This is a genomic window from Wolbachia endosymbiont (group A) of Pherbina coryleti (genome assembly GCF_964026875.1).
Taxonomy (GTDB): domain Bacteria; phylum Pseudomonadota; class Alphaproteobacteria; order Rickettsiales; family Anaplasmataceae; genus Wolbachia; species Wolbachia pipientis.
In genome coordinates this window covers 1,038,086-1,091,861 of sequence record NZ_OZ034706.1, presented here as the reverse complement: position 1 = coordinate 1,091,861, position 53,776 = coordinate 1,038,086, and the positions used below count along the sequence as shown (strand labels likewise).

The window sequence follows — 53,776 nt, the reverse complement described above, 5'->3', positions numbered from 1 at the left end:
GTTATAGTTTTAACTGGTAAAGATAAGGGAAAAATTGGTAAGGTAATCAAAGTTATAGCACGTGATGCTAAAAAGAAAGTAATTGTTTCTGGAGTGAATGTGCATAAGAGACATACTAAACCAAAAGCTGGTAGTAGTGGTGGTATATTAAATAAAGAGTTAGCTATTGATATATCCAACGTTGCAACATTGGACCCTAAATATAAAACTCCAACTAGAGTGGGGTTTAAGGTTATAGACGGTAGAAAAGTGCGTTTTGCAAAAGTTTCTGGAGAAGTGATAGATTAGGTTGATATGTTTAAAGAATTGTATAAAGATAGCATAGTAAAGTCCTTGAAGGATAAGTTTAATTACGGCAATATAATGCAAGTGCCTAAACTTGTCAAGGTGTGTATCAATATGGGCGTTGGAGATGCTGCTACAGATAGTAAAGCAATAAATGAACCACTTGATAGCCTATATTTGATTGCTGGGCAGAAGCCTTTATCAACTTTTGCAAAAAAATCTATTTCTGGCTTCAAGATCAGAAAAGGTGCTACAGTAGGTTGCAAAGTAACTTTGCGTAGAGATAAAATGTATGAGTTTTTAGAAAGATTGATATATATTGCTTTGCCAAGGGAAAAAGATTTTAGAGGATTTAGTGTGAAGCAATTTGACGGTAATGGTAATTTTTCCTTTGGTATAAAGGAACATATCTCGTTTTTAGAAATAGACTATGATAAAATAAGTAAAATTAGAGGTATGGATATTAATATTATAACAAGTGCAGTTAGTGATAAGGAAGCAAAGGAATTATTACTGGCTCTTAAATTTCCTTTTTTTGATTAATTGAGAGGAGAAATATATGGCAAAAAAATCTATGATAGAAAGAAATCTTCGCAGAATAAAGTTGTGCGATCAATATAAAGAAAAAAGAGAAAAATTGAAATCTATAATAAATAATAAGAATTTGTCTATTGTAGAAAGGTTTACAGCTCAAAATAAATTAATTAAAAAATTGCCTAGAAATTCTTCTAAAACCAAAATTAGAAATAGGTGTGCTTTAACTGGGAGACCAAGAGGAGTATATAGAAAATTTGGTTTATGTAGAATTGTTTTGCGTGATTTATGTTCTTTTGGGCAAGTTCCAGGAGTTACAAAGTCTAGTTGGTAAATATAATATAAGGAGTATATTGTGGCGTTATCTGATAGTATTGGTGATTTTTTAACAAGGATACGTAATGCTCAATTGGCAATGCATAGAGCAACAAGGGTACTATTTTCTAAGATGAATTCTTCTATATTGGAGATTTTAAAAGAGGAAGGGTATATCCTTGATTATGAAAAGCAAGTTGTAGGTAATTTACCTTCTTTCATTGTAAAATTGAAGTATTATGAGAAGTTACCTGTAATTAGTGACATAGTTAGGGTGTCAAAGCCTGGTTGTCGTCGTTATTCTAAGTATAAGGACATTTCTAAAGCATATAATGGTCTTGGTATTTTTATTATATCGACACCCAAAGGAGTGATGACTGATTATAATGCACATAAGTTAAAGGTTGGTGGAGAAGTTTTGTGTCGTGTGTTTTAAATAATAGGAGAAATTCATGTCTCGTATAGGTGCTGCTCCTATCAATATTCCTGCTGGTGTTTCAGTTGAATATAATAATGGTAGTATGTTAATAAAGAGTGCTAAGGCTGAAAAGGAAGTTAGCTTGATCAGGGATGTTGTGTGTCAGATTATTGATAATCAGCTATTGCTTTCTGTTGATCAAGATAAAGATAATTATGATAAAATAAAGCCTATGTGGGGCACTTATAGGAGTAATATTAATAATATCATTAACGGCATGGTTGATGGTTTTTCTGTTAATCTTGAGATTAACGGTGTGGGATATAAGGCAGAGTGTGATGGTAAGTATTTGACTTTATATCTTGGTTATAGCCATAATGTTAAATATAAAGTGCCTAAAGATATTGAGATTAAGTGCATAAAGCCAACTCACTTAGTAGTTAGTGGTATGGATAAGCAGAAGGTCTATATGGTGGCGTCTGATATATGCAAAATTAGAAAATATGATCCTTATAAAGGTAAGGGTGTTGTAATAAAAGGCAAATTTATGCTGCGTAAGGTTGTAAGTAAAAAGAAGTAATAAAAATGAAAAGATCGTATAATTTTTTAAGTAATTCTGAAAAAAGGAAGTTACGTAATAGAGCGAAGCTTGACAAGAGCGCTGAACGTTTACGTATATCCATATTTAAATCTAATAGGCATTTTTATGTCCAGTTAATTAATGATGTAAAAGGAATAACTCTCACTTCAGCTTCTACTTTGGATGCTAAAATTAAGGATGTATGTAAAGGGAAAGTCAACGCTGAAACTATAAAACAGGTTTCTTCTTTAATGGTTGAGCGTCTGTCTGGCATGAAATTAGAGCAGCAGCTTACGTTTGATCGTGGAGCGTATAAATACACAGGATTAGTTTCTCAATTTGCTGAGGCTTTAAGAAGTTCTGGATTTGAATTTTAGAAGGTTTTGAATATGGCTATAAAGAATTTACAAAATAATAATGATTTATCAGAGCTTTTAGTTTCGGTACGAAGAGTGACAACGGTTACCAAAGGTGGTAGAAGATTTTCATTTTCAATTTTGGTTGTTGTTGGCGATGAGAAGGGTAGGGTAGGGTGTGGAATAGGTAAGCACGCAGAAGTTGCTGAAGCAAGAGTCAAAGCTGTAAATGCTGCAAAGAAATCAATGATTAGAGTGTACTTGCGTGAAGGTAGAACTTTGCATCATGATATTAAAGCTAAATTTTGTTCTGGTGAGATAGTTTTAAGAACCGCAAGAGCCGGAACAGGTATTATTGCTGGTGGAGCGATTAGATCAGTTTTTGAGGTGTTAGGTATAAAGGATGTGGTAGCTAAATCCACTAGATCAAATAATCCTCATAACGTTATATGTGCGGTGTTTAAGGCTTTTGATAGTATGTTATCTCCTCGTCAGGTAGCAAGCAAAAGAGGCAAAAAGATTAGCGAGATAGTTGGAAACAGGTAAAGTATGAATAATGCTGTAAAATTAAACTCTATATTTACTAAATTATCTAAGAAAAAGAAGCCTAAGTTGCTGGGTAGAGGTATCGGTTGTGGTAAAGGTAAAACATCCGGTAGAGGGCATAAAGGGCAGAAGGCTAGAAGTGGAGTTTCTATAAATGGTTTTGAGGGTGGACAACAGTCTATATATACTCGTTTGCCTAAAAGAGGTTTTAAGCCTATACGTAGGAGCATATACTCTATAATTAATGTTGGCGATATACAGCGCTTAATGGAAGCTAAAAAAATAGTGAAAGACTCTGTTATAGATAAGGAGAGGCTGTATAAATTAGGTTTTATAAAGTCTATTAAGGATAAAATTAAACTTCTTAATAAAGGTAAGTTGAGCGAAAAATTTGTGTTTCATGTTGATTTTGCGTCAGAAGCTGCAAAAAAATCTGTAGCTTCAGTTGGTGGTAGTGTGGAAATACTATCGTAAGTCATGGGCAATAAATCAGCATTTAATAGCTTGGATCCTACGTTGTTATATAAAGGCGATTTATTAAAGCGTATATTTTTTACGCTAATAGCTTTAATTTGCTATCGCTTGGGTACTTATGTGCCTATTCCTGGAATTAATCTTGATGTAATTAATGATATATTTCCCAAAGATGGCTCAGGCGTTTTTGGAGTATTTAATTTATTTTCTGGTGGTGCATTGGCTAGAATGACAATTCTAGCATTGAACGTTATGCCATATATAATGGCTTCTATCATTATTCAGTTACTTTCTTCTGCGATTAAAGGAATGAAGGAAGTTAAGAATGATGGAGAGTCAGGCCGTAGAAAGATGAATTCTTATATACGCTATCTGACCATAGTAATTTGTGTATTTCAATCAATTCCAATTTTGGTTGGATTGGAAGGGATGAATAGGGAAGGGGTATTGGTTGTAATCGAACCTGGTGTTATGTTTCGTACAATAGGTGTTTTCAGCCTTTTAGGTGGAACTATGCTTTTAATATGGCTTGGTGAACGAATCAGCGCTAGCGGTATAGGCAATGGTATCTCATTAATCATTTTCACGGGTATAATATCAGAGTTACACAGCGCTTTGTCATCTTTGTTAACGTTAAATAAAAACGGTAGCGTATCGTTATTTATTATCCTTTTTGTTTTGGTATTGTTTTTTTTGCTGCTACTCTTAGTCATTTTTGTAGAGTCTTCTTATAGAAAGGTTATTGTTCAACATCCTAAAAAGCAATTTAAAAGATTACATAATGACGATTTTACTTATATTCCATTGAAGATTAATTTATCTGGTGTAGTACCAACCATTTTTGCTAATGCAATTTTATTGACACCTATTTCAATTGCAAATTTCTATAAGGGGCACGCTTTTTCTGATTTTATTTTGAATTACTTTATGGCAAATAAAGTAGTATATATTGTAGCCTATTTGGTGCTGATAGTATTTTTTAATTTTTTCTATACCAATTTTATATTTAATCCAGAGGAAAACGCAGATTTTCTTAAAAAAAATGGTGGTTTTATACCTGGTAGAAGGCCTGGGAAACATACTTCTGATTACCTTCAAGATATAGTTTTTAAGTTGACATTCATTGGCTCTGCGTATTTGGTAGTCATATGTACTGTACCTGAAGTTATGAGATATTATTATGATATACCATTTATTTTTGGTGGGACGAGCTTACTGATTATAGTGAACGTTATTACTGATACTATTATGCAAATACAATCTTATATTTTTTCAAATAGGTACGACAACTGGATAAAGAAATATGAGTCTAAAACGAGGAAAGTAAGATGATCATTACGATTTTTGGTCCTCCAGGTTCTGGTAAAGGTACTCAGTCAAGCTTGTTAATAGCAAAATATAATTTAAAATTAATTTCAGTAGGGGATTTATTAAGGAATATTATATCTAGCAGTAGTGAGTTAGGTAAAAAAATAAAGGGTACCGTGGAATCTGGTAATTTAATTCAAGATGAAATTATATGTGGATTATTACGTGACCAGCTTGCATTAGTGGATGATAATTGCTTATTAGATGGTTTTCCGAGAAATTTAAACCAGGCTCATTTTTTGACTCAAGTTTTGCAAGAAAAATATAATAGGGATGTTGACATTGTAGTTGAGCTGCAGCTTGACGATAATATTGCAATCGATAGGTTAAAAAATCGTCTCGCGTGTTTGGACTGTAAAAGCATATATAGTGTATCTTCTTTTAAGAGTACTACTTGTGCTAAATGTAAAAGTACGAGGTTAGAGAAAAGAATTGATGATGCTGATATGTCTGCAATTAATAAGAGAATAAGTGAATATCACCTTCAAATGAAAGGTTTACGCGAGTATTATAAAGGCAAATTATTAACAATTGACGCTAATTTGAGTGTTGATGAGGTAACGCAAGAGATTGAAAGTAAAATTTCTTGTAATTTGGTTTGACTCTGAGTTGTTTTATGGTATAAATTAAGAGTTGTTATTAATAAAGTATCGAGGTACCAGTGGCACGTATTGCAGGCATAAATATTCCAGTGAGGAAATGTGTTCCTTTTGCATTAACTTATATATATGGTATAGGTATTGCTACTGCGAATGTAATTTGTCACGCTTGCGAAGTTGATAAGCGCAAACGTGTTTCAGAATTACGAGATGAAGATATAGAAAAGATCAGCAGTTTCATTAGACAAAATTATGTTATAGAAGGTGAGCTCAGAAAAGAAGTGGCTATGAACATAAAATCTTTAGTGGAAATGGGATGCTATAGAGGGGTGAGACATAGAAAAGGTTTACCTGTGAGAGGGCAAAGGACTCATACTAATGCTAAGACTCGTAAAGGTAGATCTCGGTTGCCTATTGCTGGGAAAAAATAAAATTTATTATTATTGTGAGTTTTAATGAAAAAAGTCAAAACGGTTGGTAAGAGTAAGAAGGAGTTTATTACTGGTGTTGTCCATATTCGTGCAACTTTTAATAATACTTTTGTAAATGTAACTGATGTTCATGGTAATACGCTATGTCAAACTTCTGTGGGTGCATGTGGTTTTTCAGGTTCGAGAAAATCCACACCTTATGCTGCAGGTAAGGCTGCGGAGGCTGCTGCGAAGAATGCAATAGAGAGATTTGGTATGAAGGTTGTCTCTGTAATAATTCGTGGTCCTGGCTTTGGTACCGAAGCTGCGGTTAAAGCACTTCAGAGCTGTGGGTTGACTGTGACTTCAATTGCAGATAAAACCGCAATTCCTCATAATGGGTGCAGGTTAAGAAAAAAAAGAAGAGTATAGGATATTTGAAAAGGTTGTTTTATGTATTATAATAATGATGTGTCTCTCTGTAGCAATTTAGATAAATTGATTAAACCTAGTTCAGTTAAGGTAATATCAGATGATTCAAGTGAAAAAAGTGATATAGTGCTAGAACCGTTGGAAAGTGGTTTTGCTTTAACATTAGGTAATGCATTAAGACGTGTAATGTTATCTTCTCTTAAAGGTAGTGCTGTTTATGGAATAAAAATTGAAGGTGTAACTCATGAGTTTACTTCAATTCAAGGGGTGAGAGAAGATGTAACTGATATAGTGTTAAATATGGGCATGTTGAGGTGTAAATTAAATGGTGCTTCTAATAAATGCTTAAATTTAAACGCTAAAGGGCCTTGCCAGGTATTAGCTGGGATGATAGAAACTGATGATCAATGCTCTATTGTTAATAAGGATTTATTAATATGTACGCTGGGGCAAAATGTAGAGCTTAACATGACCATATATGTGGCTAGCGGAAAAGGTTATCTTCCTGTAATTAAGTATAAAGAAAACGAACTTTTGAAGCTTATGAGTGAACAGGATTTAATTGGTTTTATTCCAGTTAATGCTTTGTATAGCCCTGTCAACAGGGTTTCGTACAGGGTAGAGAACAGTCGTGTTGGCCAAGTGACTGATAAGGATAAGCTGATATTGTCAATTGAAACTGATGGTACAATTTCTCCGAGTCAAGCTGTTGACTCTGCTGCAAGAATATTACAGGAGCAACTTCAGCCCTTTATTAGTTCTGATGTAAGTTATAAAAAATCGCAGGTTTCTTCGTCTAGTGGTGCTAAAGATTTGGGTTATGACCCTGTCTTATTGCGTAAGGTAGATGAAATGGAATTATCTGTCAGGTCTCATAACTGTCTGAAAAACGAAAACATCACTTATATAGGTGATCTTGTGCAAAAGACAGAAGGTGAAATGTTAAGAACTGCTAATTTTGGCAGAAAGTCTTTGAATGAGATTAAGGCAGTTTTGACTAATTTTGGCTTGTCTTTGGGTATGAATGTGCTAAACTGGCCACCTAAGGATATAGATGAGTTGGCTAAACAACATACTGATGAAGATTAGGTGATATATGAAACATGGAATAAAAAAACGTAAACTATCTCGTTGTACTGAACATAGATTATCGACGTTAAAGAATCTATCTATCTCATTAATTAACCATGAGCAGATTGTAACTACTTTACCAAAAGCTAAGGAACTTCGTCCATATGTCGAAAAGTTTATTACAATTGCTAAGAATAAGAATACTTTACATGGTAGAAGACTTTTGCTTTCACGCCTTCATAATAGTAAGTTAGCAGTTGATAAGTTATTAAACGTCTTAGCCAGCCGTTATCAAGATCGTAAAGGTGGGTATTCTAGAATAATAAAATTTAGCACTCGAAAGGGTGATTGCGCTTCAATGGCAGTGATAGAACTGGTTGATAGGGATATTGCAGCAAGAGGTAAGGTTTATAGTAAAAATAAAGAAGGAGGCAAAGTAGTTACACAAAGTTAATTGTTATCATAATTGTTCTTCTTGTGGTAAGTAGGTTACGCTACTTTGTAGGTTACTTTGGCGAGTTATTAGTTTTAGTATATTTAAAACTGAAATGGTATAATGTTATAAAACGCCGTTACCGTTGTAAGTTCGGTGAAATTGACTTAATTGTATCTAAAAAAAAGGAGCTGATTTTTATAGAAGTTAAAACAAGTTTACTTGGAAAAGAAATACCGATATCTCATCTTCAATGTCAGTCTATTATAAATTCTTCTAAGTATTTCTTAAGTAAAAACCTTAGTTTTTTAGATTATTCAGTCAGATATGATTTATATTTTCTTTCCTTAAAGAGAAGACCTGTTTATATAAAAAATGCTTGGATTGAAGAATGAAAGATTTGTAGCTGAATTAATTTAGATTTACTGGATTTAATATGAAAAAGACCCAATACAATAATTTAGTTTCATCTTACGCTAGAGTGCTATTTCATGTCTCAGGAAGCAGGTTAGGTATTATAAGGAAAGAAGTAGAATTTTTGTTGGCTTTTTTTAAGGATCAACGTGATGTTTTTGTGTACCTATCTCATCCTATGATTTCTTTTGCACACAAAAAAGAAGTGATGCTTTCTATAAATGAGCACTTGAGTGAGAATTTAGTAAAGTTTATTATGGTTATATTTGCAAATAAACGCTCTAGTTTATTGATCCTTATATTAGAAAAATTCTTAAGTCTTGCAAGAGAAAATGAAAATGAATTCGAAATTACTATAAAGTCAGCAGAAACTTTAAAGGAATCTGATATAAAAATAATTACTGAATCTTTGAGCTTTCTTGGTAAAATAATAAAAGTAAGCAATGTGGTTGACCCTTCTATACTAGGTGGCTTCGTAGTTAGGTATGGTTTTAATTTGATCGATGCTTCGCTAAAAAGTTACTTGGATAGGTTAGTTGACTTAAGTAAAATGGAAATATTAAAAGTAAGGAATTTTGTATGAAGAACAGTATGAATGTTTCTGAGATAGCAAGTATAATAAGAGAAAAGGTTGAGACGTTTGATAATCCTATAAAGCGGGAAAATATAGGTGAAGTAATTTCAGTAACAGATGGTATCGCATTGGTTTATGGGCTGGAAAAAGCAAAATTCGGTGAAAAGGTATTTTTTGCAAGTGGTGTAGAAGGAATAGTTCTCGATTTAGATCATGATACGGCTGGAATAGTTGTGCTTGGTAATGACCGTGATGTGAAAGAAGGGGACGTTGTAAAATGTAGTGGTGATGTTGTGCAGGTGCCTGTAGGGCATGAATTGTTAGGGAGAGTTGTAAATGCGTTGGGCCATCCTATGGACGACGGTGGGGAAATTAGAGCCAAAAACAGAATGGATATAGAATCTAAAGCGCCAGGCATTATTGATCGTAAGTCTGTGCATGAGCCACTGCAAACAGGAATTAAAATTATAGATTTGCTAATTCCAATAGGTAGAGGGCAGCGTGAATTAATTATTGGTGATAGACAAATTGGTAAAACTACTATTGCGCTTGATACTATTATCAATCAGAAGAAGATTAACGATGAGGTAAACGAAAATCAAAAAGTTTACTGTGTTTATGTTGCTATTGGGCAAAAAATTTCAACAGTAGCAAAAGTGGTAAATAAGCTGAAAGAAAGCGGAGCATTAGAGTATACAACTGTAGTTGTGGCTAGTGCATCTGACTGCGCGCCTATGCAATTTTTAGCACCTTATGCTGGTTGCACTATTGGGGAATTTTTCCGTGACAATGGAATGCATTGTTTGATTATATATGATGATTTATCTAAGCATGCTGTGGCATATAGGCAGATGTCTTTATTGCTCAGACGTCCTCCTGGTCGTGAAGCTTACCCTGGAGATATATTCTATGTACATTCTCGCTTGCTTGAAAGAGCTGCTAAAATGTCTGATAAAAAAGGGCAGGGTTCTTTAACTGCTTTGCCAATTGTCGAAACTCAAGCTGGTGATGTATCTGCATATGTGCCAACAAATGTTATTTCAATTACCGATGGGCAGATCTTTCTTGAGTCTGAATTATTTTATAAAGGATTTCGACCTGCAGTAAATATAGGTTTGTCAGTTTCACGGGTTGGTTCTGCTGCACAACTAAAGTCTGTGAAGAAAGTTGCTGGTTCTATAAAGCTAAGCTTAGCTCAGTATAGAGAATTAGAAGATTTTGCAAAATTTGGTTCTGATCTTGATGCTAGTGTTCAATTATCCTTGAATAAGGGTAAATATCTTGTCGAGTTATTAAAGCAAAAACAACATTTACCTATGTCAATAGAAGAGCAAGTAGTGCTGATGTATATTTTTTCTAACCTATATAATCAGTTAAGTAAAATACAAATAAGTTACATTAATAAATTTGAACATGATCTTATTAATTATTTTCATACTGTACACCCTGGGGTTTTAAAAAAGTTGTCAAATGACATGAGTGATGATATAAAAGGTGATATTTTTAACATTGTGAGTAATTTCGTTACTCAATTTAATTGCGTTTAGGTGGTGATTATGGCTTCATCCATTATTAATAAATTTCCTATGACGAGGGAAGGTTTTGAGAATATGCAAGCCGAACTTGAAAAATTAAAGGAAGAAAAACCTTCTGTGATACAGGCTATTTCTGATGCTCGTGATCAAGGTGATTTGTCTGAAAACGCAGAGTATCATGCAGCACGGGAAAGGTTAGGTTTTATTGAAGGCCGTATAATGGAGATAGAAAGTAAGCTCTCACATGCGGAAGTAATAGAAGTAAAAAATTTGTCTGGTGATTCAGTAATGTTTGGTGCAACTGTGACATTAAGCATGTTAAGTGATAATAACGGTGAAGTGGAATATGTTTATAAGGTTGTAGGCGAATATGAAGCTGATGTTTCAAAGCAGTTAATATCTACTAGTTCACCACTTGGGAGTGCCTTAATCGGCAAAAAAGTCGGTGAATATGTGGAAGTGACAGTGCCAAATGGAGAGAAATTGTATAAAATAGTTAAGATTGAATTTAAGTAAATTATTATGGTACAGGCCACTTATGCTTCAATGAGTCTACCAGGTATTTCTTCTGTGGAAGATGTATTAGAGGATGCTCGTTCCGGTAAATTATTCATTTTAGTTGATGATGAAAATAGAGAAAATGAAGGCGATTTGATTGTCTTAGCTGAGAAAATAAAGCCGGAACATATGGCTTTTATGGTTAGGTACGGTACAGGGGTTGTTTGCTTAGCAATGACTAAATTTCACATGAAAAGGTTGGGCCTTAATTTCATGGAGAAGAAAAATATTGGTGAAAATCATACCGCATTTACTACATCAATTGATGCACGTTATGGCATTACAACCGGTGTTTCAGCAGAGGATAGAACGAAAACTATACATGCTGCTATCAACAAGGATGGTACTCAGGATGACATCATAACTCCAGGTCATGTTTTTCCTGTAATTGCACATAAAGGTGGGGTGGCACAACGTGCTGGTCATACTGAAGCGAGTGTTGAAATGGCGAAGTTAGTAGGGTTTGATCATTCAGCAGTTATTTGTGAATTAGTGAATGATGATGGCTCTATGATGCGCTTACCTCAGTTACTTAAATTTGCTGAACAACATAAAATTAAGTTAACTACCATCGACAAACTTATCAGTTACGTTAAAAATTTAAACTAGCGTTTATAAATTTGTATAATTTAAGTGTTAAAATATAGAATTTCTATAAATTATACAAGCACAGAATTTTCATGTTTAGAGTTGCTAAGTTTTTGACCTTATTGTTCTTTTTTGCATATTGTAATAATGCTTACTCTATTAACATTATTAGAGATAGTGAAGTGGAAGCAATAGTGAAAGAGCTAGCGCAACCTTTATTTTCTGCTGCGGATATTGATCATGAGCAAATAAAAGTTTTTATAATTAATGACAATTCGATTAATGCTTTTGTAATTAACAATAACAGTATTTTCATTCATTTAGGACTTTTACAATATTCGGCTAAACCTTATTTCCTGCTTGGTATATTAGCACATGAGATTGCTCACATATCTGCTGGTCATATATTGCAAATGAGTAGTGCTATGGGTTATTTTCAATCGATAGCAATGATTAGTTATATGGTAGGATTAGTTTCTAGTATTATCATTAACCCTCAGGTTGCTGGTGCAATTTTGCTTAGTGGTGTAGCGTTTAGTTCAAGGCTATTTTTTAACTATTCTCAAGAGCAAGAAAGTGTAGCAGATAGCTATGCTTTAAGGTATCTTGATGAATCTGGCTATGATAATTCAGGTATGAAAGAGATTTTTGATTATTTTAAAAGTATTGAGCATGAGAACACCGAGGAATATTTCCGCACTCACCCACTTAGTGAGAAACGTATATTTGCTGTACAAAATTATAAGGTTAAAAACAACGTAAAACCAATTTTTGCGGATAAGTTACTAAAGTTTGAGCGTGTGGTTGCCAAGCTAGACTCTTTCTTTGCTCCTATTCATGTGTTATCTAATAAATATGAAAATAATTCTGAGTATGTAAATGCTATAGTTTGCTATAGGCAAGGAAAGATAGAAGAGGCTATTGCTAAAGTTAATTCATTGATTCAAGAGTCACGCAATGACCCATACCTATATGAATTAAAAGCAGAAATGCTATACAAGGCCGGAAATTTAAGTGAAGCAATAAAAATGTATGAGGAATCGCTTAGGTATTTATCTGAGAAAAACAGTTATTTAGTGAAACTTGCATTATCTCATACTTTATTATTACACGGTGATGCAAAAAAGGGGATTTTTTACCTGGAGCAGATTTTGAATGTAGAACCAGATAACGCTTTTGTCTGGAAGTATTTAAGCATTGCATATAAATGTGAAGCTGATACGGCAATGCATTATTTTGCCTTGACAAAAAAGGCTTGTATTGAAGGTGATTTAAAGCAATTTACAAAATATGCTGAGCTAGCTGTTAAAACTTTACCAAAAGATAGCCCTTATTTGTTGCAAGTTGAAGATATGAAGCGGTTTAATGGATAACAAAAAAGCATTTCTGCACTTTTTGGATTATTTTTGTCCACACTTTTCCAACATAGTTTTTGCTTCATCGCTTACGTTGGGCATAATTTTCGTTATGATAGTTTTAGCGCCAAAAAATACACCACAGAACATGCCAAGAGCAAAGAGGGCTGGCCACGGCATCCTGCCAAATATTGCAAGCAAAGCTGCACCAATTATTACTACCGTCATAAGTGGACCGCCTATCCCCCAAACATAACCAATAATATTGCATATTACTTTAGTTGTGTCATCCATATCAGGGTCAGCTGCATAACCTGAGAAAGAGAAAAGCAATACTACACAAAAAACACTAAAAAATTCCATTATAGAGCTCATTTTTTTGCCTCTAAGTAATAAATTAACCTAAACCTACACCTACACATTTTTTATTTTAAAGTAAAAATTATAATTTGTCCATACATAAGTGTTGCTACATAAATAACCCACCATTAATATTGAGCACATGCCCTGTTATATATTTTGCTTCATCACTTGCTAAAAACAAGACCCCTGCTGCTATTTCTTCCCCTGTTCCCATTCTTTTCATTGGAATATTATCTAATATTTTTCCCTTTTGTCCTTCATTTAAAACTTCAGTCATTTTAGTATCTATAAACCCAGGAGCAATACAATTTACTGTTATATTACGACTTGCAACTTCTTTTGCTATGGATTTGCTCATAGCTATTATTCCAGCTTTAGACGCCGCATAATTTGCTTGCCCGGCGTTTCCTGTCAGCCCTATTATTGAGGAAATATTTATAATTCTTCCCCAATTATTCTTAATTAGTTTTCTGCATGCTTCTCTACTCAGCTTAAATGTAGAGCTCAAGTTAATATCAATTACTTTTTGCCATGCTTCATCTGTCATTCTCAATAATAAACTGTCTCGCGTAATACCCGCATTGCATACGAGCCCGTCAAAGCCTTCCATCAGCTCACTTGCTCTATTTATTAGTTGATTTACTTCCTCAGCATTTGATAAATCACAAGGGAGTACATGCATGTTTTTTTCATATTGTTTAGCAACTTCTTCGAGCACTTCTTTTTTTGTGCCAGAAATACATAAAGTTGCTCCGGCTTTGTGCATAATTTTTACAATTGCTTGCCCTATTCCGCCTGATGCGCCAGTAATCAGGAACTTTCTGCTTTCCAATTTAAGCATAATAACTTTATATTATCTTAATTCCTAACAGAATATTGACTAGTTGGCAATAGATTTCTTACATAATATAAGTAACTCAGATATTCACAAAATAAAGAAAAAGTTATAATAAAGTTAAACGTCAAAAAATTTTAAAAACATAGTTGATGCAGGAATTATTACTAAATAGTTTATTCTGGTGCTCTACAGTCTAAATGGAATGCTTAAATTATAGATTCTTTGTTTTTGTGTGTTATCTTGAGTTAACACAAATTCACAGTAGTATTATGATAAGTAAGTTAAAAAAGCTTAGCGCTGGATTTTCTTTGACAGGCTTGATTGGCCATGGTGATAATATAAATATGCAAGGAGCAAAAAATAAAAAGAAGAAGTACCCAAAATTTTTGGATAAGACGTTTGCATTGATTGATGCAGTGATAAATTTTATTTTAAAACGCGAAAGTAATAACGTAAATGAAGTCCTGAAAGTAACATGGGGACCACTATTTTTTGGTCTGGTAGTAATACTCATCTTTTTTGGGATAGGTGGTATTTGGTCGGCTATAGCTCCAATTGACGGTGCGGTGCATGCAAGTGGAGAAGTTATTGTATCTTCAAATAGAAAAATAGTTCAACACTTGGGCGGAGGAATAATAAGCAAAATTTTAGTAAAAGAGGGTCAAGCAGTTAAAAAAGATGAGCCTCTAGTTTTGTTGAGTGATGTTAACGAGAAGGCGAATTTAAGTATCATCAAAGAGAAGCTCTTATCATTTTTAGCAACAGAAGCAAGGCTTCTTGCAATCAGAGTAGATTTGGACACGCTCGAGTTTCCTGATGAGGTTAAAAAATTATCTCACGATGAACTTGTAAATAAAGCGATAAAGAATCAAGTAAAGTTGTTCAACTCTCAGAGAAAGAGCATATTGGGAAAAACAGACATACTGCAACAACGTATAAAGCAGTTAAATGATGAATTAGCGGGGCTAAACTTTCAACTAAATGCAGCTCATAAGCAATATGACTTGATAACTGAGGAGTTGGAAACAAAAAGACAATTACTTGATAGTGGCCATATAAGCAAACCACACATTTTAGCTTTAGAAAAGCAGTTTGCTGAAATTGAAGGCAGAGTTGGACATTACCGTTCTGCAATATCTCAAGTGCAGCAAAAAATTGGAGAGAACGAATTAGAAATTATAAACGTGAGAAATGATTCTCAAGAAAGAGCAAACGCTGAACTTAAGGAAGTTAGTACGTCTATTGCAGACTTGAAAGAGAGACTGATGGTTGCTGAAGATTCATTAGCACGTACAATAATTAAATCGCCTCAAGATGGGATAGTCACAGATATAAGATACCATACTGAAGGTGGTGTTATACAATCTGGAGTTCCGATCATGAGCGTAGTGCCATCGGATGATGACCTAATAATAGATGCTAAAATTCAGACCAGAAACATAGAAGAGATACTGTCAGCACAAAAGAAAGATAGCAACATAGTCTCTATTGATGGGCTAGAAGGGCTAAAGGTTAAAGTTCGTTTAAGTGCTTACAGTGCACGTCGTTTAAGTTTAATTAATGGTATAGTAAGCAATATTTCTCCCGATGCCCTTGATGATCCAAGGCTAGGGCGTTATTATTCAGTACGTGTAGTGATACCAAAACCAGAGCTTGCTCAGTTTAAAAACGTATACCTATACCCTGGTATGCCAGCAGAAGTGTACATAGTTACTCAATCTCGTACTCTTTTATCATTCTTGTTTACGCCTATAATTGCAACAGTCGATAGGTCTTTTATAGAAAGGTAGCTCACTCGTTAAAGTAGTAGTGAAAGTGCCGTAATAAAATTTAGGTACATAATTAGACAATAGGCTTCTTGACCTTACCCAGAAAAAGTGGAGAGAAAGAAAGGAGTTTTTTCGGGTAAAATAAAATTTTGGAGGATTAGAAATGGCAAGAGAATATACGGCAGAATTCAAATTGGAAGCTGTTAAGCTGGCAAATGAACAAAGAAAGGCAGGTCAAACAATTACAAAAATAGCAAAGGATTTAGGAATAAAGGGTGGTTTATTAGGAAAATGGATAAAGAAACACAACGAAAAAAAGTCGGCAGCAGATGCATTTCCAGGTAGAGGTAACATGGCTCCTTACGACAAAGAGAGGTTTGATTTACAAAGCAAGAGTAACAAGGGAAAGAGACATTTTAAAAAAAGCCCTGGCCAGTCAAAAAGAGTAAAATATTTTTTTATATAGTAACTGCTATAAAGTACAGGAATTATGTAGGATTTTCTGCTAGTGGCTACTATAAGTGGACCACAAGAAAAATAAGCAGTAGAGAATCAGCAAATAAAGAGCTACTCGAAGCTATTCAAAAAATATATCAAGTTTCTAAATGTAGATATGGAGCTCCTAAAATTCATGCTGAATTGAAGGCTTTGGGTAAAAGTTGCAATTTGAAAACGGTGCAAAGTATTATGCAGAAAAATGACATCAGGGCTATACTGAGAAGAAAGTTTAAAATTAAAAAACAACAAACAGATAATAGAGCTGTAGCTCCCAATATATTAGACCAAAACTTTATTGTTGATCAACCAAATAAAGTATGGGATTACTTACATCAAAACCAAGGAGGGATGGCTATATTTGGCAGCAATAATTCTCACGTATGGTAGTTAATGAGTAGTGCAATAAATAAACAATTGGTTATGAACTCTTTATTAATGGCCATTAATAGGCGTAAACCTGTTAAAAATCTACTATTACATAGTGATCAAGGTTCACAATATACTGCGCAAGGGTATCAATATCTCTTAGCTGTAAAGAATATAGATGAGTAATAAAGGCTGTTGTTACGACAATTCTGTTGCAGAAAGCTTCTTTAGCTCATTGAAAAGAGAAATACTTATTGATACTTCACAACACTCTGCTCAACAAACTAGAACTGCAATATTTGAATACATAGAAATTTTTTATAACAAACAACGTCACTATTATAGCCTTTCTTATAATAGTCCGAATGCGATAAGATATGTGTTTATGGCTATAGCAGGCCAGTAGCATATTACGGTCTGTTCGGATTATTGTAAAAAGAGCTATAACTATTGCATTCCAGAACAATTTGATGCATCATTCTTTTTGTAAAAAACATTCCAAACTTTCTCTCCACTTTTTCTGGGTAAGGTCAATACCTTTAAGCCCAACACCAAGCTCGAGAAAGTAGAAAGTGTGGAGCAGCCTATTCAGTCTTCTTTGAATCTAACATGAAAGGCTATGCTCAAAAAACTATAAGCGTCCAAGTAATTTTTTAAATAAGATAACTCCTTTAGAATATCTCTTAAGCTATTAACTTAACATCACCATAGGATTTAAAACATTCCCCAAAAAATGTTAAAGCTATTTTAGTAAAATACTCAAAACTTGACCCTAAGCAACTTTGAGTTCATGCTCCTGGTACTCTTGCTTTACCTTCCTGCATAATCGCTTTTGGAGGAAATATATTACTGGATGAAGAACTCACTATATCACCACACTTTAAACCTTTTACCGCTGCTTTGACTCCTTCTGAGACTTTTTTAGATAGACTAATTGTTTCAAAAGATTGACAAAGTTTTCCAGACCTTTCAAAATATCCCTGTTTAATAGCATCGTAGACCCAATATCCACCAAGCGAGCAATTCTCACCTAATTCTTCTTTACAATTTTTGAACTTTTCCAGTATTTCCTTTTTGTTACTAACTTCTACTATTATTTTATCTTGCTTGTCAGGGTACAAATTAACTTCTAATTCTCCTAAACTAGTAGAGAAAGTTAACACTATATTACTATTGTCTGCAAGATTAGTGTAATGCCTTATGCCATTTTCCGTTATAATTTCTACCTCACTTTTACCGATCTTTACTATATCTCTTCCGTATTCTATTTTTCCTTGAGTTAACCCTAAGCTCCTTGCCCCATCTGTTATCTTTGCGACATCTATTATGCTCTTAAATAAGTTCACTACTTATCGTTCTACAGCCAGAATGTCACACAAACGAAAGTTTAATTTGTGCTTACTGTAGACATGGGGTTTTAAATGTGATACCCATGGATGTGAAATCCCACCCCTGAAGATTAGAATTCAAGCAGTTTAGCTTTAACCATATTGATCAGGTGTTGCAAGCCGTTACCTTACACATCTTCAGATAACTCTCGCTTTACATACATGCTCTTGTCCTCCTTCCCTTTCGGGTTAAAGTTAGTTGTTCACCTCGAGGCCATTTATTCTGAACCCCGCTTAGCTCCGCTAAGTATTTCTTAATGCGTACCACGGCGCACCCTCTCGACTCACACAGCTCCCATTATTCAGCCTTTTGTCCCAAACCTAATGTCCAGTGGGGGAGTGTTAAATAAACCATACGCGTCAAGTTAAGGAATGTAGAGAGCTTAAAGTAGATACCCTGGTCTTCCTATATCTGTCTTTCAAAGAAAACTTTGACCAGATTATAGTAAGCTTTTTTAGAAAAATTTTTAAATTATTGACAATATTGTTTAATATCAAAAAGAGCTCTCTAACCCGCCTTTTCAATTCAATAAATGCCTTTGTTAAACTGAGCTCCGTGTTCTTTTTTAGTTTTACACAGCCAACCATTTCGTGAAATACGAGAATAGCACATAATTTTGCGTATAGCTCGCACAATACTCTAAATGGATTTGTCTTTCCTTTTAGTTTATCAAGATTGATATGACTTTTATATAGTTTAAATAGTAATTCGATTTGCCATCTTACTCTATAAACCGTCAATATTTGTTCAGCATTAATTTTACTCTCTGGAACATTAGTTATAAATATTGACCAATCTAATAACTTTTGATTCTTTTGAGAAGATGTATATCCATGTGACTTTGCTAATTTATTAGCCTTTCTTCTTCTAGCCATAGACTGTTCTTCAGTTAGCTTTTGACATATAATTCTTACCTTAATTTTTACTTCCTTTCCTAATAATACTTCTTTTTCTGAAGATAATTGACCTTCTAAATACTCCAATAGCTCTATTTTTTGATTTGTTTCTATATCATATATATTGGTATCAGACTTATAACGACTAACAAAATATGCACCTGCTTCATCAATCTGTTTAAAAGAACTAGGCACAAAGTAGCCCAAGTCAAATATTAGCAAATCATTGGCTGATAAACCGTTCAGATAATCCCTATAACCTTGATCCGACCTTATTCCTTCCATAAAATTTAACTTATCTAGCGCTTGATTCAGGTAATCAAAGACTAACTGTAGCTTTATTCCTGATTTGGTATTATTCTCACAATCTCTATAGCTACTGCCATATCCTTTGTACATATCTTCCATGCTACTGGGCAGGCTAATGTAGCTGCTATCCAATAATTTAACGCTTCCAAATTGCTGTAAAATTTTGCAATCAATCTGTAGACTTTTTTTAAATAAACACAAAGCTTCGTTATACATTTTTTTCATGAACTCAACTGCTTCTTCACTAAACCTAAAATCTAAACCCTGTTTTGTAATTTCTATCGAGTCTTCATTTAGCAATTGGCACATTGTTTCTATGCTGCAATCATCAACTCCTATGTTACCAAAAACCATAGCTTTTATGAATGATGAGCCATTAAGTTTTCTCTTTCTTTTTATAAAACCTACTGCAATTGATATTTCGTCTGCTTTTTCATTAAAGAATTCATTGAGGTCTTTTGATAAGCAAGCTATTCTGTCCATTGTAAGTTCTCTCATTCATATATCCAAGAGAATTTATACCTTATTATTTTCCTTCACTCTATCAACTTTACTTACACTTTTCCTTAACTTGACGCGTATGGTTCAAAAAAGTGTGTCAAACCAAAAAAAAAGTAATAAATTGATATAAAAAAAATGGAGGTTTGACAATGAGTCAGAAAGTAGTAAACAGAACTACCGGTTTGGTAGATTACAAAGAACTGGAAGCAAATATACTGTCATCAATAAGGGAAGGCAGACCATTAACAGGAAGGGATGGAGCATTTACACCATTTATAAAAAAGCTGCTGGAGGCAAGTTTGGAAGGTGAAATAGAAAATCACTTATTAGCTGAAAGTGAAGAGAGGGTTTGGTTGGAAGAAGTGGAGTAGCGAATGGATATACAAAACGCTGGGTCTATATTCAGACTACAGAATAAGGTATTACAAACCGAAAGCATCACCAGCACAATATGTTATAAACTTTGGTAAAGAATCTGCTAGGAAAGCGTAGTGCGGATGCTGCGTTTGACGAGGCGGGAGCTGGAAACGTTAACATGGGAATTTGGATTGAGGCCTATTGTGAAAACAATGGATCAGCCACCAAACCCTAAAGTAGGCGCGCCAGTTCTTGACCCTACATATTTTTTTGAAGGTTAAATCCAGCTTAGGGTCGAGAAACTTAGATAAAGCCATAGCCAAAGTGTTTAAAAATATTAATAATTATACACACAATTATTCAACCATATTTTTGAAGATAGCTATGCCGCCGCGGTATCTCTTAGCCGCTAACAAGTAGCGGGATGACGATTGTTGGTAAATCTAAGTCAGTTTAGCTATAGGCAGCAATTTTCTGTATTTATTTTAAATTGAAGGAAGCTCAAATGAAAGATCATGTTTTGCTAAAAATCACAGAATGCAGTCTAACAGTGAACGGTTACGCTTTTGATCAAAAATGTTATATAGTACACAATCAATTTTTCTGGATCCAAGTAGTCAAGGCACTGCCTTTGTGTTTGAGGGAAAATCGGCTATAACACTTAACATACTGCCTTTGCAAACAAATGTTCGTACAGTTATGTGTCAGCTACTTGCATGACGCCATTGCCTGAACGGGTACCAATGATTACCTATCAATCTCACCAAAAACTATATCGAGTGAGCCAATAATTGCTGCAACGTCAGCAAGCATGTGTCCTTTTGCCATAAAGTCTAAGGCTTGTAAATGCGCAAAGCCAGGTGCTCTTATTCGGCACCTATAAGGTCTATTGGTACCATCTGAAACTATATACACTCCAAACTCACCTTTTGGTGCCTCAACAACTGCGTAAGCCTCACCTTCTGGTACGTGATATCCTTCTGAATAGAGCTTAAAATGGTGAATCAGAGCTTCCATAGATTTTTTCATCTCTACTCTTGACGGTGGAGAAATTTTTCTATCTTCAGTTTTTATTTGCCCTTCAGGCATTTTCTCTATGCACTGCTTCACCAAACTGATAGATTGCCTAATCTCTGCCATTCTAACTAGATAACGGTCATAACAGTCGCCATTTTGGCCGATCGGTATATCAAAATCTAGTTGATCATATATCTCATATGGCTGGCTTTTTCGCAAATCCCAAGCAAGCCCAGCAGCGCGCAACATTGGGCCACTAAAGCCCCAATCAAGTGCCTGTTTAATTGATATTTCACTAATTCCTACAGTGCGTTGCTTCCATATCCTATTTTCTGTTAAAAGTTCATCAACATCGTCTATATATTTTGGAAATTGCTCTATAAACTTTGCAATATCCTCAATCAAATCTTCTGGAACATCTGCTGCAATTCCACCTGGCCTGATGTAAGCTGCGTGAAACCTTGCACCTGAAGCTCTTTCGTAAAATTCCAGTATTTTTTCTCTTTCTTCAAAGAGCCATAAAAGAGGGGTCATTGCTCCAACATCAAGTGCTTGAGAAGAAACGTTCAGTAAATGATTTAGTATTCTCGTCAGTTCACAAAACAAGACACGTAAATACTTTGCCCTAATTGGCACTTCACATTGCAACAATTTCTCCACACAAAGTGAATATGCATGCTCTTGTGACATTGGTGATACGTAATCAAGGCGATCAAAATAAGGCAAAGCTTGAAGATACGTTTTATGTTCTATTAATTTTTCAGTACCGCGGTGCAAAAGCCCAATATGGGGATCTGCCCTCTCGATCACTTCACCATCCATCTCTAAAACAAGACGCAACACTCCATGTGCAGCTGGGTGCTGAGGTCCAAAATTTAACATCATTGTCTTTAGATCGGGCATGTCCAGTAGTTTAAGATATTAAAATTGTATAGGCTAAAGTGCGCTCAAAGTCAATAAACTTCTTGCATAGGCTACAACTATCATTCAATAGAAACAAAAACTTTTACAATGGCTAATAAGTGTTGGTAAAACCAAGTCACTTTAGCTATAGAATGACAAAAAAGGTTTGCATTAGCCAAATTTTTAGTTGAAGTAGCATAAGAGGTTAAAGGAAAAGCTTTGTGTTAATGGATTCATTTCAGGTATAGTATAGATAATACCACAATACTTATAAAATGGATCATGTTGTTAATGCGTATAATAGACTTGACACTCCTATAGTCAGGGGAGAAGGGGCATATCTTTTTGATAAAGATGGTAAAAAATATTTAGATTTTGCTGCAGGTATTTCTACAACTTCTTTAGGGCATTGTCATCCATACATTACAGATAAGCTGAAAGAGCAATCGAGCTCATTATGGCACTGCTCTAACATTTTCACTATTCCCGAGCAAGAAAGGCTTGCCGAGCGTTTAACAACCCTGACTTTTGCAGATAAAGTTTTTTTCTGCTCAAGTGGGCTTGAAGCAACAGAAGCTGCAATTAAGTTTATTCGTCGTTACTTTTATTCAAAAGGGCAAGCAAAACGTAATCGTATTATTACAATTGAAGGAGGCTTTCATGGCCGCAGTATTGCTGCAATTTCTGCTGGAGGCAATGAAAAATCACGCGAAGGTTTTGCTCCGCTCCTTTCTGGTTTTGATAAAGTGCCAAGAAATGACATTAAAGCATTAGAAGAAAAAATCAACAATGAAATAGCTGCTGTATTTTTAGAGCCCATACAAAGCGAAGGTGGAGTATATCCACTAGACGTAGAATATCTTCAAAAAGTAAGGGAAATAACAAAAGCTCAAGGAATAATTTTGTGCTTTGATGAAGTGCAGTGCGGATATGGACGCATCGGTTCTTTATTTCATTATCAAAATGTCGGCATTGAACCTGATATGCTAACCTGTGCGAAGGCTATGGGTAACGGTTTTCCTGTAGCTGCATGTTTAGTGAAAGATTATATAGCAGAAGCAATTACTCCAGGAACTCATGGATCAACCTATGGTGGCAATCCACTTGCCATGACTGTTGGTAATGCAGTGCTCGATATAATGCTAAAAGAAGACTTTTTTGATCATGTTAAAAGAATTAGTAAATATTTAAAAGAAAAGCTGTTGCTTTTAGCTAAAGAATTTCCTGAGATGATTTTAGAAGTTCGTGGAGAAGGGTTACTAATGGGAATAGAACTAGCAACTCTTGTAGCTGATAAAATTATTAGTCGATCTCTTGATAAAGGTTTAATAATAACTAGGGTTTTAAACAACAAAGTAGTAAGGGTAACCCCACCACTTATCATTGAGGATGAGCATGTGAACGCAGCGTGTAATATGCTTTATGATTTGTTTTTTAAGATTAAAGGTATATAAAATTCGGCAATATAAATTCAGGCTTGCAAATGCCTCTCATAACATGTAAAATTAATTTTATTTTTTATCACAATAACATCGTACTTTAATGGATTGGTTATTGGTCTTAGTATCATCAGCAATTTTTGTTTTGTTAGTTTTATCGTTTTTGTTCTCAGGAGCAGAAATAGGCTTAACCTCAATTAGCCGTTCTCGAATTAATAAGCTAAAGCTAGACGGTAACAAAAAAGCCAGGGTAATAGATCGCTTATTAAATAGGAAAGAATTGACAATAGGAACGGTATTGCTCGGCAATACAATTATTAATATTACTTGCTCTGCTTTATTTACAGCAATATTTATCAATCTTTTTGGAAATGAGGGCATTCTCCTATCAACAATTATAATGACATTTTGTATTTTATTGTTCTGCGAAGTTCTACCAAAAACTTATGCTATTCAAAATCCTGAAAAATTTGCATCATTTTCTGCTTATTTTGTATTGTTTTTTGTAAAGATTTTTTCTCCATTGACACTAGGTATTCAATTTATTGTTAACCTCATCCTAAAATTATGTGGGCTGCATAAAGATAAGGAAGTGATATCTGCAGCGGATGCAATGCGTAATATGATTACTCTTCACCGCAGTGAAGGAACTATGTTGCAACAGGATTTAGATATGCTAAGCAGCATACTTGATTTGGCTGAGACAGAGATATCACAAATTATGACCCATAGAAGAAACCTATTTTCTCTTGATATAGATCGGAATAAAGAAGAGTTAATAAGAGAGATTTTAACCAGCAGTCACAGTAGAGTACCTTTATGGCAGAAGGAACCAGATAACATTGTAGGTGTAATTCACGTGAAAGCTCTAATAAATGCTTTGCGTGAAAAGAATAATAAAGCGGAAGAAGTTGACATTACCCAAGTTATGTCAAGGCCTTGGTTCATACCAGAAAGTACACCGCTCAGCGTGCAACTTCACAACTTCCGTAAGAACAGGAAACACCTTGCATTTGTTATTGATGAGTATGGAGCACTGCAGGGAATTGTAACTCTTGAGGATATACTGGAAGAAATAGTTGGAGAAATTTCGGATGAACATGATTTGATTACGGAGAATTTTATAAAGAAAATATCTGATAATATGTATCACATAGAAGGAAAATCTACTATTAGGGACATTAACAGGCAGTTATACTGGAATCTCCCTGATGAAGAAGCTACAACTCTAGCAGGTATGATTGTGAATGAAATAGAGCGCATTCCTGACGAAGGCGAGGAGTTTTCCATGTATGGTTTTCGCTTTAAGATTTTAAAAAAAGATAAAAATATTATTACTGTTGTTGAAGTGCAAGTAAAAACTGGTAATATTAGTGGCAGCAATTAATTAGTGGAGTTTCATGGAAGATACAGTAAAAATAACGGCTGAAGAGTTGAAGGGTTACATAGAGAGAATCGAAAAACTTGAACAAGAAAAGAGGGATGTGCAAGATCACATTCGTGATGTATATGCAAAAGCCGCAGATGAAGGTTGGGATATAAAAGTGATGAAACAAATTATTAGGCTGAGGAAGATGGATGATGATGACAGAGAGGAACAAGAAATATTGCTTGATACCTATAAACGTGCATTGGGAATGAGCTACGAAGAAGAGTTAAGTGAATAGCAGAATTGTAATTGGAATAAGTGGAGCATCTGGTTCTATTTACGGTGTGCGTATTTTAGAAGCGTTGAAAGACGTCGATTATGAAACTCATTTAGTGATAAGTCGTGCTGGGAAAATAACTTTAGCTCACGAGATTAAAGAAAAACTTGAAGATATTACATCACTTGCAGATTTTTACTATTCTGAAGAAAAGATTGGAGAAAAAATAGCAAGCGGCTCATTTAAAACCTCAGGGATGATTGTAGCACCATGCTCTATGAAGACAATGTCTGAAATCGCATCAGGTGTTACTTCCAATCTATTGACAAGGGCTGCAGATGTAACGCTAAAAGAAAGAAGAAAGTTAGTTCTTATGGTGCGAGAGTCACCACTGCATCTTGGGCATTTACAAAATATGTTAAAATTAACGGAGATGGGAGCAATTATTGCTCCACCAGTGCCTGCTTTTTATATTAAACCGAAATCGTTGGATGATATTATTAATCATTCTGTTGGCAAAGTATTGGATTTATTTGATATCAAATTACCCGACTTTAAGGAGTGGCAAGGAAGTGACAATTATTATTGATGGTAAAAAAATAGCAAACGACCTATGTGAGAGGCTATCACAAAAAATTGATATTTTAAAGAGAGAGTATAACATTTTTCCTTGCCTGAAAGTAATTCTCGTGGGCAGCAATCCAGCAAGTCAGGTTTATGTTCGCAACAAACAGAAAAAAGCAGAATCAATAGGCATAAGTTCTGAGACCATTGTTTTGCCTGATAATATTTCAGAAGATGAATTAATTGAAAAAATCAATGAATTAAATGAAGATCCATCTGTGCATGGCATTTTAGTGCAATTGCCTTTACCAAATCATATTAGTGCAAGCAGAGTAATTAACACAGTAAGTGTTGAAAAAGATGTAGATGGCTTTCATGATGAAAACGTTGGCAAATTAGTTAAAGGTGAAAAAAACTGCCTTATACCTTGCACTCCTAAAGGTTCTTTGCATTTAATTAAGTCAATTGAAGAGAACCTTTCCGGTAAAAACGCAGTGGTAATTGGTAGGTCAAATATCGTGGGCAAGCCAATGTTTTACCTGCTATTGCAAGAAAACTGCACTGTCACCATCTTGCATTCACAAAGCAAGGATTTAGCTGAATATTGCTCTAAAGCGGATATAGTAGTTGCAGCAGTCGGAAAGCCAAATTTTGTTCAAGCAGACTGGATAAAGAAAGGTGCAATAGTGATCGATGTTGGCATAAATAGCGTTAACGTAGGAAAGCTTGTAGGTGATGTTGACTTTGAAGGAATAAAAGGGAAAGCCAAAGCTATGACCCCAGTACCCGGGGGCGTTGGCCCAATGACCATTGCATTTCTAATGATGAACACTGTTATTGCTGCTTGCTTGCAAAAGGGAGTTGATGCTTCTGATTTCATTAGTTGAGGTATGAAGAGGAAAGCTATATGAAGATAGAATGTACCATATCACAATTAATAAAAAATTGAGATTTTTGAAATTCCTCAGTAGTCAAATTTATTAAATATTTAGGATCATCATCTATTCTTTTTTCTCTACAAGTATAGCTAAAGTGGCTTAGGTTTACCTACAATTTGAAAAACAACAAATTCGTCATTCCGCTACTCGTTAGCGGAATCTATGCTGAGATACCGCGGCGATATGACGTAGGGAAACCTTTCTTGGGTTAGCTATAGTTAGTGGAATTGCAAAGTTTCTAGGCATAAAAAGCTTTGAACCTAATATATGAGCCAAACTTGATTTTCCAACCGTAGATACACCTGTAATAAAAATAATAGTCTTCATTTTGTGAATTTACTTGCTATATGAACTATCGGAGAAATTTTTTTATAGTTTATAGTATCTGACCTTACCCAGAAAAAGTGGAGAGAAAGTTTGGAATGTTTTTCACAAAGAGAATGATGAATCAAAATGCTCAGGAATGCAATAGTTAATAGTGACGTTGTTTGTTATAAAAAATTTCTATGTATTCAAATATTGCAGTTCTAGTTTGTTGAGCAGAGTGTTGTGAAGTATCAATAAGTATTTCTCTTTTCAATGAGCTAAAGAAGCTTTCCACAACAGAATTGTCGTAACAACAACCTTTATGACTCATCTATGTTTTTTATGGATAAGAGATATTGATAACCTTGCGAAGTATATTGTGAACCTTGATCACTATGTAATAGTAGATTTTTGGCAGGTTTACGCTTGTTAACGGCCATTAATAAAGAGTCCATAACCAATTGTTTATTTATTGAACTGCTCATTAACTACCATGCGTGAATATAGATCGATTATTGTTGCCAAATATAGCCATCCTTCTTTGGTTTTTATATAAGTAATCCCATACTTTATTTGGTTGATCGACAATAAAGTTTTGGTCTAATATATTGGGAGCTACTGTCCGTTTGTTGTTTCTTAATTTTAAATTTTCTTCTCAATATAGCCTGAATACCATTTTTCTGCATAATACTTTGCACTGTTTTTAAGTTGCAACTTTTACCCAAAGCCTTCAATTCAGCATGAATTTTAGGAGCTCCATATCTACATTTAGAAACTTGATATATTTTTTGAATAGCTGCGAGTAGCTCTTTATTTGCTGATTCTCTACTGCTTATTTTTCTTGTGGTCCACTTATAGTAGCCACTAGCAGAAAATCCTACATAATTCCTGTACTTTATAGCAGTTACTATATAAAAAAATATTTTACTCTTTTTGACTGGCCAGGGCTTTTTTTTAAATGTCTCTTTCCCTTGTTACTCTTGCTTTGTAAATCAAACCTCTCTTTGTCGTAAGGAGCCATGTTACCTCTACCTGGAAATGCATTTGCCGCTGACTTTTTTTCGTTATATTTCTTCATCCATTTTCCTAATACACTATCCCTTATTCCTAGATCTCTTGCTACTTTTGCAACTGGTTGACCTACCTTTCTTTGTTCATTTGCCAGCTTAACAGCTTCCAATTTGAATTCTGCCGTATATTCTCTTGCCATTTCTAATCCTCCAAAATTTTATTTTACCCGAAAAAACTCCTTTCTTTCTCTCCACTTTTTCTGGGTAAGGTCAATATACCAGTGCCGAAAATAGTTGACAAAGATTGTGTATACTTATTACAATTGTTTGGGTACCAGAAGTTTTTACGGCAACAAAGTATGCACTAACTATAAGTAAGGAAGACTTTAAGCAGGCAATAAAAAAAATGAAGTAACGTTTAAAAGAGATTGAAGGAGAGAAGAAAAAGGTAAAAGGGAATACGGCAGAAAATGAATCTTATTACAAATAGCATAAAGGGCTTTTATTCTAGTGTTAAATCGGACCTAGATTGGCAAGCCAAACGTAGTCTTATTAGAACATTAGTAAAAGAAGTCAACATTGATCTTGATAAAGTAGATGTAGTATTTAAGATCAAAGAACTTGAAAACCCCGCCCAGAATGGACAAAATCAAAAGATGGTACATTGTCTAAGGGGTCTGGGCACTGGGATGACATCTTTTTTCTTGGTACAAATTACTCTTATGTCTCAATATTTGTACAGTTGTGTTATCGGCTGTTTGATGTTTACAACGCAGGAAGTTCATACGGTTGTAAGTCAAGCGGTAGGATGACAAGATTTTGCAAGGGTATTTTTTTTATAGGAGATTAATATGGAAATTTTTCTTGATAGCGTTGATTTAAATGAAATTAAAGGACTAAAGGAGTTCATTGACGGCATAACAACTAATCCTTCTTTAATAGCAAAGTCCGGGCGTAAAGATAAATACGAGGATTTAGTGCGTGAAATATGCTCTATTATAAAAGGGCCTGTTAGTGTTGAAGTTGTTGCAGATAGCCATGAAGAGATGATCACAGAAGGTCTGAATTTAGCAAAAATTGCTGATAATGTTGTGATCAAATTACCTCTTACACATGAAGGATTAATTTCTTGTAAAAAGTTATGGACAGAGCATAAAATACCTGTTAACATCACATTATGTTTTTCTCCTGGACAAGCACTGCTTGCCGCTAAGTTCGGTGCTTGTTTTATTTCCCCCTTTGTTGGTCGCCTTGATGATATAAGCTATGATGGCTTATCGCTAATAGAAGATATATGTACTATATATTCTAATTACGGTTTTGATACTAAAGTTCTTGTTGCATCAGTGAGAAGCCCAGCGCATGTAATAGAAACTGCAAGGCTTGGTGCTGATTCAATTACTGTGCCAGCAAAAGTACTTAGACAATTAATTAATCACCCACTTACTGACCAAGGACTAGCAATATTTGAAAAAGACTGGGGTGTAAAATAATAAACGGTTACAAATGAACATAAAAATTGGCGTATCCGTTCAGGCAATGGCGTCAACTTAAGAGCCTTCATTAGCAAACTCTCCTAAAGACATGATGGCGTTTGCTACCTTATTGCGGCTGCCCTGGTCGAATTTTAACTTTATAGCTAACCCAAGAAAGGTTTCCCTACATCATACCGCCGAGGCGCTAACGAGTAGCGGAATGACGAATTTGTTGTTTTTCAAATTGTAGGTAAACCTAAAGCTATAGAAAAAAAGAAGAACCAGTTTCTTAGTTTTTCATTGACATAATCCACTCCATATGCCATAATAAAATTTTATATCTTGGAGAAGGAAATGACATTAAGGTTAATACTACAAGAAGTCAACAGTAGTCCAGATCTGAGTAAGGAAAATTTAATTGATAGAATTAAAGATAAGCTGCAGCAGGAAAATCAACTTATATATGATGAGTGGAAAAAAACGAATTTGATATAAATTACACGTTTATAGTGCTCAAGTGCAATTTATTACTTATAGCAGCTGAAAATGGCTATGAAAAAGTAGTAAGATACTTAACAAAAAACGGAGCTAATGTTAATGTACAAGATGAATGGGAAAAAACCTCCTTACATTATTCTGCTCAGCATGGGCATGCACAAGTAGTAGAAGTTTTGCTAGAAGAAGGAGCAGACGTTAATGCACAAAATGAAGATAAAGGGACTCCTTTGCATTATGCTGCTTATAGTGGTCATATAGAAGTAGTAAAACATCTTATAAAAAAAGAGGCAGATGTTAATGTAGTGGACAGATATGGAAGAAGTCCTTTACATTATGCTGCTGAGAATGGATACACACAAGTAGTAGAAGTTTTGCTAGAAGAGGGAGCAGACGTTAATGCACAAGATAAAGACGGAAGAACTCCTTTATATTATGCTGTTTATTACACTCATGGTGAACATCCAAGACTAAATTATCAACATCCAAAAGTAGCGAAACTTCTGCTAAATTATGGTGCAGATCCATCATTTATTCATAGACCTAAAGCTATAACAGCAGGAATTACTGTAGGTATATTAGCTGCCATTGTTGCTCCATTAGCACTCATTTATGCTACTGCATTACCTGCACTAGCAATAGTTGTAATTACTGTGGCATCTGCACTGATCGTTGGTGGAATTTCCTATGGGGTTGCATATAAGTCATCAGAGCATTCATTAAACAGTAAGCTAAGTGAGGTTAGCTGCAGTAATGTTGATGGAAATAAACAAACTGTACAACCATAATTATTAATTCACCACAGTAACCGCGCCGTGGCAGTGTTTGTACTTCTTTCCAGAATTACAAGGGCACTTGTCGTTTCTTGAGACTTTGGGAAGTCTGCTATTTCTAGCAGAATGTAACCTATTGCCTATCTCTTGGTTATCTGCCAACTTAAAGTGCGCTAGGCGGTGAATGGTGAGTTCCTTCCATTTTTCAAGCATTGACTCAAACATCAAGAAAGCTTCGCGTTTAAATTCATTCAGTGGATCTTTCTGCCCCATGGCACGTAGGCTTATGCTTTGTCTTAGGCTCTCTAGAACTGAAAGGTGTTCCCTCCATAAATGATCAAGTGTCATTATCATCATTTGCTTCACGATCGTATTCCACAAATCTGTAGTGTGCTGACTGTTGAAATATTTTTCTTTCTCAGTAAAAAATTCTTGTATCTTATCATTTATATAATCCAAAGCTTCTTGTTTGTTTAAAAACTTTGCTAAATCTTCTTTATCAAGCGTTATTCCATACCTTGTATGGAATTCTTTGACTATATCTTCAATATAATCCTCATAATAGCCACTTTGGACTATACCTTCTATTACGCTCTCATTTACTTCGCTATATACTTCAAGTAAATCATTAATTTCGTTGCCTAAGATATTGTTTCTCTGCTTAAAAATAACTTTACGTTGGTTATTGATTACGTCATCAAACTTAAGTAGAGATTTCCGCACGTCATAGTTTCTAGCTTCAACTTTCTTTTGCGCTTTCTCAAGTGCCTTATTGATCCATGGATGATGAATAGCTTCGTTATTCTTTAACCCTACTTTTTGTAAAAAGCTTCTCATTCTATCAGAACCAAATATTCTCATTAGGTCATCTTCGAGCGATAAAAAGAACTTAGAAAGTCCAGGATCACCCTGACGGCCAGAACGGCCACGTAATTGATCATCTATTCTCCTGCTTTCATGTCTTTCGGTTCCAACCACACATAAACCACCAGCTTTTATAGCAATTTCCTTATCTTTTTTTACTCTTTCAACTATTTCTTGATATTTTTTTTCTCTTTCATCAGCATTTTTTATCTTCTTTAGCTCCACCTTTGCGATCATTTCAGCATTTCCACCAAGCTGAATATCAGTTCCACGTCCTGCCATGTTAGTTGCTATAGTGACACTACCTGGCACCCCAGCTTGCGCTATTATGTACGCCTCTTGTTCATGATAACGAGCATTCAATACTGAATGCTTAAGAGAATGGCTTTGCAAAAGCGCAGAAAGCTTCTCAGAGTTTTCGATGCTCACCGTGCCAACAAGGACCGGTTGAAGGCGTTTGTGGCATTCTTCTATAAACTTCAATACAGCATTAAATTTTTCCTTTTCTGTACCGTAAATTTCATCATCAATATCAACTCTTTTTACAGATACATTGGTTGGAATTTTTACTACATTTAATCTGTATATATCACGAAACTCTTCTGCCTCTGTTGCTGCTGTTCCAGTCATTCCGGAAAGTTTATTGTACATACGAAAGTAATTCTGAAATGTGACCGATGCTAAAGTTTGGTTTTCATGCTGAATTTCAAGATTCTCCTTCGCTTCAAGTGCCTGATGAAGACCATCGGAATATCTCCTGCCCTCCATCATACGCCCAGTAAATTCATCAATAATCACTACCTTTCCATCTTTCACTATATAATCTTTATCAGCAGTGAACAGCTTATGTGCACGTAATGCTTGGTCCATATAATGAGTCATTATCATGCTGTCAGTATCATAGAGCGAGGAATTTTCAGGAATGAGATTGTATGATCTTAGTAGTTCCTCCACTCGTGAAATACCATCTTCAGTCAAGAATACCGTTCTACCTTTTTCATCTACTTCATAATCAGAGTCAACTAATTTGGTTACTATTTTATTGATATGCTTATATATCTGATTGTTTTCCTCAACCGGGCCAGAAATAATAAGCGGAGTGCGAGCTTCATCAATGAGTATTGAGTCCACTTCATCAACTATTCCGTAGTGAAAGCCTCTCTGAACCATGTCTTCTTGAGAAAATTTCATATTGTCTCGCAGGTAATCAAAGGCAAGCTCGTTATTTGTGGAATACACGATATCTGCACTGTAAGCCTCTTTCCTCTCTTCGTCTGTCAAGTTATTCGTAATAAACGCAACAGAAACCCCAAGAGAATTATATAATTTGCTCATCCACTCTGTGTCTCGTTTTGCAAGGTAGTCATTAACAGTTACGACGTGTACGCCTTTCCCTTCTAAGGAATTTAGATATGCTGCTAAAGTTGCAACGAGTGTCTTTCCCTCTCCTGTTTTCATTTCTGATATCATACCATTGTGGAGCACCATTCCACCAATCAGTTGAACATCAAAGTGCCTCATGTTAAGAAACCTTCGAGAGGCTTCACGTACAACTGCAAATGCAGGTACGAGAAGATCATTTAACGTTTTCCCATTTTTCAATTCTTGTTTGAATTCTTCAGTTTTACCAGCAAGCTCCTCATCAGATAAACTCTGCATTTCTGTTTCTAATGCATTTATTTGCTGAACAATTTTCCTAAAGGATTTTATTATCTTCTTGTTTGTGGAACCAAATATCTTTCTTATAAAAAAGAATGACAACGTAAAAATGAAAAATATAAGAATGGCTGTCAAAATTAGCGGAGAATCTAGCATAAACTTAAGTAACGTCTTATTTAATATGAGATTATATTACTAAATGCAGCCTACAGCAATTACATATTAGATTCGGGGAATCCTTATTCATATACTAAGGTAATAAACAAAGGAACACTTCCAACCCTGTTCTTGCAGGCACTGTTATTGAAATATTAAAGAATCTGTTGCATTATCTTAGGCACTTGGTGACTTTAATTTTTTATAGAAAGAAGTTATTCGTAGGTTTAGTAGGGTATGAATGTAGAAAATAAACAGTCTGAAATACTTAGTAATCGTATATTTAAGAAGAGAGATGGCACATCAACAGGTGATCATGGTTGCAAGTATGAAGTAAAATTATTAATGCTGTATCTACTTTATGGGTTAAGTAGTAAAATTGACTTTTGGTTAGCATCAAACATAGAAGGTTTTGGAGCCTTTGATGATATTTTTTTGAGTATAAAGATCAGAAGAACAAATCGAGAATTATCTTGGTTCAAGCTAAACACCGTAACGACCCTAGTTCATCAGCGAATATTACTTTTGAAGATTTGTTTATTGATGGAAACAATAGAAAGCGACAGAAAGAGGATTTCGGGTTAAACAAATATTTTGAATCTCATCCTGAGATTAAGCAAAACCCTGAGTATAAGAACAGTGATATTACACTTGTCATTCATGCTAATGTTAATGTGAACTTAAAAAAAGGTACAGAAAAGCAAGGCAAAGTAGAAACATTAGAGGAGTATCTGGAAGAGTCAAAGTTAACAGATGATAACATTTTAAGTATTTATGAAGGTCACAGAGGAACGTGCTACAAAATAAAAAATCATATTGAACTGAAAAAATACTTCAGTTGCGGCAGTGAAGATGAAATAGAAGATTTTTTACTTAGAATAAGGTTTGTAGTTAATCAACCTAATCATTCAAAATTAGATGATATTATTAAGAAAGAAATAGGGAGATATACAAAATATCAGGCAAGAAAAACATTGACATGGTTTTTGACTTTGCACGCGGGAAGGTAGAAAAATGGTGGGAACAACAGGGTAGCGAAGTTTCTTATCTAACAAGAAAAGACAATTATTTTAAGGAAGCCATAGAACATCTTTATAGTCTCAAACTTAAGGAAGATCTACCTGAATTTTGGCAAGTCCCTCTTCGAAATTATAACTTTGTCGGCAGAGAAGCGCTGCTAGATAAAATAGAAGAATGCCTGAAAGCTAATGATACAGCAACACTAGTTGCTTGTCATGGAATAGGTGGAATAGGTAAAACACAATTAGCATTAGAATTTATTTGGAGTAAGCTCCAAAAATATAGATGGATAATTTGGCTTGATACACGAGATAGAAATACTTTAATTAACGAGTACATCAAGTTAGGACGTGGACTAAACGTTATTCATGGTTACAGAGAAAACGTTCGTGAAGAAGATCACGCCAAGCATGTTAAGTATTGGCTAGAACACCCTGAACGTGCTGGGTGGCTACTGATATGCGATAACGCTCCTAACTACAAAGGTATAGCAGATTTACTTCCTATAGAAGGAGGAAAGATATTATTAACTTCTCGTTATACATTTGGCTGGCCACAACCACAGAACACTATTTCTGTTGATGTTTTTGAACCTGGAGAATCAAGGAGCTACATTTGTAAGATACTAGAAGTGGAAGGAACAAAGCTAGATATAATTCAAGTGGATGCATTAGCAAAGACATTAGGTCATTTATAGCTCTTTTTACAATAATCCGAACAGACCGTAATATGCTACTGGCCTGCTATAGCCATAAACACATATCTTATCGCATTCGGACTATTATAAGAAAGGCTATACCTTTAGCTTTAGCCCAAGCAAGGGCTTATATAAAGAAAACAGGTATAAATATTTCAGACTATTTGAAATTATATAACGATAGAAAACGAGCTTTATTATCTGATGAAACATTGCTTGAAACATTTCCAGCCGACGCTAATAGAGAGACTGCAGCAATAGTGTATGTTACATGGGACATCACAGTAGAAGCAATAAAAAAAGAATCCTTATTGGCAGCTAACTGGCTTACTGCTTGTGCTTACTTAGATGGTAGTCCTATTCCTCAATCTTTACTAGAAATCTTTGCTGATAATCAAGAAAATAATCCTTCCTTAGAAACTTTCCATGAAGCGTTTGGAATATTAATAAGTTACTCCATGTTAACTACCAAAAAAGATCATAGTATGTTAATACACAGCTTGGTTCAAGAAGTTATAAGGCTAAAGTCAGAGAAAAGTGGAAAAACTAAAGAAGACATAAAGACTGTTTTTCAACTATTACAAAAGGGTTTTCCTTACCACAGTGATAAACTAGAAGATTATGCTAAGAAACGACAATTATTACCACATTTAGAAGCATTTTTATCACACATGGATAATTTGCTAGAAAAAAATTCTTCAGAAAAGCAAACAATAGAAAAGGATTATCTTTTAGATTTGTTAATGTGGATTAATGATGGATACTCTGATTTAGGTAACCCTAAAAGACAAAAGGAGTTGATCGAATGGATTTTACCTATTCTTCAGAGGCATTTTATCCCTGATTATGAAATTGCTACACTGCTGGTAAGTCTTGGTATTGCTTATAATGCTTTAGACAATCCTCGGAACGCAAAAGAGTTGTTTGAATGGGCTTTACCTATTCTTGAGAAATATTATGGTTCTGATTGTCCTAAAGTTGCTGTTGCACTGACAAACCTTGGTAACGCTTATGAGGATTCGGGTAATCCTCATAAAGCAAAAAAGTTGTTTGAATGGGCTTTACCTATTTTTGAGAAACATTATGGCTCTGATCATCCTAAAGTTGCTGTCATACTGACAAACCTTGGCCACGCTTATGAGAATTTAGATAATCCCCGGAGAGCAAAAAAGTTGTTTGAGCAAGCTTTAGCAATTCAAGAGAAACATTATGGACTTGATCATTTCGAAGTTGCTAAACTACGGGCAAACCTCGGTCTTGTTTGTTATGCTTTGGGTGATCTTCAGAAAGCAAAGGAGCTGTCTGAACGGGCTTTACCTATTTTTGAGAAACATTACGGTCCTGACCATCTTGAATTTGCTAAACTGTTGTCAAACTTAGGTGTCATTTATGGGGGTCTAGGTTATCATAAGAAAAGAAAGAGGTTACTTGAACGGGCTTTAGCAATCAAAAGGAAACATTACAGGTCTGACCATTTCGAAGTTGCTATACTGCTGGTAAATCTTGGTATTGCTCATAATGCTTTAGGTAGTTCTCAGAAAGCAAGAGAGTTGCTTGAACGTGCTTTACCTATTTTTGAAAAACACTATGGCCCTGATCACCCGGAAGTTGCTAAACTACTGGTAACCCTTGGCATTACTTATGGCATTTTAGGTAAACATAAGAAAAATCAAGAGTTGCTTAAACGGGCTTTACCTGTTTTTAAGAAACATTATGGCCCTGATCATCCAGAAATTGCTATTATACTAATAAGCCTCGGCATCTCTCATGGGGACTTAGGTGACCACGAGAAACAAAAGGAGCTGTTTGAACAGGCCTTGCCTATTCTTGAAAAACATTATGGCCCTGATCACCCGGAAGTTGCTACACTACTGATAAACCTAAGCGACGCCTATGGTGCTCTAGGTAACCATAAGAAACAAAAGGAGTTGTTTGCACGGGCTTCATCCATCTTTAAGAAACATTATGGCCCTGATCATCCGGAAGTTGCTAAACTGCTGGCAGAGCTAGATGATATTTAGGCTTTTAGCAACACTAGATTAATAATCACTTATTTTATAATCACACTTCCAAAACTAACCTGTTTGGATCTTCTATATAATTTTTTATTTTAACGAGGAAAGTTACTGCTCCTTTGCCGTCAACTATTCTGTGATCGTAAGAGAGAGCAATGTACATCATAGGTCTGATTTCTACTGCATTACCAACAGCAACTGGCCTGTTTTGTATTGAATGCATTCCAAGTATTCCAGATTGCGGAGGGTTTATTATCGGAGTGGAAAGAAGTGAACCGTATACTCCACCGTTTGAGATGGTAAATGTTGCACCTTCCATTTCTGATACTTGTAATTTACCCTCACGAGCTTTTTTGCCAAGAGCAACTAAAGTCAACTCAATTTCTGCAAATGACATCTGATCGGCACCCCGAATAACTGGTACAACAAGACCTTTATCGGTGCCAACAGCAACACCTACGTCATAGTAATGTTTATATATGATTTCATCGCCTGAGATTTCAGCGTTAATTTCAGCAATTTCTTTCAATGCTTGCACCGCTGCCTTTATAAAAAACGACATAAAACCAAGTTTTATTCCATATTTTTTTTCAAAGGCGTCCTTATATTTTGCTCTTAGATCCATGACATTCTTCATGTCAATTTCATTGAACGTGGTCAGTATTGCAGCAGTATTTTGCGATGCTTTCAAACGAGCGGCAATTACTTGCCTTATTTTGCTCATTTTTACTCGTTCCTCTCTTTGCTCTCCATTTACTACACTTTTTGGCAATTCGTATTGTTTTATTGCAGGCTGTTCTGTTTTGTTTATATGGCCTATTACATCTGCTTTTGTTATTCTGCCTCCCATGCCAGTTCCTTTGACGCTTTCTGCACTGATTGCATTTTCTTCCATAATTTTACGAGCTGATGGAGCATCTTTTTTAGCAGCACTTTCGCTTTTATCTTCTTTTCTCGCTTCCTCTTTTACTTCTCCCATGGAAAGCTTCGCTAACAATTGATCAGGACTTATTACATCATCTTCTTTTATAAGAAATTCAGTTATTTGCCCTGAAGCTTCTGCAGTTAATTCGAGTGCTGTTTTGTCAGTTTCAATTTCAAAGATCAAGTCATCTACTTTTACTGCTTCTCCAATACCCTTCTTTATTTTTACTATACCTTCTGTAACTGATTCACCACCAAGAGTTTTTGGTGCTCTGATTTCTATAATTTTGCTCATAAAACAACTTCCGTATAAAACTTTCTATAGATTTATACATGAAAAGAGACATGTAATAAACTAATAAATTCATTGAGGCTCTTATCATTTAGAAGTGACAAACGGATAACATATTCCCAAATGTCATTCCAGCACGTGACGCTAGGCCATAAAAATTCCTTGACAAGCTTTGTCAGCCCCCCTATCATGGTACTGAAGCTATTTATTTATCTTCGTAATCTGTGCAGGTTAATGACAAAAAACTTAGGGTATTTGGCGTCTCATGTTTAATTTTTCGCACTACGTGCATCGCATGTCTTTAAAAATTTTTAGGTTTTTACCTATATAAGCCGAAACGCGCTTACAAAGCGTTTAAGACAGCAAAAAACGTCAAATTGACAAGGGAGAATTTGAATGCTAGCTACTACGGGGTTTCTTTGCCTTTTTTCCTGCTTAGTAAATTTCTTAAACACTTGCGGTGTAGGTTAGTTGCAAGTTAAAAGCAGCTAAATCGCTCTTAATCAAGCGTTTTAGAATAAAAAAAACGCCGATATTTTAGTACATAGTAAATAGCCAACCACCACGGGGCTTCTTTTGCCTTTTTTTTCGCTTGGTAAATTTTTTAATATTTATAGCTAAACGACAACCGTCATCCCGCTGCTTGTTAGCGGGATCTAGAGATACCGCGAATGAATCGCGGTATGACGGTTAAATAATTCGTCATCCCGCTACGTGTTAGCGGGATCTAGAGATACCGTGACGGTATGACGGTTCGCGGTGGTATGACGATAAGGTTTATACCTTGTCATGCAAGTACTAGAATCCAGTAAGCTTATTTATGCATATAAAAGGTTATTATTTTGTAAAGTCAAAGTTGCTTTTGGTTTTAAGTTAAAGTACAATAAATGCAAAGGTTTATATAAACTGGATCCAAGTAGTCAGCTACTTGAATGACATCAGACAAACAATCCTACACATGCTAGTCAAAATAGGTACCAGAGGAAGCAAGCTTGCAGTTGCCCAGGCTTTGGAAGCAAAACAAAAGTTGCTGGATTCTTTTCCTAACTTATCTATTGAAATTGTTAAAATAAAAACTTCTGGAGATAAGTATGCAAACGCAAATCTTGCTGAAATAGGAGGCAAAGGATTATTCATTAAAGAAATTGAGACTGAATTGCTCGAAAATAATATAGACATGGCAGTTCATTCGCTAAAAGATATGCCTGCGTTTTTCTCAGGGGGTTTAACAATTCCTTGTGTTTTAGAAAGGCTAAGTTCATGCGATGCGTTTATTTCTCATAAACACAATAGCCTTGAGTCTTTGCCACAGCAGGCTACTATTGCCACTTCTTCAATAAGAAGAAAAGTTCAGTTGTTAAATGTTAGACCAGATTTAAATATAGTACCGCTACGTGGAAATGTAACAACCAGATTGCAAAATCAAAGTTTTGATGGAATAATTCTAGCTGAAGCAGGACTCATAAGATTAGAAAAACATCACTTGATTACAGAGGTATTGCCACCAAAAGTTATGTTAAGTGCAGTGGGGCAGGGGGCGGTTTGTATTCAATGTAGAAGGAATGATGTAAAAATTATCGATCTTTTAGAGAAAATTAATAATAATATGTCTTTTATAGGAGTGAAATCAGAGCGCAGTTTTATGAAGACAGTGAATGGTTCATGTTTTACACCACTTGCAGCTTTGGCTGAATATGTGAGCGAAAATATGCTACACCTTCGTTGTATGTTAGCAAGTGGAAAAAATATATACTTCACTGAGCGCACTTCATTTATAGAAGATGCGGAGAAAATGGGTATGGATGCAGGATTAGAGTTGAAATCAAAATGCTTATAAGCTTACCTAAAGTACGTGGAATCTATCGTTATGATGTCTTAATGTCTAAAGCGACGTGGTTAAATGTTGGTGGACGAGCTGATGTATTATTTAAACCATGTGATATTGAAGATTTAACATACTTGATTAAAAATACTGAACTGCCAGTTAGCGTTATTGGTGCAACATCCAACATAATAGTGCGAGATAGTGGCATTCGAGGAATAACAGTAAAATTAGGTAAGGAGTTTGCATATATTAAAAGTAAGGGTAACAACTCTATTGTAGCTGGGGGAGCTGTGCTGCTCAGCAACCTTGCTCACTTTGCGGGAAATCAGCAGATTAGTGGGTTGGAGTTTCTAGTTGGAATTCCAGGAACAGTTGGTGGCGGAATAGAAATGAATGCAGGTGCATATGGTAGTGATATCGCAAGTGTTGTACAATCCATAAAAGCAGTGAATCTAGAGGATGGAAACCTATATGAGTTCTCCAGCGAAGAAATGGGGTATTTTTACCGTGGACATAGCCTAAAAGGAAATTGGATTTTTGTTGAAGCTGAGTTTAAAGGAGTAAACTCAGAGTATGAGCTTATACTGCAAAGGTTAAAGGAAGTTATTGAGAGGAAAAATAAAAGCCAGCCAATAAGAGGAAAAACTGCTGGGTGCATATTCAAAAATCCAAAAAACTACCGAGCATGGGAGTTAATTGATAAATCTGGCTGCCTAGGGTTAAATATTGGTGGAGCTAGAATCTCTCAGAAACATTGTAACTTCTTGCTCAATTACGATAATGCAACTGCATCTGACTTGGAAAACCTTGGCAACAAAGTAAAAGATGCAGTAAAGGATAAATTTAATGTTGAACTTGAGTGGGAAATAAGGGTTTTGGGTAGCTATTAGATAGTTTTTATAGCTTATGTATATTCGTTCAGGAGAACGGCAAATAAGGTAAACAAGTAATCTAAAAAAATAATCATAGAGAAACCGTGAGGTAATGTGGTTAATCTTGTAGAACTTTGCAAGAATCTAGAGAGAAAAATAGCAAAGTTATACCAATTCTCATTATTAGTGAATCAAATAAGCGATATTGTAGAGTTATTTAATTGTGGAGTGAGAAAGAAAGGCAATAGTATGGCTTTTTTTCCATTGTTATCTATCCGTTTATTGTGCAGTGGGAATTGGTATTAGCTGAACGGACACTATTGTTATACTATATCTTATATACAATTGTGCAATATGGACAATGGCAACAAATTTACTAGCGAAATTCAGTGATTTATGATTGATAATTAAAGTTCTTAATTAGTAACCGTTCACACTTAATTCTTCAATCTCACTAATAGAAAGGCCAGTAAATTTGACAATAGTGTTGACATCAACATTGTTAGCCAGCATTGCTTTTGCGACTTCGATTTTTCCTTCGATTTTTCCTTCAATTTTCCCTTCCTCTTTACCGATTTTGATGCCTCTTTCTTCGCCAATTTGGATGCCTTTTTCAGTAGCAAGGTCAAGTCTGTATTCAAGAATGGCTTCTTCTTTCCGTAGATCCATTATTCTTTCTTCATAAGCTACTAAATCTTTTTCATTCCAGCTAAACCTGTCTAATTCATCGTAGGCTAACTTTATTATTGGTGCTTTTTCTGCTATTTTCCTTAAGTCTTCTTCCGTAGTTTCATCTGCATATTTGAAGAAAAATAACCAACGATCCACTATGCTTTCTAGCTGTTCTTCCTTATTCTTAGGAAATTTAGGTAGTTCAATAAATACAAATTGAAAATCTTTTAAGTCATGCTCATTGGTTTTCTCATCTCTTATAGTGTGGCTGGATATATAATCAAGCTTATCAGGAAATAAATTACAATTAGAGATAGCAATAAAGAAAACCTTCTTTAAATCAATGTACTTACCAGATTTATCAGCTTGCCTTGAGTAAGCCTTAGCAGCATATAGTTGAGCTCGTTTTTCGAAGCCTTTATCGCGAGTGAGCTGCATTTCAATCACATACCTAGCCCCACTAGAGTCCCTGCAAAGAACATCAACTATACTTTGCTTATCAGAGGCAATTTCAGGATCCATTATAGTACTGAGGAATTCCACTTCTTGTATAGTATTTATCTCGGTAAACCCTAAAATATCATTCAAAAAATGTATGAGAATATTCTTATTTTTTTCAGTGCCAAAGATTCTTTTAAAGGTTAAATCCAGCTTAGGGTCGAGAAACTTAGATAAAGCCATAGCCAAAGTGCTTAAAAATATTAATAATTATACACTATTATTAACAATTATTCAACCATATTTTTGAAGATAGCTATGCCGCCGCGAACCGTCATACCGCCGCGGTATCTCTAGATCCCGCTAACAAGCAGCGGGATGACGAATTATAGCTCTTTTTACAATAATCCGAACAGATCATAATATGCTACTGCTCTACCATAGCCATAAGCACATATCTTATCCTATTCGGACTATTGCGAGAAGTGCTATACTTAACCGTCATACCACCGCGAACCGTCATACCGCCGCGGTATCTCGGCATAGATTCCGCTAATTAGTAGCGGAATGACGATTGTGTATCGTGTTTTGCTAAAAATCACAGAATGCAGTCTGGTTACCTTATTAGAAGTTTAGCTTTAACTTTAAATGGACTACTCAACCGTGACAGACTTAGCTAAATTTCTTGGACAATCTGCATCTAACCCTTTTTTTGCTGCAGTAAAGTAAGCAAGGAATTGCATAGCAACACTGTAGATGATTGGAGAGATAAAATTATCAGTGTCTGGAAGTTGCACCACATCTGCGCAAACTCCCCTTAGGAATGGCGCTCCTTGTTTATCACTGAAGGCAATTACTTTGCCTTTTCTTGCAATAATCTCTTGTATATTAGATAGCGTTTTAAAGAATAAATCATCATAAGGGATAATTGCTATAACAAGCACAGTAGAGTCTATTAAAGCAATAGAACCATGCTTCATTTCTCCCGCTGCAATACCAGTTGTATTGATATATGAAAGCTCTTTTATTTTCAATGCGCCTTCCATTGCAACTCCGTATGAACTTCCTCTGCCGATTAAAATAACGTTATTGTGTTCTAATATACTGCCCGATATATGTTGTATTTTCATCACATTCAAAACGTGCTCAACATACTCGGGAATAGAGTTAATAGCGTTGCTTAGCTGTTTTATTCTCTCTCCACCCAGTATACCTTTTATTTTTCCAAGCTCCACGGCAAAGCATGCTAAAGTTGCAAGTTGCGCAGAAAAGGTTTTTGTTGAAGCAACACCAATTTCTGGCCCAGCAAGAGTATGTAACACAATATCTGAGATCTTTTCAATGCTGCTGCTAAATGTATTAGTTATACTAATGATTGTTTGCTTCTGTGATTTCGCATAACGCAGCGCTTCTATGGTATCTGCAGTTTCGCCAGATTGAGAGATGAATAACCCAATGCTGCCTTCTTCTAGCTTGACGTTGCTATACCTAAATTCTGACGAGATTTCTAGATATACTCGAACTTGAGCGACACTTTCCAGCCAATACTTCGCTATTAGCCCAGCAAAATAAGATGATCCGCATCCAACTATAGTAATGTGATTCAGTTCAGAGAATAATTTTTTGTTGACCTCTTTATATTGCTTGTAAAATTGGTTTATTGTTTTGTTTAATGCACAAGGTTGCTCAAAAATCTCTTTTAACATGAAGCTAGGGTAACCATTTTTGCTAATTAGAAAATCACTTGGACTACTATTTTCTATACTGCGTTTAACTTGTGTACCATTGTTGTATATACTAACTCCACTAGATTTTATCACTGCAATGTCATCATCTTCCAAATGCGATATTCTTTCCACAAATGCACTTAAAGCATTAGAGTCAGATGCAGCAAACACTGTGTTACAGTTATAGCCTATTGCTAAAGGCAAATTTCTCTTCGCAACAAATAAGGCGTCTGGATATTCTGCAAATAATAAGACCAAGGCAAATGAGCCGTGTAGGTTGTTTAAACACTTAAATAGAGAATCAACTGGCGACAATCCTTCATCAAGATATAAGGTTAGCATGTTTGGTATGATCTCTGTGTCAGTGTCAGTATGGAATGACATGCCCCTTTCTTCTAGGCCCTTTTTTAGCAGATTGTAATTCTCAATTATGCCGTTATGAGCAACAACAACGTTATTTGTACGAATGGGGTGAGCATTTTTAAGGCCTGGGACTCCATGTGTAGCCCAGCGAGTATGTGCTATACCAACTGTACTGTGAGACATCTTGCTGTCATCAACAACTTCACATAACCTTTTGACTTTACCTTCTGATTTTTTGACTTCTATCTCGCCTTCATTATTTATGATTGCTATACCTGAAGAGTCATATCCCCTATATTCCAATTTTTGCAACCCAGTTAGTAAAGTTGGTATTACTGAATCACCGCTACTTACTACACCAAATATTCCGCACACAAATGGATCACCAAACAAACTTTTTTCTAAACATGTTAAGCATTTTTGCCTTTATTACTGGTTGATTTATATTCTTTTTATCATTCTTTCGATTTTACCTTTTTAATTGGTTTAGCTGCTACTTTTTGAGTTTCTTTGCTTAAAACCTCAGATATAGCGGACTTTAGAACTTTTATCTCAACTTTTGGTGCTATTTCTATTATAAATTGTGCATTTGCCTCATCAACTTTATTAACTTCACCTATTATTCCACCAGAAGTAATGACTGTATCACCACGTTTTATTTGATCTATCATCTTTCTATGTTCTTTTAGTTTTTTTTGTTGCGGGCGAATAATGAGAAAATAAAATACCACAAATATTAAAATCAATGGAGTAAAACTAGCAAAAGATGCGCCGATACTTGATGTATTGCTAGTTGCATCTGCTGCAAAAACTTCAGAAATGAGCATATTTAATCCTAATTGTTAATGATAAAAACAAACCTATTTAAGTATTAATTACAATACCATGCCATGTCAAGTTTGGTGAAGGCGTTTCTCAATACCGGCAATAATACTGCGAATTCTAAGTTATGCTAAAACTAATATGGCGGGAGTGATGAGACTTGAACTCACGACCTCATGCGTGACAGGCATGCGCTCTAACCAACTGAGCTACACCCCCCTAATTTCTTTTTAGCGTTTTCGGGCTTCAACTTTAAAGCTAATAAACATGTTGCCCTTTGTCAATATTTTTTGTTTGCGCTTTGCTGTCTTTTCTATTACTATGTAAATAATTTAATTTCACACATGGCTTGTACAAGTAGTCCCATTAGGGTTATGCCATGGAAGATAAACTATTTGGAGGAATGATATATGACAAATTTGCCTAAAGTCACTGTGCGTGATTTAGCTGAATCTGGTGTACATTTTGGTCACAAAATTAGTCGCTGGAACGCAAAAATGGCTCCATACATATATGGAGTGCATCAAGAAAATCGTATACATATAATTGATTTGCGAAAAACACTACCATTGCTACAGGTGGCCATGAAGGCTTTATATGACGTTGCATTTCAAGGTGGTCGCATTCTATTTGTTGGTACAAAGTTTCAAGCTTTTGATATTATTGCAAGTGAAGCGATTCGTTGTGGTCAATATTATGTGAATCATCGTTGGCTTGGTGGTATGCTTACTAATTGGGGCACTGTTTCTTCTTCGATAAAAACCTTGATGCAATATGAGAAAATATTAAATGACGAGGATAGCATTTTAACAAAGAAAGAATTGGGAAACATTGAAAAGAAAAAGCAAAAGCTTGATAAGGCGCTTGGCGGTATTAGAGAAATGGGAGCAATTCCTGATATCTTATTCATCATTGATACTAATAAAGAGCATATAGCGGTTAAGGAGGCTAAGAAGTTAGGAATTCCAATAGTTGCAATACTTGATACTAATTCTGATCCAGATGGTATTACTTATCTAATACCTGGAAATGATGACTCAAGAAAATCAATAGAGCTCTATTGTAAATTAGCTACCGACTCTATATTAGCTGGAATAGAGTCTAGTCTAGCAAAATCTGGAGTTAAGGTTGATGATATAAGGGGTGATGAGTTTATTCAAGAAAAAGAAGATGGTATTGTGCAAACTAAAAGGAGACGTAGTAAAGTTTACAAAGAAGAAGAAAGGGAGGTAGTAACAAATGAAGATGAATCCAGATGATATAAGAGAATTACGTGATAGAACAGGGCTTGGCTTAAGTGACTGTAAAAAAGCATTAGAAGAATGTAATGGTGACATTAAGAAAGCCGTTGATAAGTTACGTACAATAGGTCTTGCTAAAGCTGACAAAAAATCTGATAGAGTAGCTTCAGATGGGCTCGTTGCTATGTGTTTGACTGAAAATTGTGGTGTATTGATTGAACTCAATTGCGAAACCGATTTTGTCGCAAGGAATGAGAAATTTATAGAGTTAGTTTTAAATTTAGCATCAATTGCTCATCAAGAACGCTGTACTAGCGTTGATGAGTTAAAAAATGCCAAGTATGAAAGCATTGGCACAGTGCAGGAAGCTATTATGAATGGTACGTCAGTTCTTGGTGAGAAGCTAGAGTTAAGCAAGCTTTGTTACTTAGAAGCTAAGGATGGAGTTATTGCTGGCTACGTACATGGTGATGCGCATGGCTTAGGTAAGATTGGTGCTTTAATTGCATTGCAATCATCTGGTGATAAGGCGAAGCTACAAGAGATTGGGAAACAAATAGCTATGCATGTAGTTGCTATGAAGCCTGAAGCCTTGTCTATAGATGATTTAGATCAAATGAAGTTGAACAACGAACGTTCTATAATTGAAGAGCAAGTGAGGAGCTTAAATAAACCTGAAGAAGTAGCAAAAAAAATAGTAGATGGACGAATGGCTAAGTACTATGAAGAAGTTGTTTTACTGGAGCAAAAATTTATAAAGGATGATAAGATGAAGATTTCTGATTTTATAAAATCAAGCGAGTTGAGTGCTGTTAAACTCTCTAATTACAAGTTACTTGTTTTGGGTGATGCAGATTAAATAGCAAAAAATGTTTATTTCAACAAATGAAAAAAGCGAAATAAAATATTCCAGGGTGTTATTTAAAATCTCTGGTGAGGCTTTGATGGGATCAAAGCAATTTGGTCACGATATGGAGACTATAGGTGAGTTATCTAAAGGCATAGTTGAAGTTTGTAATCTTGGAGTTCAGGTATGTATTGTTGTTGGTGGTGGTAATATCTTTCGTGGCACATCTGCGTCTTTAAGTGGTTGTGAAAGAGCAAGCAGTGATTATATTGGAATGCTTGCAACTATAATCAATGCTTTAATTTTACAAAACTTTTTAGAAAAAAATTTAGTAGCTTCTAGGGTATTATCTGCAATACCCATGGCCACTGTATGCGAACCTTACATCAGAAGGAAAGCTATTCGTCATTTAGAAAAAGGTAGAGTGGTAATTTTTGCAGCAGGCACAGGCAACCCATTTTTTACTACAGATACAGCTGCAGCCTTACGTGCTGTTGAAATGAATTGTGATGTTATTCTAAAGGGTACGCAAGTAAATGGTGTATACTCCGCTGATCCGAAAAAAAATGAGGATGCTGTAATGTATGATAGGCTTTCTTACACGGATTTATTGACTCGTGATTTAAAAGTTATGGATGCATCAGCAATTTCACTTGCTCGTGAGAATTCTATTCCAATTATAGTTTTTTCTTTGAAGGGAGAAAAAATAGTCAATATTATTAAGGGTCAAGGTACTTATACTATAGTTTCAGATTGTAAACATTAGGTAATTTATGTTAAATGAAATAAAAGCTAAAACAAAAGAAAGAATGCTAAAAACTATTCAGTCCTTTCATGATGATATTAAAGGCGTACGCACTGGTAGAGCTAGCGCATCGTTGCTTGATGGTATAGTTGTAAATATCTATGGTGGACATCAAAAGTTAAATCAGGTTGCAGGTGTTTCGGTTATAGATAACAAAACCCTATCAATTAAAGTTTGGGACATTAGTGTTGTAGGTGAAGTGAAAAACGCTATATTAAATGCTAACCTGAATTTAAATCCTGTTGTCGAGGGTAGCACCATACGTATAGCTCTTCCGGACTTGACACAAGAAACCCGTGAAAAATTAGTGAAATTATTGCATCAGTTTGCTGAAAATGCACGGATTGCCATTAGAAATATACGTAGAGATATTATGGAAGAAACAGAAAAAATGAAGGAAAATAAAGAAATCTCAGAAGATGATTTTCATGGTGCTAAAAAGGAAATACAAAATATTACTGATAATAATATAAAAAAAATTGATGGTGAATTGTCCATCAAAGAAAAGGATATACTGAATCACTAAATGATATGGAGAAAGCTTACATAGCAAATGATGTCATTCCAGTGCTTGACACTGGAATCCAGTCTTTACTATACAACTATCTGATGCACTTGTTTGAAATCAAATTTCCTGGATCCCAGTGTCGGAGCACTGGGATGACACCAATTTTGCATTCAAGTATCAACTATTGGTGTCACTACAGTAACTCTCTTCCTGTCATGCAAGTAGCTGACACCTTCCAGGTGTCCATTGAAATCCAAAAAATTTCACTCAAGTCAAAATTAGGTTAAATTTAAATGTTGAATCAAGAATCTTTACCGAAACATTTAGCAATTATTATGGATGGTAATGGTAGATGGGCAAACAATCAAGGAAGAGTAAAAATTGATGGTTATAAAAAGGGCAGTGAAGTTGCATACGATATTGCCAAGTATTGTACGGACCTAACCATACCCTACTTAACTTTGTATGCATTCTCTATGGAGAATTGGCTTAGACCCAAAAACGAAACTGACTGTCTATTTGATTTATTTTACTCCGTTTTAACTAATGAAGATAAAGTCAATTTCATTTGCAACTGTAACATTAAGTTGAATTTTATTGGCAATTTAAGTCTGTTATCCAGTAAAATATTGGATCAAATTAAAAAAGCAGAAGAAATGACACATAAGAACGATGGTTTATTACTCACTGTGGCAGTCAGTTACGGAGCAAAGCAAGAAATTACACAAGCTATAAGCAATATTATAAAAGAAAATATTGCTTATGTATCAGAAGAGGAATTTGAAAAATTTCTGTATACTAAAGATTTGCCAAAATTGGATTTATTAATTCGCACTGGCGGCGAAAAAAGGTTAAGCAACTTTTTATTATGGCAAGCAGCTTATGCTGAATTGTATTTTTGTGATACTTTATGGCCTGATTTTTCTTGTCAAGATTTGAGTAAAGCATTAGAAGATTATATAAAAAGAGAGAAAAAATATGGTAGATAATAATTTTATAATTAGAATGTTGTCCTCAATAGTAATATTATTCATATTTTCCTTTGCTACATATTTTAGTGATTTATCGTTTTACCTATTGATTTTTTCAATAGCAGTTTTATCTTCTTTTGAATGGTATAATCTAACCCAAGGAAATAAAATTTTATACGTTTTTGCATTATTATTGATTGCACTACCAAGCGCCTCATTAATATATTTATATAATCTACCACAGGGAAAATACGCATTAGTATGGTTCGTCTTAACCATTTGGGGAATTGACGTTACTGCCTACCTATTTGGCAAGAATTTTGGTGGAGCTAAAATTTGCCCAATTCTTAGCCCTGGAAAAACTTGGACAGGACTTCTTGGTGCGATTTTAGCTGGAGTAGTGTGCACAATTTTTGGATCAATATTTTTTGGTCTATTTTCAATTTTTTATTCTCCAATCATTGGCCTTGCAATTGCTATTCTAGCGCAACTTGGCGATTTCACTGAGTCGCTTGTTAAAAGAGCTTACGGTGTTAAAGATAGTGGAAATATGATACCTGGCCATGGGGGAGTGCTCGACCGTATGGACAGTTTCATTTTTACTGCCCCTCTTATTGCTATTTACATAAGCTAAGTCTGCAGAAGTGCCATTAGAGCTCATCCCTAGTCAGCTCCCCAACCGCTTCTACAGTGCAGTCATGGACAAACGTCTTTTCACAATAAGGGCAGGCTATTTCCTCTTCTTCTCCCATATCTAAATATATTAATGGATGGCCGGAACCCTCATCATTCTCATCACCATGACAACAAACTTTTCTATTATTAACCCTCACTTTTGACATGCTGCTCCTTTAGCTTATAACATTTTATATATTGAATATACCCATTCAGAAATAAAAAACAACAAGCACTATTCTCCATTTTTTATCCTATTCAGGTTAATCAATTCGTTTTGAACACCTTTTGATACAAATTTGCTAACATCTTCTCCTAATCTTGCTATTTCCTTTACAAAGCTTGATGAGATAAATTGAGTATCTTCAGAAGCGGGAAGAAATATGGTTTCGATTTCAGGAAGAAGTTTATAATTTACCCAACTCATTTGAAACTCGTAATCAAAATCCGACACTGCTCTTAATCCTCTAATAATAACAGAAGCATTCTGCTCTTTGGCAAACTTCACTAGCAACCCATTAAAAGATATAACATCTGCATCAATTCCTAGTCCTTTGATTTCATTTTCAGCCATGCTTGTGCGTAGCTTTGTGTCAAAGGCAGTATGCTTATTAACGTTTTCTGCAACTCCTATTATTAATTTATCGACTAGTTTACACGCTCTTTTGATTATGTCAATATGCCCAAAAGTTATAGGGTCAAATGTGCCAGGGTAGATTCCTATTTTGTCATTAATGTTCATCCTTTATTTTTATAAACTACTTTAAAAACTTTTGATAGACATAATAACATTTTTTATCTAAAAATAAAAGTATACAGTTGGCCTGATAGCTCAGTTGGTAGAGCAAAGGACTGAAAATCCTTGTGTCGCTGGTTCGATTCCTGCTCAGGCCACCTTCTCTTTCTTACCAAATTTACCTTTTTGTTGTAAAACGTTCTATAATATGTTATGATATTGATATAAGTGTTGAGAGGGTAAACTATATGTATAGATATTATAGCAGAATATTTAATATCTTATTAATTATAGTTCTATTATTAAGCAATATTACTTATGCTGGCGTTAGTGAAAAACCGGCATCTCAACATGTAACCAGAAAAGAAGAACCAGCGTCAACTGTCTTGACGGCAGAAAATACAGTAAATAATGACGTAGTTGTTGGTTTGTTGAAAACGGAAGAAGCACATGAACTTGGGCTATCTCAAAATATCTATGAGATGTTTAATAACTTTGTGGTTAAGACTGTACTGATTGATTATAATAAGATAATTAGCCTTAAAAAAATTCAGACAGAGTCACTTAATCTCGCAAAACAAGATAAAACATTGGCAAAAAAGCTAACATTAGACCGAATAAAAGTTGAAGTTGCACAATTCATTAAAGAGCACAAAATAAATAGGATATTTATTCCGGATAATTTACATTCAGCACCCACTCCTTATCGCCAGCTTGTTACTGAAGCAATTGTAAAAATAGTTGATGATAACCCTGCAATTCATTTACTTGGCATATGTGAAGGCATAATGAATGCAAAGGGAATTGAAGTAGTGAGTGTTGTGAGTGATGAAGAGAAGCAAAGATCTCATTTAAAATCAGCACCTAATCCACAGAAAGAGGATGTACCTCTCCAGCAGATAAAGATCGTTCCAAATAGTCGTTTAGCAGAAGTAGTAGCCAAATTCCTAATACCTAATGAAAATGGCTGGTTTTCAACATATTTTCCAGATGCTCATTCAGGAGCAGTAGGTAATACACCAGAAAATAGAAGAAAATTGGAGTCACTTGGATATAAAGTTGCAGCATTTTCCAGTGAGGGGGTAATAGAGGCTATTGAAGATAAGCATGGTAATGTTCACTTTCAAAGTCATCCAGAAGCCCTTGTTGTGAAGTCAGATAAAAACCTCTATTTATCAAATCACAAGGAACGTCAAGTGTCTACACTAGTTGCTATAGCGATTATGAATGATTTTCTTTATCGTGCTTAATGGCTATAGCTTTAGGCTTACCGACGATTTGATAAACGATAGATTTGTCATGTATCCGTTCAGGCAATGGCGTCAACTTAAGGAAAAATATCAGCGATAGTGTATAAAATTTCTCTCCAAATTTTTTATCATTAAATTATCCAAAGAGTGCAAGGGACAGCACTTTTGTTTCTATTTTATTGCAACAAAAAAGTTTAAAATGTGTCTTTTTTAGGTGAGGCATGCAAAAAGGAAAAGATCTTATCTTACAAATTATAGCTCTTTTTACAATAATCCGAACAGACCGTAATATGCTACTGGCCTGCTATAGCCATAAACACATATCTTATCGCATTCGGACTATTATAAGAAAGGCTATAAAAATGCAATATACTCGAAAACTTTTCAGAAAATCCATTGTGTTGAGTTTTACACGAACAAGCTTTTTCGACAGTATTTTCTATGATTTTAAAGTTAGTTAAAAAAAGTTTGGGAATAGAATGTATAGCCTTTCTTATAATAGTCCGAATGCGATAAGATATGTGTTTATGGCTATAGCAGGCCAGTAGCATATTACGGTCTGTTCGGATTATTGTAAAAAGAGCTATAAACTTATGGAGCCATTGACATGTACCCTCAAAGCAAGCTTTTTCTAAAGCAAGGTATAAGATTTGCCATACAGGCTTTCAAGAATTTAAGCATCCAAACAGCCTATCAGGATGAACCTGAGTTGGAGAGGCTATAGACTTATTGCAGCAGATGGTTCTGGTATGAGATTACCCAGCTCTGGAGAAATTGTATCCGAGTTTGAACCAAATGGAAACTGACCTTACCCAGAAAAAGTGGAGAGAAAGTTTAGAATGTTTTTCACAAAGAGAATGATGAATCAAAATGCTCAGGAATGCAATAGTTAATAGTGACGTTGTTTGTTATAAAAAATTTCTATGTATTCAAATATTGCAGTTCTAGTTTGTTGAGCAGAGTGTTGTGAAGTATCAATAAGTATTTCTCTTTTCAATGAGCTAAAGAAGCTTTCCACAACAGAATTGTCGTAACAACAACCTTTATGACTCATCTATGTTTTTTATGGATAAGAGATATTGATAACCTTGCGAAGTATATTGTGAACCTTGATCACTATGTAATAGTAGATTTTTGGCAGGTTTACGCTTGTTAACGGCCATTAATAAAGAGTCCATAACCAATTGTTTATTTATTGAACTGCTCATTAACTACCATGCGTGAATATAGATCGATTATTGTTGCCAAATATAGCCATCCTTCTTTGGTTTTTATATAAGTAATCCCATACTTTATTTGGTTGATCGACAATAAAGTTTTGGTCTAATATATTGGGAGCTACTGTCCGTTTGTTGTTTCTTAATTTTAAATTTTCTTCTCAATATAGCCTGAATACCATTTTTCTGCATAATACTTTGCACTGTTTTTAAGTTGCAACTTTTACCCAAAGCCTTCAATTCAGCATGAATTTTAGGAGCTCCATATCTACATTTAGAAACTTGATATATTTTTTGAATAGCTGCGAGTAGCTCTTTATTTGCTGATTCTCTACTGCTTATTTTTCTTGTGGTCCACTTATAGTAGCCACTAGCAGAAAATCCTACATAATTCCTGTACTTTATAGCAGTTACTATATAAAAAAATATTTTACTCTTTTTGACTGGCCAGGGCTTTTTTTTAAATGTCTCTTTCCCTTGTTA

71 protein-coding genes, 2 tRNA genes and 2 pseudogenes (2 of these 75 cut by a window edge) are annotated in these 53,776 nt (G+C 35.0%); 53 read left to right on the top strand and 22 right to left on the bottom strand.

What is annotated here, in order from left to right; genetic code table 11:
• The 20 genes from rplX to AAGD87_RS05325 all read left to right on the top strand — a co-directional run.
• Positions 1-288, top strand: the 3' portion of a protein-coding gene (gene rplX / locus AAGD87_RS05420; RefSeq protein ID WP_006279347.1) for a 50S ribosomal protein L24. Its footprint begins 30 nt before the window's first position; the window shows 288 of its 318 coding nt (coding positions 31-318); its start codon lies off the left edge, out of view; its stop codon occupies positions 286-288.
• A gap of 6 nt (positions 289-294) precedes the next feature.
• Entirely contained in the window at positions 295-828 is a 534-nt protein-coding gene (gene rplE / locus AAGD87_RS05415) for a 50S ribosomal protein L5 (protein WP_010962750.1), read from the top strand.
• Between the two features lie 16 nt (positions 829-844).
• Positions 845-1,153, top strand: a complete 309-nt coding sequence (gene rpsN / locus AAGD87_RS05410) for a 30S ribosomal protein S14 (RefSeq protein ID WP_064124653.1) — start codon at positions 845-847, stop codon at positions 1,151-1,153.
• A 21-nt stretch (positions 1,154-1,174) separates the two neighbouring features.
• Complete coding sequence (rpsH, locus tag AAGD87_RS05405) at positions 1,175-1,570, top strand: 30S ribosomal protein S8 (RefSeq protein WP_155968326.1); 396 nt, start codon at positions 1,175-1,177, stop codon at positions 1,568-1,570.
• A 16-nt stretch (positions 1,571-1,586) separates the two neighbouring features.
• Positions 1,587-2,132, top strand: a complete 546-nt coding sequence (gene rplF, locus AAGD87_RS05400) for a 50S ribosomal protein L6 (RefSeq protein ID WP_341817466.1) — start codon at positions 1,587-1,589, stop codon at positions 2,130-2,132.
• A 5-nt stretch (positions 2,133-2,137) separates the two neighbouring features.
• Positions 2,138-2,509, top strand: a complete 372-nt coding sequence (rplR, locus tag AAGD87_RS05395) for a 50S ribosomal protein L18 (RefSeq protein ID WP_006279867.1) — start codon at positions 2,138-2,140, stop codon at positions 2,507-2,509.
• 12 nt (positions 2,510-2,521) lie between these two features.
• The gene (rpsE, locus tag AAGD87_RS05390) at positions 2,522-3,034 is read left to right on the top strand and encodes a 30S ribosomal protein S5 (RefSeq protein ID WP_010962748.1); all 513 of its coding nucleotides are present in this window, start codon (positions 2,522-2,524) and stop codon (positions 3,032-3,034) included.
• Between the two features lie 3 nt (positions 3,035-3,037).
• Entirely contained in the window at positions 3,038-3,508 is a 471-nt protein-coding gene (gene rplO / locus AAGD87_RS05385; RefSeq protein WP_006279863.1) for a 50S ribosomal protein L15, read from the top strand.
• Positions 3,509-3,511: 3 nt separating this feature from the next.
• Complete coding sequence (gene secY / locus AAGD87_RS05380; protein WP_010962747.1) at positions 3,512-4,840, top strand: preprotein translocase subunit SecY; 1,329 nt, start codon at positions 3,512-3,514, stop codon at positions 4,838-4,840.
• Positions 4,837-5,478: an adenylate kinase family protein gene (locus AAGD87_RS05375; RefSeq protein WP_007550178.1), complete on the top strand. Its 642-nt coding sequence runs from the start codon at positions 4,837-4,839 to the stop codon at positions 5,476-5,478. Before secY ends, AAGD87_RS05375 begins: the two co-directional genes overlap by 4 nt.
• 59 nt (positions 5,479-5,537) lie before the next feature.
• Positions 5,538-5,906, top strand: a complete 369-nt coding sequence (gene rpsM / locus AAGD87_RS05370; protein WP_007550179.1) for a 30S ribosomal protein S13 — start codon at positions 5,538-5,540, stop codon at positions 5,904-5,906.
• Between the two features lie 24 nt (positions 5,907-5,930).
• Positions 5,931-6,317: a 30S ribosomal protein S11 gene (gene rpsK / locus AAGD87_RS05365; RefSeq protein ID WP_012673179.1), complete on the top strand. Its 387-nt coding sequence runs from the start codon at positions 5,931-5,933 to the stop codon at positions 6,315-6,317.
• 21 nt (positions 6,318-6,338) lie between these two features.
• On the top strand, positions 6,339-7,406 hold the full coding sequence (locus tag AAGD87_RS05360; protein ID WP_077188176.1) for a DNA-directed RNA polymerase subunit alpha: 1,068 nt from the start codon (positions 6,339-6,341) through the stop codon (positions 7,404-7,406).
• A gap of 7 nt (positions 7,407-7,413) precedes the next feature.
• Entirely contained in the window at positions 7,414-7,842 is a 429-nt protein-coding gene (gene rplQ / locus AAGD87_RS05355; RefSeq protein WP_007550873.1) for a 50S ribosomal protein L17, read from the top strand.
• Positions 7,843-7,865: 23 nt separating this feature from the next.
• On the top strand, positions 7,866-8,216 hold the full coding sequence (locus tag AAGD87_RS05350; RefSeq protein ID WP_012673177.1) for a YraN family protein: 351 nt from the start codon (positions 7,866-7,868) through the stop codon (positions 8,214-8,216).
• A gap of 41 nt (positions 8,217-8,257) precedes the next feature.
• A complete protein-coding gene (atpH, locus tag AAGD87_RS05345) occupies positions 8,258-8,818 on the top strand; it encodes an ATP synthase F1 subunit delta (protein WP_010962742.1) in 561 nt (186 codons plus the stop codon).
• Positions 8,815-10,356, top strand: a complete 1,542-nt coding sequence (atpA, locus tag AAGD87_RS05340) for a F0F1 ATP synthase subunit alpha (RefSeq protein ID WP_012673176.1) — start codon at positions 8,815-8,817, stop codon at positions 10,354-10,356. The genes atpH and atpA overlap by 4 nt, the downstream gene beginning before the upstream one ends.
• Positions 10,357-10,365: 9 nt before the next feature.
• The gene (gene greA, locus AAGD87_RS05335) at positions 10,366-10,860 is read left to right on the top strand and encodes a transcription elongation factor GreA (protein ID WP_007549342.1); all 495 of its coding nucleotides are present in this window, start codon (positions 10,366-10,368) and stop codon (positions 10,858-10,860) included.
• A 6-nt stretch (positions 10,861-10,866) separates the two neighbouring features.
• Positions 10,867-11,511 (top strand): 3,4-dihydroxy-2-butanone-4-phosphate synthase, encoded by a 645-nt coding sequence (gene ribB, locus AAGD87_RS05330; RefSeq protein ID WP_007549343.1) that lies wholly within the window; start codon positions 10,867-10,869, stop codon positions 11,509-11,511.
• 71 nt (positions 11,512-11,582) lie between these two features.
• Positions 11,583-12,863 carry a M48 family metalloprotease gene (locus AAGD87_RS05325; RefSeq protein WP_341817465.1) on the top strand — a complete coding sequence of 427 codons (1,281 nt, stop codon included), beginning with the start codon at positions 11,583-11,585 and terminating at the stop codon, positions 12,861-12,863.
• A gap of 27 nt (positions 12,864-12,890) precedes the next feature.
• On the opposite strand, the gene AAGD87_RS05320 is transcribed toward AAGD87_RS05325, so the two are convergent.
• Positions 12,891-13,220, bottom strand: a complete 330-nt coding sequence (locus AAGD87_RS05320) for a TrbC/VirB2 family protein (protein ID WP_155968336.1) — start codon at positions 13,218-13,220, stop codon at positions 12,891-12,893.
• Positions 13,221-13,314: 94 nt separating this feature from the next.
• Entirely contained in the window at positions 13,315-14,049 is a 735-nt protein-coding gene (fabG, locus tag AAGD87_RS05315; RefSeq protein ID WP_015589136.1) for a 3-oxoacyl-[acyl-carrier-protein] reductase, read from the bottom strand.
• Positions 14,050-14,315: 266 nt separating this feature from the next.
• On the opposite strand from fabG, the gene AAGD87_RS05310 reads away from it, so the two are divergent.
• The 5 genes from AAGD87_RS05310 (at position 14,316) to AAGD87_RS07885 (ending at position 17,085) form a co-directional block, all read left to right on the top strand.
• Positions 14,316-15,836, top strand: a complete 1,521-nt coding sequence (locus AAGD87_RS05310) for an HlyD family type I secretion periplasmic adaptor subunit (protein WP_174516815.1) — start codon at positions 14,316-14,318, stop codon at positions 15,834-15,836.
• Between the two features lie 142 nt (positions 15,837-15,978).
• Positions 15,979-16,281 (top strand): transposase, encoded by a 303-nt coding sequence (locus AAGD87_RS05305; RefSeq protein ID WP_264339442.1) that lies wholly within the window; start codon positions 15,979-15,981, stop codon positions 16,279-16,281.
• Positions 16,266-16,700, top strand: a complete 435-nt coding sequence (locus AAGD87_RS07895) for an IS3 family transposase (protein WP_144078574.1) — start codon at positions 16,266-16,268, stop codon at positions 16,698-16,700. Before AAGD87_RS05305 ends, AAGD87_RS07895 begins: the two co-directional genes overlap by 16 nt.
• Before the next feature lie 3 nt (positions 16,701-16,703).
• On the top strand, positions 16,704-16,865 hold the full coding sequence (locus AAGD87_RS07890; protein WP_010082071.1) for a DDE-type integrase/transposase/recombinase: 162 nt from the start codon (positions 16,704-16,706) through the stop codon (positions 16,863-16,865).
• On the top strand, positions 16,858-17,085 hold the full coding sequence (locus AAGD87_RS07885; RefSeq protein ID WP_410541882.1) for an IS3 family transposase: 228 nt from the start codon (positions 16,858-16,860) through the stop codon (positions 17,083-17,085). The genes AAGD87_RS07890 and AAGD87_RS07885 overlap by 8 nt, the downstream gene beginning before the upstream one ends.
• A 382-nt stretch (positions 17,086-17,467) precedes the next feature.
• Here AAGD87_RS07885 and AAGD87_RS05290 read toward each other — a convergent pair whose 3' ends face one another.
• The gene (locus AAGD87_RS05290) at positions 17,468-18,025 is read right to left on the bottom strand and encodes a hypothetical protein (RefSeq protein WP_405196805.1); all 558 of its coding nucleotides are present in this window, start codon (positions 18,023-18,025) and stop codon (positions 17,468-17,470) included.
• 402 nt (positions 18,026-18,427) lie between these two features.
• Positions 18,428-19,756 carry an IS4-like element ISWosp9 family transposase gene (locus AAGD87_RS05285; RefSeq protein ID WP_155969615.1) on the bottom strand — a complete coding sequence of 443 codons (1,329 nt, stop codon included), beginning with the start codon at positions 19,754-19,756 and terminating at the stop codon, positions 18,428-18,430.
• A 167-nt stretch (positions 19,757-19,923) separates the two neighbouring features.
• On the opposite strand from AAGD87_RS05285, the pseudogene AAGD87_RS05280 reads away from it, so the two are divergent.
• Both AAGD87_RS05280 and AAGD87_RS05275 read left to right on the top strand, forming a co-directional pair.
• Positions 19,924-20,118, top strand: a pseudogene (locus AAGD87_RS05280) (IS256 family transposase); the annotation flags it as partial.
• Between the two features lie 589 nt (positions 20,119-20,707).
• Positions 20,708-20,851: a hypothetical protein gene (locus AAGD87_RS05275; protein ID WP_341817463.1), complete on the top strand. Its 144-nt coding sequence runs from the start codon at positions 20,708-20,710 to the stop codon at positions 20,849-20,851.
• Positions 20,852-20,878: 27 nt separating this feature from the next.
• On the opposite strand, the gene AAGD87_RS05270 is transcribed toward AAGD87_RS05275, so the two are convergent.
• Positions 20,879-22,051, bottom strand: a complete 1,173-nt coding sequence (locus tag AAGD87_RS05270) for an NADH-quinone oxidoreductase subunit D (RefSeq protein WP_264339441.1) — start codon at positions 22,049-22,051, stop codon at positions 20,879-20,881.
• A 275-nt stretch (positions 22,052-22,326) separates the two neighbouring features.
• Here AAGD87_RS05270 and AAGD87_RS05265 point away from each other — a divergent pair, with 275 nt between their 5' ends.
• The 5 genes from AAGD87_RS05265 to folD all read left to right on the top strand — a co-directional run bounded on the left by AAGD87_RS05265 (position 22,327) and on the right by folD (position 26,587).
• Complete coding sequence (locus AAGD87_RS05265) at positions 22,327-23,505, top strand: aspartate aminotransferase family protein (RefSeq protein WP_155968466.1); 1,179 nt, start codon at positions 22,327-22,329, stop codon at positions 23,503-23,505.
• Positions 23,506-23,593: 88 nt separating this feature from the next.
• The gene (locus AAGD87_RS05260) at positions 23,594-24,877 is read left to right on the top strand and encodes an HlyC/CorC family transporter (RefSeq protein WP_341817462.1); all 1,284 of its coding nucleotides are present in this window, start codon (positions 23,594-23,596) and stop codon (positions 24,875-24,877) included.
• Between the two features lie 13 nt (positions 24,878-24,890).
• Positions 24,891-25,157: a DUF2312 domain-containing protein gene (locus AAGD87_RS05255; RefSeq protein WP_010082293.1), complete on the top strand. Its 267-nt coding sequence runs from the start codon at positions 24,891-24,893 to the stop codon at positions 25,155-25,157.
• A complete protein-coding gene (locus tag AAGD87_RS05250) occupies positions 25,150-25,725 on the top strand; it encodes a UbiX family flavin prenyltransferase (RefSeq protein ID WP_006280027.1) in 576 nt (191 codons plus the stop codon). Before AAGD87_RS05255 ends, AAGD87_RS05250 begins: the two co-directional genes overlap by 8 nt.
• Positions 25,709-26,587: a bifunctional methylenetetrahydrofolate dehydrogenase/methenyltetrahydrofolate cyclohydrolase FolD gene (folD, locus tag AAGD87_RS05245; RefSeq protein ID WP_155968464.1), complete on the top strand. Its 879-nt coding sequence runs from the start codon at positions 25,709-25,711 to the stop codon at positions 26,585-26,587. Before AAGD87_RS05250 ends, folD begins: the two co-directional genes overlap by 17 nt.
• Positions 26,588-27,110: 523 nt before the next feature.
• On the opposite strand, the gene AAGD87_RS07880 is transcribed toward folD, so the two are convergent.
• From AAGD87_RS07880 to AAGD87_RS05240, 4 genes are all read right to left on the bottom strand, one after another.
• Positions 27,111-27,275 carry an IS3 family transposase gene (locus tag AAGD87_RS07880; protein ID WP_080717614.1) on the bottom strand — a complete coding sequence of 55 codons (165 nt, stop codon included), beginning with the start codon at positions 27,273-27,275 and terminating at the stop codon, positions 27,111-27,113.
• Positions 27,265-27,384 (bottom strand): hypothetical protein, encoded by a 120-nt coding sequence (locus AAGD87_RS07875; protein ID WP_394356550.1) that lies wholly within the window; start codon positions 27,382-27,384, stop codon positions 27,265-27,267. Before AAGD87_RS07875 ends, AAGD87_RS07880 begins: the two co-directional genes overlap by 11 nt.
• Positions 27,385-27,513: 129 nt before the next feature.
• Entirely contained in the window at positions 27,514-27,729 is a 216-nt protein-coding gene (locus AAGD87_RS07870; protein WP_353286574.1) for an IS3 family transposase, read from the bottom strand.
• Between the two features lie 122 nt (positions 27,730-27,851).
• A complete protein-coding gene (locus tag AAGD87_RS05240) occupies positions 27,852-28,154 on the bottom strand; it encodes a transposase (protein ID WP_155968484.1) in 303 nt (100 codons plus the stop codon).
• 270 nt (positions 28,155-28,424) lie between these two features.
• Between AAGD87_RS05240 and AAGD87_RS05235 the strand changes: the two genes are divergently transcribed.
• From AAGD87_RS05235 to AAGD87_RS05220, 4 genes are all read left to right on the top strand, one after another.
• Complete coding sequence (locus tag AAGD87_RS05235; RefSeq protein WP_041573517.1) at positions 28,425-28,766, top strand: hypothetical protein; 342 nt, start codon at positions 28,425-28,427, stop codon at positions 28,764-28,766.
• Between the two features lie 39 nt (positions 28,767-28,805).
• Complete coding sequence (gene fsa, locus AAGD87_RS05230; protein WP_341817461.1) at positions 28,806-29,447, top strand: fructose-6-phosphate aldolase; 642 nt, start codon at positions 28,806-28,808, stop codon at positions 29,445-29,447.
• A gap of 336 nt (positions 29,448-29,783) precedes the next feature.
• A complete protein-coding gene (locus AAGD87_RS05225; RefSeq protein ID WP_242049534.1) occupies positions 29,784-29,924 on the top strand; it encodes a hypothetical protein in 141 nt (46 codons plus the stop codon).
• Positions 29,900-30,712 (top strand): ankyrin repeat domain-containing protein, encoded by an 813-nt coding sequence (locus AAGD87_RS05220; protein ID WP_265038756.1) that lies wholly within the window; start codon positions 29,900-29,902, stop codon positions 30,710-30,712. The genes AAGD87_RS05225 and AAGD87_RS05220 overlap by 25 nt, the downstream gene beginning before the upstream one ends.
• Before the next feature lie 3 nt (positions 30,713-30,715).
• On the opposite strand, the gene secA is transcribed toward AAGD87_RS05220, so the two are convergent.
• A complete protein-coding gene (gene secA, locus AAGD87_RS05215) occupies positions 30,716-33,376 on the bottom strand; it encodes a preprotein translocase subunit SecA (protein WP_155968456.1) in 2,661 nt (886 codons plus the stop codon).
• 473 nt (positions 33,377-33,849) lie between these two features.
• Here secA and AAGD87_RS05210 point away from each other — a divergent pair, with 473 nt between their 5' ends.
• The 3 genes from AAGD87_RS05210 to AAGD87_RS05200 are packed head-to-tail and all read left to right on the top strand — an operon-like array spanning position 33,850 to position 37,114.
• Positions 33,850-34,386 (top strand): hypothetical protein, encoded by a 537-nt coding sequence (locus AAGD87_RS05210; protein WP_341817460.1) that lies wholly within the window; start codon positions 33,850-33,852, stop codon positions 34,384-34,386.
• Positions 34,356-35,093 (top strand): hypothetical protein, encoded by a 738-nt coding sequence (locus tag AAGD87_RS05205; RefSeq protein ID WP_341817459.1) that lies wholly within the window; start codon positions 34,356-34,358, stop codon positions 35,091-35,093. Before AAGD87_RS05210 ends, AAGD87_RS05205 begins: the two co-directional genes overlap by 31 nt.
• A 32-nt stretch (positions 35,094-35,125) precedes the next feature.
• The gene (locus AAGD87_RS05200) at positions 35,126-37,114 is read left to right on the top strand and encodes a tetratricopeptide repeat protein (protein WP_341817458.1); all 1,989 of its coding nucleotides are present in this window, start codon (positions 35,126-35,128) and stop codon (positions 37,112-37,114) included.
• Between the two features lie 40 nt (positions 37,115-37,154).
• Here AAGD87_RS05200 and odhB read toward each other — a convergent pair whose 3' ends face one another.
• Entirely contained in the window at positions 37,155-38,327 is a 1,173-nt protein-coding gene (gene odhB, locus AAGD87_RS05195) for a 2-oxoglutarate dehydrogenase complex dihydrolipoyllysine-residue succinyltransferase (RefSeq protein WP_264339436.1), read from the bottom strand.
• Between the two features lie 955 nt (positions 38,328-39,282).
• Here odhB and hemC point away from each other — a divergent pair.
• The 3 genes from hemC (at position 39,283) to AAGD87_RS05180 (ending at position 41,327) form a co-directional block, all read left to right on the top strand.
• Entirely contained in the window at positions 39,283-40,161 is an 879-nt protein-coding gene (hemC, locus tag AAGD87_RS05190; protein WP_010962666.1) for a hydroxymethylbilane synthase, read from the top strand.
• A complete protein-coding gene (murB, locus tag AAGD87_RS05185) occupies positions 40,152-41,039 on the top strand; it encodes a UDP-N-acetylmuramate dehydrogenase (RefSeq protein ID WP_174516061.1) in 888 nt (295 codons plus the stop codon). The genes hemC and murB overlap by 10 nt, the downstream gene beginning before the upstream one ends.
• Positions 41,040-41,135: 96 nt before the next feature.
• On the top strand, positions 41,136-41,327 hold the full coding sequence (locus AAGD87_RS05180; RefSeq protein ID WP_070356842.1) for a hypothetical protein: 192 nt from the start codon (positions 41,136-41,138) through the stop codon (positions 41,325-41,327).
• A gap of 114 nt (positions 41,328-41,441) precedes the next feature.
• On the opposite strand, the gene AAGD87_RS05175 is transcribed toward AAGD87_RS05180, so the two are convergent.
• Positions 41,442-42,374: an Rpn family recombination-promoting nuclease/putative transposase gene (locus AAGD87_RS05175; RefSeq protein WP_141457147.1), complete on the bottom strand. Its 933-nt coding sequence runs from the start codon at positions 42,372-42,374 to the stop codon at positions 41,442-41,444.
• Positions 42,375-42,555: 181 nt separating this feature from the next.
• Between AAGD87_RS05175 and AAGD87_RS05170 the strand changes: the two genes are divergently transcribed.
• Positions 42,556-42,687, top strand: coding sequence for a hypothetical protein (locus tag AAGD87_RS05170; RefSeq protein ID WP_341817457.1), 132 nt, complete (start codon positions 42,556-42,558; stop codon positions 42,685-42,687).
• Positions 42,688-42,784: 97 nt separating this feature from the next.
• Here the strand turns inward: AAGD87_RS05170 and glmS are convergent, their stop codons facing one another.
• From glmS to AAGD87_RS05155, 3 genes are all read right to left on the bottom strand, one after another.
• Positions 42,785-44,596: a glutamine--fructose-6-phosphate transaminase (isomerizing) gene (glmS, locus tag AAGD87_RS05165; protein WP_182309421.1), complete on the bottom strand. Its 1,812-nt coding sequence runs from the start codon at positions 44,594-44,596 to the stop codon at positions 42,785-42,787.
• An 80-nt stretch (positions 44,597-44,676) separates the two neighbouring features.
• Positions 44,677-45,048 (bottom strand): preprotein translocase subunit YajC, encoded by a 372-nt coding sequence (gene yajC / locus AAGD87_RS05160; protein WP_015589055.1) that lies wholly within the window; start codon positions 45,046-45,048, stop codon positions 44,677-44,679.
• A 137-nt stretch (positions 45,049-45,185) separates the two neighbouring features.
• Positions 45,186-45,262 (bottom strand) — tRNA-Asp (locus AAGD87_RS05155).
• A gap of 191 nt (positions 45,263-45,453) precedes the next feature.
• Here AAGD87_RS05155 and rpsB point away from each other — a divergent pair.
• From rpsB to AAGD87_RS05120, 7 genes are read left to right on the top strand one after another with little or no spacing between them, the layout of a single operon-like run.
• Positions 45,454-46,302: a 30S ribosomal protein S2 gene (rpsB, locus tag AAGD87_RS05150; RefSeq protein WP_264339433.1), complete on the top strand. Its 849-nt coding sequence runs from the start codon at positions 45,454-45,456 to the stop codon at positions 46,300-46,302.
• Complete coding sequence (gene tsf, locus AAGD87_RS05145) at positions 46,283-47,143, top strand: translation elongation factor Ts (protein ID WP_264339432.1); 861 nt, start codon at positions 46,283-46,285, stop codon at positions 47,141-47,143. Before rpsB ends, tsf begins: the two co-directional genes overlap by 20 nt.
• Positions 47,144-47,159: 16 nt before the next feature.
• Entirely contained in the window at positions 47,160-47,897 is a 738-nt protein-coding gene (pyrH, locus tag AAGD87_RS05140) for a UMP kinase (protein ID WP_405196809.1), read from the top strand.
• Between the two features lie 7 nt (positions 47,898-47,904).
• Positions 47,905-48,462: a ribosome recycling factor gene (gene frr / locus AAGD87_RS05135; RefSeq protein ID WP_155968563.1), complete on the top strand. Its 558-nt coding sequence runs from the start codon at positions 47,905-47,907 to the stop codon at positions 48,460-48,462.
• 5 nt (positions 48,463-48,467) lie between these two features.
• Positions 48,468-48,731, top strand: coding sequence for a hypothetical protein (locus AAGD87_RS07865; RefSeq protein ID WP_039964055.1), 264 nt, complete (start codon positions 48,468-48,470; stop codon positions 48,729-48,731).
• A 6-nt stretch (positions 48,732-48,737) separates the two neighbouring features.
• Complete coding sequence (gene uppS / locus AAGD87_RS05125) at positions 48,738-49,433, top strand: polyprenyl diphosphate synthase (RefSeq protein ID WP_182309382.1); 696 nt, start codon at positions 48,738-48,740, stop codon at positions 49,431-49,433.
• Positions 49,423-50,049 carry a phosphatidate cytidylyltransferase gene (locus AAGD87_RS05120; RefSeq protein WP_015589049.1) on the top strand — a complete coding sequence of 209 codons (627 nt, stop codon included), beginning with the start codon at positions 49,423-49,425 and terminating at the stop codon, positions 50,047-50,049. Before uppS ends, AAGD87_RS05120 begins: the two co-directional genes overlap by 11 nt.
• 16 nt (positions 50,050-50,065) lie before the next feature.
• Here AAGD87_RS05120 and AAGD87_RS05115 read toward each other — a convergent pair whose 3' ends face one another.
• Together AAGD87_RS05115 and coaD are read right to left on the bottom strand one after the other, a co-directional pair.
• Positions 50,066-50,257 (bottom strand): zinc-finger domain-containing protein, encoded by a 192-nt coding sequence (locus tag AAGD87_RS05115; RefSeq protein WP_006279326.1) that lies wholly within the window; start codon positions 50,255-50,257, stop codon positions 50,066-50,068.
• Positions 50,258-50,325: 68 nt separating this feature from the next.
• On the bottom strand, positions 50,326-50,832 hold the full coding sequence (gene coaD / locus AAGD87_RS05110; protein ID WP_015589048.1) for a pantetheine-phosphate adenylyltransferase: 507 nt from the start codon (positions 50,830-50,832) through the stop codon (positions 50,326-50,328).
• Positions 50,833-50,911: 79 nt separating this feature from the next.
• Between coaD and AAGD87_RS05105 the strand changes: the two genes are divergently transcribed.
• Both AAGD87_RS05105 and AAGD87_RS05100 read left to right on the top strand, forming a co-directional pair.
• A tRNA-Phe gene (locus AAGD87_RS05105) sits at positions 50,912-50,984 on the top strand.
• 228 nt (positions 50,985-51,212) lie between these two features.
• Positions 51,213-52,076 carry a gamma-glutamyl-gamma-aminobutyrate hydrolase family protein gene (locus AAGD87_RS05100; RefSeq protein ID WP_375138385.1) on the top strand — a complete coding sequence of 288 codons (864 nt, stop codon included), beginning with the start codon at positions 51,213-51,215 and terminating at the stop codon, positions 52,074-52,076.
• A 293-nt stretch (positions 52,077-52,369) separates the two neighbouring features.
• Here AAGD87_RS05100 and AAGD87_RS05095 read toward each other — a convergent pair whose 3' ends face one another.
• Positions 52,370-52,627 carry a hypothetical protein gene (locus AAGD87_RS05095; RefSeq protein ID WP_341817456.1) on the bottom strand — a complete coding sequence of 86 codons (258 nt, stop codon included), beginning with the start codon at positions 52,625-52,627 and terminating at the stop codon, positions 52,370-52,372.
• Positions 52,628-52,663: 36 nt separating this feature from the next.
• On the opposite strand from AAGD87_RS05095, the pseudogene AAGD87_RS05090 reads away from it, so the two are divergent.
• Positions 52,664-52,876, top strand: a pseudogene (locus AAGD87_RS05090) (IS4 family transposase); the annotation flags it as partial.
• 89 nt (positions 52,877-52,965) lie between these two features.
• Here AAGD87_RS05090 and AAGD87_RS07860 read toward each other — a convergent pair.
• The 4 genes from AAGD87_RS07860 to AAGD87_RS05085 all read right to left on the bottom strand — a co-directional run.
• Positions 52,966-53,130, bottom strand: a complete 165-nt coding sequence (locus tag AAGD87_RS07860; RefSeq protein WP_080717614.1) for an IS3 family transposase — start codon at positions 53,128-53,130, stop codon at positions 52,966-52,968.
• Positions 53,120-53,239 (bottom strand): hypothetical protein, encoded by a 120-nt coding sequence (locus tag AAGD87_RS07855; RefSeq protein WP_394356550.1) that lies wholly within the window; start codon positions 53,237-53,239, stop codon positions 53,120-53,122. Before AAGD87_RS07855 ends, AAGD87_RS07860 begins: the two co-directional genes overlap by 11 nt.
• 129 nt (positions 53,240-53,368) lie before the next feature.
• Positions 53,369-53,584: an IS3 family transposase gene (locus AAGD87_RS07850; protein WP_353286574.1), complete on the bottom strand. Its 216-nt coding sequence runs from the start codon at positions 53,582-53,584 to the stop codon at positions 53,369-53,371.
• 122 nt (positions 53,585-53,706) lie between these two features.
• On the bottom strand, positions 53,707-53,776 hold the final stretch of the coding sequence (locus AAGD87_RS05085) for a transposase (RefSeq protein ID WP_155968484.1). It continues 233 nt past the right edge of the window; 70 of the gene's 303 nt are visible here — the last part of the coding sequence; its start codon lies beyond the right edge, outside the window — the gene reads right to left on this strand; it ends in the stop codon at positions 53,707-53,709.

What these genes read in the sequence shown, in the direction of transcription:
- rplE (WP_010962750.1), top strand. Translation starts at nt 295, where the DNA reads ATGTTTAAAGAATTGTATAAAGATAGCATAGTAAAGTCCTTGAAGGAT.
- rpsN (WP_064124653.1), top strand. Translation starts at nt 845, where the DNA reads ATGGCAAAAAAATCTATGATAGAAAGAAATCTTCGCAGAATAAAGTTG.
- rplF (WP_341817466.1), top strand. Translation starts at nt 1,587, where the DNA reads ATGTCTCGTATAGGTGCTGCTCCTATCAATATTCCTGCTGGTGTTTCA.
- rplR (WP_006279867.1), top strand. Translation starts at nt 2,138, where the DNA reads ATGAAAAGATCGTATAATTTTTTAAGTAATTCTGAAAAAAGGAAGTTA.
- rpsE (WP_010962748.1), top strand. Translation starts at nt 2,522, where the DNA reads ATGGCTATAAAGAATTTACAAAATAATAATGATTTATCAGAGCTTTTA.
- rplO (WP_006279863.1), top strand. Translation starts at nt 3,038, where the DNA reads ATGAATAATGCTGTAAAATTAAACTCTATATTTACTAAATTATCTAAG.
- secY (WP_010962747.1), top strand. Translation starts at nt 3,512, where the DNA reads ATGGGCAATAAATCAGCATTTAATAGCTTGGATCCTACGTTGTTATAT.
- AAGD87_RS05375 (WP_007550178.1), top strand. Translation starts at nt 4,837, where the DNA reads ATGATCATTACGATTTTTGGTCCTCCAGGTTCTGGTAAAGGTACTCAG.
- rpsK (WP_012673179.1), top strand. Translation starts at nt 5,931, where the DNA reads ATGAAAAAAGTCAAAACGGTTGGTAAGAGTAAGAAGGAGTTTATTACT.
- AAGD87_RS05360 (WP_077188176.1), top strand. Translation starts at nt 6,339, where the DNA reads ATGTATTATAATAATGATGTGTCTCTCTGTAGCAATTTAGATAAATTG.
- rplQ (WP_007550873.1), top strand. Translation starts at nt 7,414, where the DNA reads ATGAAACATGGAATAAAAAAACGTAAACTATCTCGTTGTACTGAACAT.
- atpH (WP_010962742.1), top strand. Translation starts at nt 8,258, where the DNA reads ATGAAAAAGACCCAATACAATAATTTAGTTTCATCTTACGCTAGAGTG.
- atpA (WP_012673176.1), top strand. Translation starts at nt 8,815, where the DNA reads ATGAAGAACAGTATGAATGTTTCTGAGATAGCAAGTATAATAAGAGAA.
- greA (WP_007549342.1), top strand. Translation starts at nt 10,366, where the DNA reads ATGGCTTCATCCATTATTAATAAATTTCCTATGACGAGGGAAGGTTTT.
- ribB (WP_007549343.1), top strand. Translation starts at nt 10,867, where the DNA reads ATGGTACAGGCCACTTATGCTTCAATGAGTCTACCAGGTATTTCTTCT.
- AAGD87_RS05325 (WP_341817465.1), top strand. Translation starts at nt 11,583, where the DNA reads ATGTTTAGAGTTGCTAAGTTTTTGACCTTATTGTTCTTTTTTGCATAT.
- AAGD87_RS05320 (WP_155968336.1), bottom strand. Translation starts at nt 13,220, where the DNA reads ATGAGCTCTATAATGGAATTTTTTAGTGTTTTTTGTGTAGTATTGCTT.
- fabG (WP_015589136.1), bottom strand. Translation starts at nt 14,049, where the DNA reads ATGCTTAAATTGGAAAGCAGAAAGTTCCTGATTACTGGCGCATCAGGC.
- AAGD87_RS05310 (WP_174516815.1), top strand. Translation starts at nt 14,316, where the DNA reads ATGATAAGTAAGTTAAAAAAGCTTAGCGCTGGATTTTCTTTGACAGGC.
- AAGD87_RS05305 (WP_264339442.1), top strand. Translation starts at nt 15,979, where the DNA reads ATGGCAAGAGAATATACGGCAGAATTCAAATTGGAAGCTGTTAAGCTG.
- AAGD87_RS07890 (WP_010082071.1), top strand. Translation starts at nt 16,704, where the DNA reads ATGAGTAGTGCAATAAATAAACAATTGGTTATGAACTCTTTATTAATG.
- AAGD87_RS07885 (WP_410541882.1), top strand. Translation starts at nt 16,858, where the DNA reads ATGAGTAATAAAGGCTGTTGTTACGACAATTCTGTTGCAGAAAGCTTC.
- AAGD87_RS05285 (WP_155969615.1), bottom strand. Translation starts at nt 19,756, where the DNA reads ATGGACAGAATAGCTTGCTTATCAAAAGACCTCAATGAATTCTTTAAT.
- AAGD87_RS05275 (WP_341817463.1), top strand. Translation starts at nt 20,708, where the DNA reads ATGTTATATAGTACACAATCAATTTTTCTGGATCCAAGTAGTCAAGGC.
- AAGD87_RS05270 (WP_264339441.1), bottom strand. Translation starts at nt 22,051, where the DNA reads ATGCCCGATCTAAAGACAATGATGTTAAATTTTGGACCTCAGCACCCA.
- AAGD87_RS05265 (WP_155968466.1), top strand. Translation starts at nt 22,327, where the DNA reads ATGGATCATGTTGTTAATGCGTATAATAGACTTGACACTCCTATAGTC.
- AAGD87_RS05260 (WP_341817462.1), top strand. Translation starts at nt 23,594, where the DNA reads ATGGATTGGTTATTGGTCTTAGTATCATCAGCAATTTTTGTTTTGTTA.
- AAGD87_RS05255 (WP_010082293.1), top strand. Translation starts at nt 24,891, where the DNA reads ATGGAAGATACAGTAAAAATAACGGCTGAAGAGTTGAAGGGTTACATA.
- AAGD87_RS07880 (WP_080717614.1), bottom strand. Translation starts at nt 27,275, where the DNA reads ATGAGTCATAAAGGTTGTTGTTACGACAATTCTGTTGTGGAAAGCTTC.
- AAGD87_RS07875 (WP_394356550.1), bottom strand. Translation starts at nt 27,384, where the DNA reads ATGGCCGTTAACAAGCGTAAACCTGCCAAAAATCTACTATTACATAGT.
- AAGD87_RS05240 (WP_155968484.1), bottom strand. Translation starts at nt 28,154, where the DNA reads ATGGCAAGAGAATATACGGCAGAATTCAAATTGGAAGCTGTTAAGCTG.
- AAGD87_RS05235 (WP_041573517.1), top strand. Translation starts at nt 28,425, where the DNA reads ATGAATCTTATTACAAATAGCATAAAGGGCTTTTATTCTAGTGTTAAA.
- fsa (WP_341817461.1), top strand. Translation starts at nt 28,806, where the DNA reads ATGGAAATTTTTCTTGATAGCGTTGATTTAAATGAAATTAAAGGACTA.
- AAGD87_RS05225 (WP_242049534.1), top strand. Translation starts at nt 29,784, where the DNA reads ATGACATTAAGGTTAATACTACAAGAAGTCAACAGTAGTCCAGATCTG.
- secA (WP_155968456.1), bottom strand. Translation starts at nt 33,376, where the DNA reads ATGCTAGATTCTCCGCTAATTTTGACAGCCATTCTTATATTTTTCATT.
- AAGD87_RS05205 (WP_341817459.1), top strand. Translation starts at nt 34,356, where the DNA reads ATGGTTTTTGACTTTGCACGCGGGAAGGTAGAAAAATGGTGGGAACAA.
- AAGD87_RS05200 (WP_341817458.1), top strand. Translation starts at nt 35,126, where the DNA reads ATGCTACTGGCCTGCTATAGCCATAAACACATATCTTATCGCATTCGG.
- odhB (WP_264339436.1), bottom strand. Translation starts at nt 38,327, where the DNA reads ATGAGCAAAATTATAGAAATCAGAGCACCAAAAACTCTTGGTGGTGAA.
- hemC (WP_010962666.1), top strand. Translation starts at nt 39,283, where the DNA reads ATGCTAGTCAAAATAGGTACCAGAGGAAGCAAGCTTGCAGTTGCCCAG.
- murB (WP_174516061.1), top strand. Translation starts at nt 40,152, where the DNA reads ATGCTTATAAGCTTACCTAAAGTACGTGGAATCTATCGTTATGATGTC.
- AAGD87_RS05175 (WP_141457147.1), bottom strand. Translation starts at nt 42,374, where the DNA reads ATGGCTTTATCTAAGTTTCTCGACCCTAAGCTGGATTTAACCTTTAAA.
- AAGD87_RS05170 (WP_341817457.1), top strand. Translation starts at nt 42,556, where the DNA reads ATGCTACTGCTCTACCATAGCCATAAGCACATATCTTATCCTATTCGG.
- yajC (WP_015589055.1), bottom strand. Translation starts at nt 45,048, where the DNA reads ATGCTCATTTCTGAAGTTTTTGCAGCAGATGCAACTAGCAATACATCA.
- rpsB (WP_264339433.1), top strand. Translation starts at nt 45,454, where the DNA reads ATGACAAATTTGCCTAAAGTCACTGTGCGTGATTTAGCTGAATCTGGT.
- tsf (WP_264339432.1), top strand. Translation starts at nt 46,283, where the DNA reads ATGAAGATGAATCCAGATGATATAAGAGAATTACGTGATAGAACAGGG.
- frr (WP_155968563.1), top strand. Translation starts at nt 47,905, where the DNA reads ATGTTAAATGAAATAAAAGCTAAAACAAAAGAAAGAATGCTAAAAACT.
- AAGD87_RS07865 (WP_039964055.1), top strand. Translation starts at nt 48,468, where the DNA reads ATGGAGAAAGCTTACATAGCAAATGATGTCATTCCAGTGCTTGACACT.
- uppS (WP_182309382.1), top strand. Translation starts at nt 48,738, where the DNA reads ATGTTGAATCAAGAATCTTTACCGAAACATTTAGCAATTATTATGGAT.
- AAGD87_RS05120 (WP_015589049.1), top strand. Translation starts at nt 49,423, where the DNA reads ATGGTAGATAATAATTTTATAATTAGAATGTTGTCCTCAATAGTAATA.
- AAGD87_RS05115 (WP_006279326.1), bottom strand. Translation starts at nt 50,257, where the DNA reads ATGTCAAAAGTGAGGGTTAATAATAGAAAAGTTTGTTGTCATGGTGAT.
- coaD (WP_015589048.1), bottom strand. Translation starts at nt 50,832, where the DNA reads ATGAACATTAATGACAAAATAGGAATCTACCCTGGCACATTTGACCCT.
- AAGD87_RS05095 (WP_341817456.1), bottom strand. Translation starts at nt 52,627, where the DNA reads ATGCTACTGGCCTGCTATAGCCATAAACACATATCTTATCGCATTCGG.
- AAGD87_RS07860 (WP_080717614.1), bottom strand. Translation starts at nt 53,130, where the DNA reads ATGAGTCATAAAGGTTGTTGTTACGACAATTCTGTTGTGGAAAGCTTC.
- AAGD87_RS07855 (WP_394356550.1), bottom strand. Translation starts at nt 53,239, where the DNA reads ATGGCCGTTAACAAGCGTAAACCTGCCAAAAATCTACTATTACATAGT.